Below are 57,671 nucleotides of genomic sequence, written 5' to 3'. Positions count from 1 at the left end.
GGTCAATGATTGAAGAAGGTATTCTTTCACACGTTAGCATTGGTTATAACATTTATGATTACCGTATGGATGGTAATAACATCATTGTTACTAACTTTGAAATCTATGAAATATCACTTGTGACAGTACCAGCAGATGAAACTGTAGGTATAGGACGTTCATTAGGTGATGACAATTTCGCAGAAGAGTTATCAGAAGCACATGAGGATGAATCACTAAATAGTACAGAGAATACTATTGAAGAGGAAAGACTCATGGAAGAACAAGAGGGAATGGAAGAAACCCGCTTAGATAATGAAGCATATGACATTAAAGAAACATTAGAAGTAGATAATGATTCAAATGGTGGTGTAGCTAATATTGAACTTAGTGATGGTGAATTAGAAGAATTAGTTTCTAAACGTCCCGACCTATTAAAGAAACTACAACAAGGCGTAGAGCCTGATCAACTAAATAGTAATGAACCAAGTGAAGTAGAAGATGTACGTGAACTTGAATCTGAATCTGATCCTGATCCAGAAATGGAAGAACCAGAAGTAGATGCAGGTGAAGAAGAACGTAAACGAGAACTTACTTCAATCGGCTTAGTACTAAATGTGGATGTATCAGATGCAATTGAAAACGGAATTTCAATTACTGATTTCAAACGTTCACTAAATACAAATAACAAAACTCCTAACGTTAAGGATAACAAAATGGAAAAATCAGTAATCAATGGTCTAATTCGTCAGGCTGCCGAAGGTAAACCATTCGATGGTACTCGTCTTGAAGTACCAGTAAACCAACTACGTGCTACAAGTACTTCCCCTACTACTGGTGGTGCATTGGTTAAAGAAGTATATGTTGATTCATATATTGATGTGCTACGTGCTAATTCAGTATTCGCACAACTACCTATTCAAACTTATTCTGGTTTGGAAGGTGAAGGTAATTTAGTACTACCTAAACTATCTTCTGACTATAGTCTAATGTTCGATATTATCGCAGAAGGTGAAGATAGTCCTTTAGTAGATGCAAACTTTGAACGCATTGTAATGAAGCCACAAACTTTCTCCGGTACAGTACCACTAACCCGTACTCTAATTAAATCAGCAGATACCGCAGAACGTTATGTTCAGGATTCTATGGTTCGTGGTGCAGGTCTACGTCTTGAAAAACTAATTCTTAATGAAGTAGTTGCCGCAGCACCTAACGGTACTTTGACCGCAGCACCTACACAGAAAGATGTACAAGATGCTTTAGCTAAACTTGCAGCCGCTAATATTCGTATTGATTCAGTAGTAGCTATTGTTCATCCAACTACCGCAGCAGTATTGCGTAGTACATTAGTAGGTGAGAATACCGCAGCTAAGTATATGATCGAAGGTTTCCGCTTTGATGCTTTCCTATGTGATTCAGTACGTGTTATTGAATCCACACAAGTAGCAGCAGGACAAGTAATCTTTGGTGACTTTGCTAATGTAATTCTTGCATCTTGGGGTGGCCTAACTGTAGATCGTGATGATACTACACTACGTGCTTCACAAGGTATTATGCTACGTACCTTTGCTTACATTGATTGGGCAGTAGCTCATGACGAAGCATTCTACGTAATGAAACTTGCAGCTTAAGGATTAGAACTAATGAGAGCATTTATTAACACACAATGTGATGTGTTTCTAAATGCTTTCGGTCAATCTATTACAACTTCTACGGGAAGTACTTTTATAGGAATTGTAGAAGTACTTCCCGTTTCTATTGAAGCGGCTGGTGGATTTATCGAAAGTACAGAAACATATGTAAGCATGAAAAAAACAGATCTATCAGTCGCAGGAGTAGCTTTAAACACAATATTAATTATAGATTCAGTACAATACACAGTATATAACATCGTTGATGATCTTTCGGGAATGGTTGATGTGTACTACAGGACAGTACAAGGATCTTCATTCGCAGAGGATTACTAATATGCAATTAGTACAACAAGTACGTAAAACAATGAAGCAATTAGTAACTGCATCAAAGAATCTAAAAGTGTCACGTGATGCCGATGTATACAGTGAAATAGCTTTTGATTATTCACTTGAAAGTATTACCTTCGGTAATCAAAGACAAACAGGGTCATTTGCTATTCAGTACTTAGTAAGTCCTAAGCCTGAATCCGGTAATACAGCACCAAGTGTATCTTATGATCAGATTATCGGTACTTTCGATTCAGAAAAAGCACAGGCATTTAAAGATGCTGGCTTAATTATTATTTCCTACTCATATGAACAGAGCGATATCGTAACTGATCCCACAACTGGTTCAGTTAGTTTATCTTTTACTATAAATATCAAAGTAGCGGAGAAAACAAGATAAGGAAATCATAAATGTCTGATATTATTTTAGGTAATAACTTCAAGTTATACTATAACACGGACATAGGGAATACCAGCCCACAAGGAATTGATAATGTACTTATCAATGAATTAGCAGCATTCCCTATACTTTCGTTAACCTCGGAAACAACAAAATTCGATACATATACAAGTGAATATGTATCAGCACTTCTATCTGATCAATCAATGGCAGATTTAAGCATTGTAGTAAATTACATTGCTACGGATCCATCACATCAATTTTTAGATGAAGCAGCATTAAATCAAACTGAATTTCAATTAGTATTAGTATACAACTTTGACGAAGAAGCAAGACAGATATCATATGGTATCGTGAATGGTTATATTTCGGCGTATTCCCTTAGTGGTGATAAAGATTCAGTAGTACAAAAAAATTATAACTTTACACATTCACAGGTGATAGCACGAAGTATGGTAGCAAACGCAAGACTACCCTTATATGAAGGGGATTTTGGGGTAGGTTCAGATGGTATTGATATTGATCAGTACAGTCCTGATATTCCCACTGGTAATAGTTTTATTAAAATTCCAGCAGCACAATCTGGAAACCCTGCATCAGCGGATATGATGGGTATTGGCTGGACTGATAACAATCAAGTATGTGAATTCGCAGTAACTAAGTCTGGTGCCTTGGGTATCTATGCTAAGAACGCCAGTACTGCATGGACTCGAATCTATACAGTAACGCAATCAAACGCAGCATATGTAGCACTCACTGGTAATCAAACTATTGCGGGTAATAAAACCTTCAGTGGTACAACCGTACATAGTGGTGCAACTACGTTAACCGGTACTACAACCGCAGGTACGGTAAATGCAACTACACTAAATCTAACCAATGATCTGAGTATTGCTAATGGTGGTACAGGGGCAAGTGATGCGGCAACAGCACGTACTAACCTTGGACTTGGTACAGCAGCCGTACAGAACATTGGTACAAGTGGTGCTACCGTTCCATTACTAAGCACGGCTAACACTTGGTCAGGCGTACAAACCTTCATTGGTCGTACATTCATTACAAACCTTGCCAGTACAGCTACCGGTACATATAACGGTACTGCCAACGTTACACAGGGCGTTACTGGTATTCTACCTATCGCCAATGGTGGTACAGGTGCTTCAACAGCAGCCCAGGCTGCAATCAACTTGAAAGTAGTGCCTTATAACGGGGCAGTAACAACCGCAGTTGATATTAATGATTATGGCATTACTGATTTTTATGTTGGTTACTGGCAGTTCTCAACCGTAGCCGGTTATGCATCAGCCAATTTACCAGAAGCATCAGGTGGTGTTTTAGAAGTTATTCGTGGTGGTGATTATGGTGGTATGCAAAAGTACACATCCGTTACTGGTTACGTATGGATCCGTACTCTTACAGCATCATGGAATGCAACTACTAAACCTTGGGGTGATTGGAAACCAGCAGGCTATCAGGCAACAAAGGCATATACAACAGATCTTAATGCCCTAACAGTAGCAAACACATATTCATGTAATGCAAGTACTTTGAATACTCCAGATGGTATTACGGTAGGTGGTTGGTGTTTCCATTATTCACATACAGCATCAGGAAACTATCTACAAGTTTATGTAACAGCTACTACTGGCACACAGTCAAACCGTACTTTCCAGCGTACTTATAATGGTACAGCTTGGGCAGCTTGGGCAGAAAGTTATACAACATTGAATAAGCCAAGTGCTATAGATGTTGGTGCATTACCAATTGTTGCAGGTTTTAGTGATGCTGATGTTAATACTATTATTACGGCGGGTGTATATTCAGTTACTTCAGTAGCACCGAATATCCCAGCAGCCATTACTGGTACTATGGAAGTATTAGTACGTCAGGGTGGATTAAGTATTACTCAGACTTATCACTGTAATGCAACTTCCACAGGTTTCATAAATAGGCACTTTATACGTACTGGTACAGTTTCTGGTAGTACTACTACGTGGTCAACTTGGGAATCACTAACACCGACTACACAAAACTTAGCTACAGGTACAGACCTTAATACACTAACAGTAACTGGGCGTTACTATGCATCGTTTACTAATAGTCCAAATAATTCAAACGCCGCAGCAATAGTAGATGTAACTAATACTGGTGGTAGTACCGTAATGACACAATCCTTAACTTTCACTACGGCGAATACAACTTGGACACGTAGATATGTGTCTGCAACTTGGTCAGATTGGGTACAGGTAGCATCAAGTAGTAATATCGGTACTATGGCATTGCCCATTACGGGTGGTACTTTAACTGGTGCTATTGCTGGTACAAGTGGGGCATTTAGTGGAGCAGTACAATCGCGTGAAAATGTTACTACATATCGTCAACTATTAAGCCGCTCGGATGCTTTTAGTCCTTATACTGGCTATAACCGAATTGATCAGGTTGATGGTACTTTACCAACATCACAAACTTCAATCGGTGATATCTCGGCACGTTTAACTACAACTGGTGGTGATCCGTGGGGGCGTACACTTTCCGGTATGAGTATGTATTATGATACTACTGGTGGTGGTTCCAATATGGTTTACGCACGTAATGCCGCAGGTACATTAACAAGTACTATGACATTTGCGGGTGATACCGGTATCGCTACTATGCGTGGTGCCTTGGTTGCAAACCAATTAACAGCTACTACTGGTACATTTACTGGTGCTGTTACCGTTCCATCATTGACGATTACTAACAACCTACCTATTACAAGTGGTGGTACTGGTGCAGCTACAGCAGCCGCTGCACGTACTAACTTAGGTTTGGGTACATCAGCAATAGTTAATACCGGTACAAGTGGTGCTACTATTCCATTATTGAGTACTGGTAATACATGGTCTACTGTACAAAACTTTGATTCAATTAGTGTTGGTGCAGCACGTACTACTGCTACTGGTATTGAACTTGGTTCTTTAACTACTGCTAATAGTGCTTACATTGATTTCCATTCTTCAGGTACTGGTAGCGATTATGATGTACGTATTGCAGCTACTGGTGGTTCTACAGCTACTGGTGCAGGTAGTTTAGTTGTAAGTTCTGCTAATACTACATTTACTGGTGTTGTTAATATTAATTCAACTGGTGGTGGTGCTAAAGACTGGCATACAACCGCAGGTGGTGGGTGTGGTGTTAAAGCTTGGCAACCCGCATCCAATAACGGAATTGAGCTTAACAACACAAATAACGACGCCTCTACTAATAGCTTTGTTAATATGGTAACTGGGGGATGGTACACTGGTAACTGGGCTATAGGGGCAGTTAGAGGTGGAGGCACTGCTATAGACAGGGTACAGGTAAGTGTAACAGCTACATCTGGAGGTAGTAGTAGTAACTTCCAGTTCTATCCTAATGGTAGATTTCAATCTGAGGCTAACATAGGTCTTGGTGGTCGTGTTGTCACATTTACCGCAGTATCATCAACCTACTTAGAACTTGTAGTAGATGGTTCAGCTAAGGGTATGAACTTCTTTGATTCGGATTTAACATTAAAAGAAAACGTTAAAGATGTAGATGGTAAAAAATCATTAGATATTATCGAAAACATTAGACCAGTATCCTATAAGTTCAAAGATTATGCTTATAAAGTTACTGAAAAAGATGATGAAGGTAATGATGTAGAAGTTGAGAGAATACAGGAAGGTGATTCTCACCAATTTGGTGTTATAGCTCAAGAGTTTGAAAAGCTATTACCAGAAGGTGTAAGAACTGCTTCTGATGGTAAGAAATCATTGGATCCTTTAGAAGTACTTGGTCTATTACTATCAACTTGCCACGAACAACAAAAACTAATTAAGCAACTACAAACAGATGTAGAAGCGTTAAAGAATAAATAAATACAAACGGGGATAAGGACTATCCCCAAAAAACTTACATAAGGATATAATATGTCATTCGATATTTTCAGTGGTGCTAACCTTAAAGTTGAAGTTGGTACTGCCGGTACTGTACTTGCAACTGATTTCGAAGTAGTACCAGAAGTTAATACATTCACTACAAGCGGTTTTGAAAGCACCGTGATTTCAGTCAAGACTTTTAACAGTGCTTATGACCGTAAGCTATTGGGTACTAAATCTATTCCAGATATTAGCCTTGCGGTTAACTATCTTGCGGATAATGAAGTACATCAAAAGTTAGAACAACTTGCCGATGATCAGAAACGTTGTCAGATTCGCCTAAGCTATTATGAAGATGCAACACATACTACTGGCTTCTATGTCGTGTATACCTGTTTCGTTTCTACTACTACTATTGGTGGCGATAAAGACGAAGTAGTTAGTAAGACGTTTACTCTTGCTGTAGATGGAGCACCTGTTAAATCTGGTTTGCTTCCATTAGTACCGTAATCATAAACACAATCTAATAAATAAAGGGAAGGTAGACAATCTACTTTCCCTTTTTTATTGGAGAACAAAATGAACTTAGAAAATCTAAAGAAAAAATTACAACCAAAATCCGAACCGTTTGAGATTCAAGGTGAAATAATCTACATTCATCGTCCGACTTTGAATGATATTCCTAAATGTGATAACACACCAAATACAATAGTTAATTGTGTTAAAGATGAAAATGGTGATCCTATCTTTTCCCTTGAAGAGATTGAGGGGCGTATTAACATTAATATGATGGATTCAACTTATGTTACTGAGATTTATCTTGCTATTGTTAATCTATATGAAGATTCAGATCAAGTTGATGAAGTTGAAAAAAAGTAAGGGGTGATAACCATTTACGATACTTTTGTAAAATGGTGAATAGGCGAGGTTTATCACCGGATGAGTACTTTAATTTAGATGATGAAGTACTTAATATGCTTATGATCTACGATTCTTATATAGAACCATCCGGTACTCACATTGATATGCTATATCATTGTAATTCTATGTATAACCAGACAATGAACAATCCAAATCTTACTACTGAGGCACGCAAATCATTTAAAATTGCTGATTTCGATTTCCTTGGAGTACTTGAACCGGATGTTACTACTAAAGAACGTGCGGAGAATTTCGAAAGGAAGAAAATAGAAAACAACGCTAATAGTATTCACACAATTGGAGAAGCTATAAAGCAACAAGCATTAGGAAAGAAAAATAATGGCAAATAATAGAATACGTATTGATATAGACGGAGATGCAAGTGGATTAAACAGGGCATTAGGTACAGCCACAAATAGTTTATCTGATTTCGCTGGTGAAAGTGGGGAACTACTTGGTGGAGTTTCAGATAGTTTAGGTGGCCTTGTAGGGCGTATAGGTGGCCTCGGTACTGGTATTGCGGGTATGGCTGGTGGCCTGGGTCTTGTTACCGGTGGTGTAGTCGCATTAGTAATGGCATCCAATGACTATGTCAGAAGTCTTAACGAGATATCAAAGCAATCAAGTATTACCGTTACTGAATTACAACAACTACAAGCAACATTCCGTGGTCTTGGTTTTGACGTTGAGAAATTCACCGACATTAACCAAGATGCCAAAGATAAATTAGGGGATAGTTTCGCTAATGGCGGTGGTATATCTGATGATCTGAAATCAGTAGGTGTAGATGTTCAAACACTTACAAAGTACTTATCTCAGGCTGATGGTGGTATTAAAGCAGTTGCAACAGCATTCTATGCAATGAAAGCAGCCGGTAAATCATCCGCAGAGATTACATTTGCTTTAGAAAGTATGGCTTCTGATAGTAGTAAATTAATTAGTACCATGTCTGAGTTTTCAGATACCACAGAGTTCATGAATTCGATTTACTCACAGCACGTACAATTAACAGATGAAAATGCAAGAAAGTACGCAGAATTCGATAAGAAGGTTTCAGGACTTAGTGAAAAATTCCAACTATGGAAAGCTAACGCACTTGCACCAACAGTAGATGAATTAAACACTATTTTAAAACTACTTAATGGTGATTCTTGGACTACTAATAAATTCACTGACTTCATGAAAGAATTCTATTACGGTGGTGATACTGCAATTGCTAAAGCATTACGTAAGTTAGATGGTGTTAATGAAATTGATTACTCTATTAAAGCTAAAGCAGATCTTGATGAAAAAGCAAGAAACTTATTAGATTTTGTTAATGGTGCTACTAAACCAAAAGAAGCACCGTTAACCGGTGGTTTTGTTGATAAAGGAAAAGAAGAGTCAGAACGAAAATCAGCACAGGCTAAAGCAGAAGCCGCAGCAAAATCAGCAGCAGCTAAGGCCGCAGCACTTGCAAAGAAAACAGCAGATGATCGTATTAAAGCACAAGATACTTTGAATAAAGCTATTAGTGATATGACAATTGAAAGTAACGCAAGACAACTATCAGAATTTGACCGTCAGCAAAAAGCTTTAGTTGAAAGTATTCAGAAGTCAGCTAAGACTTTAGGACTATCTCAAGGTGCTTTAACCGATTTACTATCACAACAACAAATATCAGCAGCAGCTAAACGCACTGACATGGTTAATGGAATGATTGGTTATCAGGATCCAAATCAAGGTCTTAAAGATACTAATAGCCTATTAAAAAGCGGTAGTTTAAGTACTCAACAAACTGGTTTCCTTGCTCAACAGCAGAATCAAAGAATCAATGGTGATAATCCATTTGCTTTTGATGATACTGATCAGAAGCAAAAAGATAATACTGATGCACTGAATGCAGAACTACAACAGAATGATCTATTACTTAAAGGTCATGAAGATTACGAAAAACGCAAAGCTGAAATTACTGCTAAGTACAATGCACAGGCAATAGATATTGCTAATCAGAATGCACAGAACCAACTTACTGTATTCAGTAAAACTGCAACATCCCTAAGTGATGGTATGGTTGCTGCGTTTGGTGAGTCGTCAGGTGCAGCACAGGCAGCTTTTGCTATCAGTAAAGGTATCAGCATGGCACAGACAATACTAAGTATTCAATCAGCACTTGCACAGGCATTAGCAACACCATTCCCTGCATCACTTGCTGCATATGCTCAAGTAGCAAGTCTTGGTATGAGTATTATTAGTACTGCTAAAGGTGCGGGTCATGGACAGTTTCACGGTGGGGTAGATGAATTACCTTCAAGCCTTGATAATAAGTCTTTTGTACTTAAAGCAGGTGAACGTGTAGTACAACCAGAAGCTAACACCAAGCTTACTAAGTTTCTTGATAAACAAGATAAGGGCGGTACTACAGCAGGTGATATCACTGTTAACGCACCTTTGATAGTACAAGGTGATGTAGCTGGTGATGATGCTAAATTCAATGAGATGCTAAAGAAACACGCTAATAGTGTTACTCAGGCTGTCAGATCAAGTCAAAAACGTAATACATAATAAGGGGGCTTAATGCCCCTTTACTTTTATAAATACCATATAAAAACTAAAGAGGTATTTTATGGCGAGTTTTTCAAATAACGTGAAGGTTACAAACTTTCAATTAAAATCAGTAGAACCTATGTATAGTAATCAATCTTGGACAGGTCAGCGTATTCTACGTAGTACCGGTATTCAGTACTATCAAATTGGTCTAACACTAAATTTCAATCCTACCAGTCTTGGTGAAGTGAATGCATTCCTTGCCCAGTACTCACAGGGCAAACCATTTACCGTTACGCTCGGTGTAGCTGGTGTGTATCACGGACAACAATCAGGTGCATTGAATGCCACGGCATCAGCATCAAAAGGTACACGTGTAATCACTACTAATAATAATCAAATGGCAATAGGTGAAATGATTCAATTCACTAACCATAATAAGCTTTATAAAATTATTGATTGTACTTCAACATCTCTAACTATTTTCCCTGTACTACAGAATACAGTACAGATAAGTGAGATTATTCGTTATGACAATCTAATAGTAGAAGCCGTACTTGATCCAGATAATGATTACACAATGCCAGTAGGTAACTTAATGACACTTAACCTTAAGGCAACGGAGAATATTGTATAATGGACGATTCAGTATTAACTAACACACAACTTCTAAAATATTGGACTCTCGCTAGAGGTACGACTAAAACCCGTTTAACCGTAATGGATGTAATGAGTCTTGGAGTTAATGTTACCTGCTTTGATGTACTACCAAATGGTACAAATGGATTTCACTGGACTGATTCACTAATTGATATTTCCCTTGATGGTAATCAGTACATAAGCTTTCCAGATATCATTAGTGGTTCACTACCTTCATATGCAGAAACAAAGGGTATAAGTAACGACTCAGTAATTTTTAAAGTAAGTAATGTGAATACATCAGTACGTGCCTTAGCATTAGGTGGTTTTCTAAAGAATGCAAAAATGAATATCAAGCTTGTTATTCTGAATCCTTGGGATAGTACTGTATTGTACTCAATGCTTATGTTCAGTGGATTTATTGACTATGTACAGGCAATAGCAGATCCAAATGCACCACAAAATGAAATGACTATCTATGTTAACAGTGTATATAAAAAATTAGATAGACAACCCGCACTAATAGCCGCTAACTCAGTATATCAATCAATATATTCAGGTGATGCGTACTTCTCATTATTAGGACAGGTAAACCAAAGTCAAGATTGGAAAATGAAATAATATGCAAAATCAAATCATAAAAATCATTCAAGACGCAATTGATAATCCGTATGAATTCGGTACTAACGATTGCAATTTAATAGTACTAAGAATGATAGATCTCATTAACGGTACAACTACTTTAGCAGGCCGTGAATATACAACTGTAAAAGAGGGTATCGCAGGACTTAATAAAGAAGGTTGGAATCATACAGGCGAAATAGTTGAAGCCTATTGTGACGAAGTACAACACACAATTGATGGGGATATCTGGTTAGATCCAGACAATCCATTAATTATGGCATTAGTAGCATCAGGTCGTGTACTCGGTGTAAATCAAGATCACACCGGTTTTGAACTACAACATAAACCAACTACAGGAAAATACTATAGAGTAAGGAAACAGTAATATGGGTAAAAGTTTAGGTGGCGTATTTGGTGCCATAATAACAGCAGTAATAGTGGCAGCAGCTGTATACTTTTCAGGTGGTACAGCATTAGCGGCGGTTGGTTGGGGAGCAGCAGCCGGTGCAGCAAGTTTAGTAGCTACAAGTATGCTTTCAGCAATAGGTGCAACACCATATAGTGATGTATCAGATTCACTATCCAGAAGTACCAGTCCTACTACCGGCTTACCGGTAATCTATGGTGGACAGTACCCGCATAAGAACGGTGTAGACGGTGGTTCATATGTCCTTACCGGTTCTATAGTGAGCTGGTACAACGTTCCTGATAGTTCGTCACAGTACTTATTCAGTGAACAGGCAGTAGCTTATACCGGTACTTCAAAATTTATTAATCAAATCTATATCGATAACGAACCAGTATTAGGAGCACCAATTACATCAGATGGTGTGGTAGATTCTTCAATCATAAGTGCTAAATATCGTCCATATCTTCAATTAGAAGTTCGATTTGGTGGTAATTATACAAATACTAAAACACTTGCTTCACAGTATGCTGGCACAAAATGGACTAATGCATTTCTTGGTAAAGGCGTTGTAAGTATCAGTGTCGTTATCAAGAAAACACAAGAAAGCCTTTCAAATAACATCCTTGTTAATGATCAATTCGCGTTAACTTGTGAGATGAAAGGGCAGGTGATTTATGATTTAGTCAGTGGTGCAAGTATTGCTTCAAGTAATCCACCATCTATAATTTATGACTATCTAACGAATACAGTCTATGGAATGGCGATTGAACCATCATTAATTAACCTTGATACATTTATTGAAACAGCAGCTTATTGTGATGCAATGAAGTACTACGCAAATGGTGCTATTAGTTATTCAAGTACATTTAAAGATAATATTGAAGGTATTTGTCAATCGTTCGGCGGTATTATGTATGTTCACGCAGGACAAATCTGTATGACTACTGACCGTAAGACTATTTCAGTACAATCATTCGATGAACATAATATGATGGGTTCAGTACAGATTTCTACAAGCGGTAGTACTGATTATTTCAACGTCGTAGACTGCAAATATACTAACCCTGCATCAATGTATACTACCGATGTGGTTCGCATTCCATCGGACATTACCACGGATGAAGCAGTACGTACCGATGGACAGGTGATAGCACTAAGCCGTGATTACATGTGGTCATACGATCAAGATGTAATTGCGAAGATGGCGAATGTGGACGTTCTAAAGGCTAAGTACGCTCTGCGTACTATCAGCTTTACAACATCCGAGGGATGGGATTTAAAGGTGTGGGACGCTATCACAGTGTCTAATACTGAAATGGCTATCAGTGGTAAGTTCAAAGTACTTTCAAAGGAAGTATCTACCACGCAGGAAGACATAGGTTATGTAACCATCACCGCAGTAGAAGCACCGGACGCAATGTATGACGGTGTAGATCCTGGCATATGGTCGCCAAGTGGGGTAATCAACTTCCCACAACTACAGGTACTTCCCCCAACTAACCTACAGGCAGTACGCAAGGGTAATACCGTATCAGGTTCGATTGTTGATCTGTCTTGGACAGCATCACAGGATCCGTACCTACGTGGGTACTACGTGTACTACAAGTTAAGTTCAGCCAGTGTATGGACATATGCCGGTCAGACTTCAACACAGAAAACAGATTATGAGTTATTCGGTTTATCCGATACAGCACAGTACGATTTCGGCGTAGAGGCATATTCTAATATCGGATTGGTCAGTACTCGATTGACGTTAACAGGACTTGTACCAACGTACAATTTCACACTACCGGCAATCACTGGATTAACGTTAGTCAATAAGACGGATACACAGTACATTACCAATCAAACGAACTTCTATCTACGTTGGGATAGCCAACAGAATCAGATTATTAATGGTCGTAGTTTCTCAGAATACTTTAAGTACTATATTGTTAAGATATATGACGGTACTACATTAGTAGATACTTTCTACACTCAGAGTCCTGAATTTAATTACACCTTAGTGATGAATATCCGCAAGATCCGTAAACCTACAATTGGGATTTACGCACAGGGTTTTAACAATGGTACATATGGGCAGGAAGTACAGATTACTGTACAAAACCTACAATGTAAGCTTGTCACAGGTACTAAATTTACTGGTGGTTTTGGTAACTTGTTTGCGAGCTGGACAGCATCAACAGAACCAGATTATGAAGGTGCAATAATTCAGATTACCAGTGGTCAGACTGTACAGACATTCACAAGTAATAAACCTGAGTTTGATAGTATTCCGAATATTGTAGACGGAACGTATAAAGTTAAGATGGGTCTATTCGATGCCTTTGGCACTGATGGAATTCTTTATTCACCAGAAGTAACAGTACAGATTAATTCTAAGTATCAATTCACAGCAGAAGATGCCGCAGGTATTGAAGAGGTAATTGATCTTGATAAGAAACTTGATGATACATTAAATGATGCAGTAGATATTGCCAATGCAAATACCAGTACCGTAGTTTCTGCGAGTGAATCGAAGACCAATGCGGCAATCACAGCAAGTGAACAAACGTTAACTACTAATTTCACTACTGCCGATTCTGCATTAAGCCAGCGTATTACTACAGTAGATACTAAGACAAATGGCAATACAGCAAGTATTACTTCACTTCAACAGACAGTGACTGATAATCAAAGTGCTACGGCTACAGATATTAATCAATTGAAAGTATCAGTTGGTAATAATACTGCATCCGTTAATACATTGAGTACAGCCAAAGCGGATAAGAGTACAGTAGATGCGAGTTATTCATTATCGGTTAATGCTAACGGTACTGTAGCCGGTATACGCTTGGTAGCATCACAGGGTGCGAGTACTAACAGTGCTATCTACTTTGTTGCAGATAAACTATTAGTATCACCAAGTACAGGAGCTACAGCGAGTAGTGTTGCACCATTCGCGATTGTTAACGGTACTACATACTTAAACAATGCGATTATCCAAAATGGTAGTATCGGTACTGCTTATATTGCAGATCTAAGTGTTACTAACTCTAAGATTGCCAATGCAAGTATTAATGCCGCTAAGATAATTGATGGTGAAATTACTAATGCCAAGATTGGTAACGTTATTCAAAGTAATAACTATGTTGGTAATAGTACAGGATGGAGTATTAACAAGGATGGTTCAATGCAAATAAATGGTAATGGTGGTACAGGGCGTATGTCTATCACTAATAACCAAATACAAATCTATGACAATAACGGTACTCTACGTGTCCGTATGGGTCTATGGTAATAAATATTAAGGGGTAGTACTTCTACCCCGTTTTAAAGGGATTTAATAAATGGCACAGGGTTTACAATGCTGGGATGCTGGCGGAACGATGGTAGTAGATATTGGTGATTACAATATGCGGTATATGGGTTCAGTAGGGCTTAATATTTCAGCAGGTAGTACTACAGCTTGGAATGTTGGATTTAGCGGTATGCGTACTACAGGATGGTTAGCCATTCTCAGGACTACACAATATTATAATGAATTCTACTGTATACCAAATAACGATTCATTCACGGTTCAGTACTTACCATCATCAGGCGTATATGCTCAAAGTTTAACCTTTGATGTGTATTCCTACAATACACTCTAAGGGGGCATTATGTCAGGTTTTCAAGTATACAATTCTGCCGGTGCTCTAACTATCGACAGTAACAATAAATCAGTAGTAACAAGTCAGTTTAAAGCTATGGGGGGATTATCCGATACAGGTTTTTATCGGGTTAACAGTGCTTTTGGTGATGGTAGTTCATTGGGTTTTCTTGGTAATAACTTCTTCCCTGATCAGGGTTTAAGATGGTTTCAATTACAAAACGATGGTAGGTACTGCTATCCGGGGGCGAGTCTATATGAAGCGGGTAGTGGGCGGTTCATGATATCAAGTAACACTAATGGTATTTCATCGGGATATCTTGATGTTTATAATGCGGGTGGGCAGTTAATATGGAGTGCTGCAAGTGCTGGCAGTATGCCACGTATTCAGGGTTTCTTTACCGTACCGGCGGGCTATGATCTCTCAAGTCCGTTAACACTTAATACATCATTCGCTAATCCGTGGATTTGTATTAGTCAGTGTCCAGCTAACATATCTGATGATGGTGTTACGTCTGGTTATTCTGGTTTGATGATTCGCAGAAATAATAGTACTTCATTTACTTTGCAATATGTTAATAGTAAGCAGAAAGGATATGGTACTGCAATGGGTAATAATGGATTGAATATAGCACTTGCAAGTTTCACCGGTTACTAAATACTAAGAAATATAAAAATAATAATAACTATTGAGGTTTAATTAATAATGGACGTATGGGCAATAGTCGCTGTTTTATTTGCAGGAGGTGCCCTATTTTGGGGTATCTTTCGTGATAAGTCAGGTGACAATAAAGAACTAACAGGTCGGGTAAGTACTCTGGAATCTAAAGTACTTCTTCAACAAAGTACTTTAGATCGTTTAGAAGAAGAACAGGACGAAATGAAGAAAGCATTGAAATCTCTCGAAGATCAAATTCATTCACTTGATTTGAAAATTGAAAGAATTTTAACTATTCTTGAAAAATAATTAAGGGGCGTAAAGCCCCTTATTTTATTTGTTGGTAAGTACTGCAATCATCTGATTTAGACGGTTTGGAGTTTGCTTATACCATAATGAATCTTTCGCTTGTACAATAGCTTCTTTGTAGTCTTTAACTTTCAATGCTGTAATCATTTTACGAAACTTAAGTACACCAGCATAGCCCAACTGGAAGATCATTATAATCATAAAATCTTGCCAGTCTTGAGGAAGGTCTAATTCTAATTTGTAGTACTGCATACGTGCAATCTTAATATCTTGGTTAAGTAATGCGTTAGCCTTATCTTCACTAATACCATATGGATAAACTTCACTTTTAGTTAGAAGGTGTCCATATCCAATAGTAGAGAAGTTCAAACTATCCTTATAGGTATAGAACTTATCATTCCTAAAATACCCTAACGTTTGTTGATATTGCTTAGTACCTTCATATTCTTTTAATCTATCTGCTAATTCCATAAATATTCCTATAAGTTAATTATTATGGAAGTATTTATATGGAATGGAGTTACTCAGAAGATTGGAGTGAAGCAGAATTATTAGATGGTAATTATTGCGGTTTTGTCTATATGTTCGAATTCCCTGAAACGGGTCAGGTGTACTATGGAATGAAACAAATCTATAAAGGTGTTAAGACCTATAAGAAGATTAAACCTACATCAAAAGAGAATGGATGGCGAGAGTACACATCAAGTAGCAAAGTAGTTAATAGAATGATTGAAGAAGGTATGGAATACAAGAAAACCATCTTATGGGGATTCGCTACAATGGCAGAGACTTCATATATAGAAACCGCCATTATAGTAACAGAGGGACTAAAGCCTAATATTATTAATTTAGCAGTAATGCAGAAGTGTAGACTGCCTACCGATGATTCTAAAATTAAACTAAGGGGCGTACTACAAGAAATACTATCGTGGTTAAATTGAGGTAAATATATGAGTAGAGTTGATGTGCGTGGAGCACAGGAATACATAAGATCGACAGGTCGAAAACTGGGGCGTGACTTCCAGAAAGAAATAATTAATCGAACGCGTGCATTAGCTCAAAAGATGCAGGCAGATTTAAATCAATCGGTAGATCGCGGTTCAGTTGCCTTTACTCAACGGTCTATACTATTCCTTTATAAAAAGAAAGGTACTGGTGTTGTTACATCAATACTTGTTAAGGATATTCAGGCCAAGTACTTATACGATATTATCGTTAAACAAAAAGCTATTGATAAGATAGTACCGACAAGTGCAGCACGACTAACTGCACAAGGGAACATTGCAGGATTGAAAAAGAATCTTGCGAGTGGTCGCTTTAAAATAGTTAAAGGTAAAAATGGTAAGCAAAGATTAATTGATACCACTAAGAAAGATACTAAAAGAAAAACAAAACGTGTAATTGGATTGCGAGAATCTAAGCGTCGTAAACTTATATATGACTTCTATACTGAAGCTAAAGTTGGAGTACGCTTAATGATATCGGGAATCGAAGGATCGTTCATTATTAGAAGGGATTAAAAAATGGATTTTGAAAAACATTATGGTGAATTAACAGGTGATATTAGAATCAATGGATTCATCCCAGAAGGAAATAGTATGCCTATCAATGTAATCTTTCTTGCCAAGAAATTTAAAAAATCAATAAAAGAAACTGAGTATCAGATTGATAGCTTTATGAATGCGTGTTTTGAAAAGCCGCAGGAATTAAGCGTAGGTGAAGTACTTAAATGGGAACTACTCGATAGTGGTTTACAGTTTGACGTGTACATAATCGAAACAAAAAAGCTATTCGTCAAAGGTAAACATTTCTGGGTATATGCAATGGGAATTATAGAATGATAGGAATTACAGCAATCATCGAATTGATTAAAACAGGTTTTGGTTTCTTCCAGAAAAAGGAACAGAGTAAAACAGATTTAGATGCACAAAGTAGTCATGAACAGAATGAAATCACGCTTGAAGAAACACGCAAAGGGTTTACATGGCGTCAGGGGCTTGGTTGGGTACTAACGTTCATAATTTTCTACAACTATGTAGTGATCCCCCTGTTAGCACTATGTGGAGTGTTACTACCAGCTATACCGCTTGATCAAGTTTGGAAAGTACTTATAATCTTAATTGGTGGAAGTTGAAAAATCCCCTAACGGGGATTTTTTTAGATTATAGTTCAAATTCACTAAATATTATTTCTCTTTTTGAAATGGGCAACACAAAGTTCGTACCTAAAGAATCATTAGTTCGATTAAAGTCCATAAGTTTATTGAAAGTTAAGTGATATATGATATCCATTTCAATTTCTTTGTATAGTAATCCATATACGTATCTGTTTAAGAAACCAGCTATTATATCTGCTATTTGAACGCCGATACTTTCTTTAGAATCAATAAAGAATAAACTAAGGTCTTCTGTAACGTTATAATCACACGCTGAAACTTGCGGCATTAAATCAGCATCAATATTTTTTATATTCTGAATACAATATCTCAATGGATCTGCGAATTCACTGGACGTATCATGATACAGCTCTACTTCACTAAGTTTTTTGCTATGTATTTTATTAAGTCTTGCAATTTGATTGTAAAAGCTTAGAACGTTAGGTAATAGTCTTACAACGTTACCATTACTATCTGAATCAGGTATTGGAACATATTTGTTAATAATCTCTTTATCATCTGATAATTCTTTCAGTGTGTAGTACTCGTCTATAGTAGCATCGAGCATTTTTACAGTATTACCATCATCATCTATCGAATCTTTTTCAGATATAAAGAAGCCTTTCAAATCTTCTATAGTACTTATAAGATTTTCTTCATTTGGAATTTTACACAATTTCAAGAATGAGGTGTAACAACTATCAGGTGCTTTTCTTGTGATGAAATCTGAAACTATGGTTCTTATATATTGCGATTTCCCATCAGATTCATCTTCCATTGGTGGAACTATCAAATGGTTTACTATTGATACAGCAACATTGTACTTTTTATCCATAACCTCACAAATTATTGGAAGGTCATTGTCAACAATATATTCAATGATCTCGAACACTAAGTAAGGGTTTTTTATATAATGATCCTGTGATTTTAATTCGAGTTTTTCATCAATCTGATATCGTCTTTTAAGATCAATAATAAAATCAGTTAAATTGGGTAAATTAATATCCTCTATGCCTATACAAGAATGGGAAAATATAGGTTGCTTAGCAAACCCCATGTCATTTTTTTTGTTTATTAGATCACCAGTATTCCCGCTTTCATCTAAGTAATAATTCATATTATATATCCCACTGAACAGAAGTATCTAAACCATTTAGATTAGTATGTTCGGTACGTGTTGCTTTAGTAACGTTGCCCGTAGCCTTATCGATTATGTCGAAACTTTCAATTTCAGTTTGGCCGTGACTACCTCTACTTCTGAAGTTAGTTCTTTTGCGATCAAATTTATCTTTAGGATATGTTTCATCAAATTTTTCTTCATTCATTTCAAGTTCTCCATAAATACCCGCACAGAAACTGTACAAGGGTATATTATGGCAAGAATTACAAAAAAGGAATCTGCTAATCATATAAAAGTGATGGATTTAGTACATTCAGATAAGCAACTAACACAAGATGATAAAGAATTCATATTCAATAACTATAAGGGTGATGGGATAGGTGCTACCGGTGCTTTCTTCACGCCTGAAATGTTGGCTTGGGACTTCATATTAGATGCTGGCTGTACTGGTGACTGTATAGAGCTTTGTGCGGGGATAGGGCGGTTAAGCTACTACCAGTTTCTACGCAACCAACCTACACATATCACTTGCGTAGAACTTAACCCCGAATACGTGATGATTGGGAAACGTGTCCTTCCACAAGCGGAATGGGTATGTGGTGACGCTCTCCAATACACACCAGATCGTTTTTACAGTGTTGCCTATGGCAATCCACCATTTGGGAAGATCAACACGTCAGAAGCCTTTACAGGCCGTTATAAGGGCAGTGAATTTGAATACAAGGTAATTGAACATGCTTCAACGTTTTCGGCTTATGGGGTTTGGATAGTACCGCAAGGTTCAGCAGGGTTTGTTTACTCGGGTTCTCAGTACTACGACAGAAGGGAATCAGGGAAGTACAAGAAGTTCATAGAACAGACTGGATGGACGTTTGAAGCAGGATGCGGGATTGACACGAGTATCTACAAGGATGAATGGAATGGTACGAAGGTGATATGTGAGGTAGTGACGGTTGAGTACTAACTAACTGTTTTTAATAGTATGTAAAAGATTGTTGTGCTTCTTCAAGCGTTACGTACATGCTCATTGTTGTCTCCTGAGTTGAAATGGGGTGTAGCTAAAAAGCGTGTGGTGTAAATAGTGTTATGAATGAACAGGTAACAACCACTCGTCAGTAAAAATGCTGATTCAATGAGTGTTGTCGATAAATGACAGGATGCAAGTTTTCAGAGAAAAACAGTCTGACCATTGATGCTTTTTTGGAAAGCTGGCGGGAAAAAGGAATCGCACAGACACAATTGTCAGCACTTTCCCTGATTTGCAAAGGCTCTGAAGGGGAGGGGTAAAGGTTTAGCAAACCCCCGGCGGGGCGTGAAATTGAGGGCTACAGTGACCCTGAACTTTCAAGATTAAGGTGACTTTTATGAAGACTCTTTCCCGCGCTTTACTCCTGCCGTTGTGTGCGCTTGGCGTGCTATTCAGCGTTTCCAGTCAGGCCAGTGAAAATACGCATCCGCAACCTCCTGTGAACATGTTCCACGGAGAAGGTTTGCCGCTGCCGCCGCCACCGATGATGATGGGGTTCTGCCATCCGGGGCAATTGTTCTGTGCCAGCGTGGCCAGTGACAACCCGACAGCCACCATCCAAAAACTGACGTCTGTGCTGCCTGCCACGACGGCCGGCAAGCATTACGAAGTGCGTCTGGTGGTTGTTGAAGTGCCCGACGATATGCCGGTGCCGCCGCAACCTGACAAAGCACCTTAAAGCGCGTCAGTCTGGCAGGGCGGCCGCATTTAATCGGTCATCGCCTGGCGTGGCCGCCGTTGCAGACACCAGTAGGAATAAAATGCGTTAAACAGCACCACCAGGGCCGTGACACAAAATACTGTCCTGAAGCCATAACTTGCTGACACCGCTGCACCGAGCAGCGGGCCGGTGACATTACCGACGTCACGGAACGACTGGTTGTAACTGAATACCCGACCGGCCACCTGATTGGTGCAGTTATAAATCAGCAGCGTCTGAACAGCGGGCAGCAATGCGCCATCCGTTGCGCCGAGCAGGAAACGTAAAATCCCCAGTTGCAGCGGCGTTTGTACGAAAGCCATCGGGATCAGCAGCAACACTGAAATCCCCATCATCGCCACCAGAATACGCTCCGGCCCGATCCTGTCTCCCAGTTTGCCCAGCCTCGGCGCACTCATCAGCGCGGCCACACCCGGTACGGAGGCTATCATTCCGCTGATAAACGCAAGATTCTGCGTATTACCCGCCAGTTCCCGCACGTACAGCGTGAGAATGGGCGCGATAGAGCCTGTCGCTACCTGAATAATCATCGTTGTGACAAACAGGCACAGCACCAGTTTTGGATTTTTAAGGGAAGCAAATACCTGCTTGCGATTGAGCATGTCCTTTTTATTAACGGGAACGAACTGCTCACGAATGCAATACAGCGTCATCACGAAGCACAGGAAAAGTACGGCAGCAGTAATGAAGAAGACCGGACGCAGTCCGTAGCTGTCCGCGAGCAACCCGCCTACCAGTGGCCCGAGCAGCGCGCCGCTGACGCCGCCTGTGGAAAGTGTACCCAGCGCCCAGCCGCTTTTATTGCGCGGGATCTGCGTAGCAATCAGTGCATTGGCGTTGGGAACAAAGCCGCCGAGTAAACCGAGCAGGGCGCGGAGCACCAGAAACTGCCAGATATTTTGCGCGAATCCCATCAGCACCATGACGATCGACATACCGAGCGCGGAACGCAGCAGCATGATCTTACGGCCCTTACGGTCGGCGAGGCCGCCCCAGAATGGCGAGGCAATGGCGGAAAACAGAAAGGTGATACTGAAGACCAGACCGGACCACATGTTCAGGGATTCATGGCCCGTCACGCCCAGGGTTTCTACGTATAACGGCAGAAAGGGCATGATCAGGCTGAATGCGGCACCGGTAAGAAAGCAGCCAATCCAGGCAACAAACAGATTACGTTTCCAGTTAATGGGTTCTGGGGCGAGTTCAGGTTCAGGAGCCGAGGTCATAAATTACCGGAAAAAAGAGGTCAGGTTCGCTCTGTGATGGCAGAAAGAAACAAGGCAGAGCACAAGTAACAATCAGTCAGATGGATAATTATGCGCCTAATTATCATCCACTTCAATGATGTTAATGAACTGTAACAAGCGGAGTAAAATACAGGTTTAAAAAATTTGGCGGACTGAAGGAGATCAATAATTTGGCAAAAAGCAAAAAAAAACGGCCAGTGATGAGGCTGGCCGCGACAGACACAAAAAACCAAAATAAAACGTAATTAACGCAGGGCCGGGTTTTTCATCACGGAATAACGGCCACTGCCAAGGAACATGATCACCAGGCCGCCGAAGAAATAGAGCGCTTCGCCTTCCAGACCCCATGCGCCGACGTCGGTGACCGTAAAGAATTTACCGGCGACAACGAGGAAAACGGCAACAAGAATATTGAATGCCATCACCAGTGCGGCAGGGCGGGTGAAGATGCCCAGAATGATCAGTACCGGGGCAATCACTTCACCGATATACGCGCCGTAAGCGATAAAGCCAGGCAGGCCAGCGGCGACTAACATGTTGGCGATCCAGCCGACGCCGTTCTCGATTTTAGCCACGCCGTGAAACAGGATCAGAATACCGAAAGTGAGACGTAACAGAAGCTTACCAAAATCAGGGTGATCGGTGGCGCGGGTAAAAGCAGTGTTCAGTTTAGCCAGCATAACAGTTTCCTTTCGGGAGAGACTCGTTGATCACGCGGCCCCTAACGTTCCGGGGTAATCACGTGGGGAAATTATGCTGAGAGTATTGGCCTAAACGCCATGAGATAAAATCTGATAACTTTGAAGAAGTCTGTCAAAAAAACTGTTTAAGCAAATCAAAAATAAGAACCGGTGCAGTGAACCTGAACCGGCCCTCACATCAGTCACTCAACTTTTTATAGAGTGAAGATTCGCCCTGCGGACGCGTTTTAAAACGGCGATGCAGCCACATATATTGCTCCGGTGCCTGACGAATTTCATTTTCGACCACTTTATTCATGTACGCAGCGGCAACGACTTCATCATCCAGTGGGAAATCGGCGACCTGAGGATGAATGATCATCTCATAGCCTTTCCCGCCTTCAAGACGACGCGGGGTGAAAGGAATGATCGCCGGTTTACCCATTCGCGCCAGCAGGTAAGTCCCCGTCGTGGTCGCGGCTTTATCCACCGCAAAGAACGGCACGAATACGCTGGCACGCGGGCCGTAGTCATGATCCGGTGCGTACCAGATGATATCGCCCTGCTTCAGACTGCGGATCATGCCTTTAAGGTCTTTGCGGTCCAGCATGCCTTTATTAGAACGCATACGGCCTTTGGTCTGGATCCAATCCATCAGCTTATTATCATGCGGTCGGTAGACGCCGACACCCGGATTATGGATACCAAATATACGCGCACCAAGCTCGAGGGTGAGGAAGTGGACACCGATTAACAACACGCCTTGCTGGTTGTCGCGTGCACGTTGAATGTGTTCAAGACCGCTGACGCTGAACCAGCGTTCGATACGCCTGTCAGGCCAGAACCACGCCATGCCCGTTTCAAACAACCCCATGCCGACGGATTCGAAGTTTTTCACCACCATATCTTCCCGCTGGTCAGGGTGCATATCAGGGAAACAGAGTTCGATGTTACGCGATGCGATTTTGTAGCGGCGTTTCAGAAAGCGCATTGAAAAGCGGCCTAAGCCTGTACCAATACGATAAATAACCGGATAAGGCAGTAACACCAGCGCGTAAAGTAATCCCAGACCTAACCAGGTCATCCAGTAACGCGGATGCAGTAATGAAAGAGTAAAAGTTGGTACCTGAGTCATAAAATCTCTGCGTCATAATAATCGAAGTAGAAAATATATAAGCTCTGTCTGGTGCAGCAGCCCGCTACATAAGTACGTTCACTCCCCGTATGGAGTGCGTGTTATGCGTTAATTATTTGTAGCAAAGTGACATATTGTGGCACTTTTTTGGTGCGAGGTGAAAGGCGTCGGCACTAATACCTCATTTTTTGGTATTCACTGCCTGAATGTAAAGCAATCTGCTCTATTTATAAGCCGCCGTTAAGTAAACGCGCTTCTTTCCGACTGAATATCAGCAGAGAACCGGTTTTTGTCAAATAAACGGGCAGCCAATTGTGCTGCCCGCGGGGAAATTTACAAAGGAGGATTAATCGGGCTGGAATAAACCTTTCACGCTGTGCGGCTCGCTGCGCCAGTACTGTTTCGGTGCGGCTACCTTCGCGCCCAGTTTGGCAGCAGCATGCCACGGCCAGCGCGGGTTATACAAAATACCGCGTGCCAGCGCGATCATATCGGCCTGACCGGTACCGATAATCGCTTCTGCCTGCTCCGGCTCGGTGATCAGGCCAACGGCAATCACCGGCATTTTCACGTAACGTTTAATGCCGTCCGCGAAAGGCACCTGGTAGTTCGGGCCAACGGCAATTTTCTGCTGAGTGCTCAGGCCACCGCTGGAGACGTGAATATAACTGCAACCCAGCGCATCCAGCGCTTTTGCCAGCGCAATAGACTGCTCCAGATCCCAGCCGCCTTCCACCCAGTCAGTTGCGGAAATTCTCACGCCCACCGGTTTGTCGGCCGGAAATGCCTCGCGGATGTCCTGGAAGATCTCAAGCAGCAGCCGCATACGGTTTTCCAGTGAGCCGCCGTACTGGTCGGTGCGCTGGTTCGACAGCGGTGACAGGAACTGATGCAGCAGATAGCCGTGCGCTCCGTGCAGCTCGAGCAAATCAAACCCCAGACGATCGGCGCGGCGGACGCTGTCGACATACGCCTGTTTCAGTTGTGCAATGCGTTCCAGCGACATCGCCTCCGGGGCTTCAGTGCCTTCAGCAAAGGCTGCGGCAGAAGGGGCAACGGTTTGCCAGCCTCCGGCGGACTGAGGAATTTGTGCGCCTCCTTTCCAGGGTGCGGCACAGGATGCTTTACGCCCTGCATGGCCGAGCTGCAGGCCAAGGGGCATATCGCTGTTTTCGCGCAAGCCCGTGATAAGGTCCTTCAGTGCAGCCTCGGTTTCGTCATCCCATAGCCCCAAATCCTCGGCAGAAATGCGCCCGACGGCTTCCACGGCGGTCGCTTCGAGGATCAGTAAACCTGCCCCGGAAAAAGATAACTGACCGAGATGGGCATGATGCCAGGATGTGGCTTTGCCGTTATCCGAGGAATACTGGCACATTGGCGCGATCACAATGCGGTTTGGGAGTGTCAGCTTGCCCAGCGTAATCGGTTCAAAAAGCTTGCTCATGTTTCCTGCTCCTGCGAAAAGTTGAATCGTCGTTAAATCCCGAAAATGGATAACACCTAAGCATAGGTTATCGTAATTATCCCGGCGGCAAGGTGCAGCGGGTGTTTTTCTGTTGAGGAATTTGCAACGGGAGATGTCCTCAATGTTGCTTTAATGTATAATCTTGCCGCTTAAAAGTGACCAATCTTTAAATTCCCCGAAAGACAGGAACGTACACCATGCCAGTGTTACATAACCGTATTTCTAATGAGGAACTGAGGGCGCGTATGTTGGCTGAAACTGAGCCGCGCACCACTGTTTCTTTTTATAAGTATTTCCAGCTCGACGATCCGAAAGCCTTCCGCGACGCCCTCTATATCAGCCTGACGCGCCTGAACGTATTTGGCCGTATTTACGTGGCAAAAGAAGGGATTAACGCTCAGATAAGCGTCCCGCAAAGTCAGTTTGAGGCCTTCAAAACCGAGCTGTTTACCAGCCATCCGGCGCTGGATCAGATCCGTCTGAACATCGCGCTGGAAGATGACGGCAAGTCCTTCTGGGTTCTGCGCCTGAAAGTGCGTGACCGCATTGTGGCGGACGGTATTGACGACGAAAGTTTTGACCCGTCAAAGATCGGTGAATACCTGAAAGCCGAACAGGTCAATGCGATGATCGACGATCCGGACACCTTGTTTGTGGATATGCGTAACCATTACGAATACGAAGTGGGGCATTTCGACAAGGCGATTGAAGTCCCTTCGGATACTTTCCGCGATCAACTGCCGATGGCCGTCGATATGCTGAAAGAAGACAAAGACAAGAAGATCGTCATGTACTGCACCGGCGGTATTCGCTGTGAAAAGGCCAGCGCCTACATGCTGCACAAGGGTTTTAAAAATGTGTATCACGTGGAAGGCGGCATTATTGAATATGCGCGCCGGGCGAAAGAGCAGGGCTTACCGGTGAAATTCAAAGGCAAAAATTTCGTCTTTGATGAACGCATGGGTGAACGTATTTCAGACGACGTGATCGCCCACTGTCACCAGTGCGGCACGGCCTGCGATAACCACACCAATTGCAAAAATGACGGCTGCCATTTGCTGTTTATTCAGTGTCCGACCTGTGCGGCGAAGTTTGACGGTTGTTGCAGTGAAATCTGCATGACAGAACTGAAACTGCCGGTGGAAGAACAGCGTTCCCTGCGTGCAGGACGTGAGAACGGGATCAAGATTTTCAATAAGTCCAAAGGGTTGTTGCAAACCACCATGCACATTCCCGCGCCTGAAAAAGACTGATACGTTTTCCCGAACGTAAAAAGGCCCTGACTGGCAATGCCATGCAGGGCCTTTTTTATAAGGCAGGAATTATTTCTCCTGAACGCCTTCAACAGAGATGATCAGCTCAACATTCTGAGAGGCCGGGCCCAGATCGGTGGTGATACCGTAGTCTTTCAGGGCGATAGTGCCTGCCGCCTCAAAGCCTGCGCGGTAACCGCCCCACGGATCTTTGCCCTGACCCAGTAATTTAGCCTGCAACGTCAGCGGTTTCGTCACGCCGTTCAGCGTGAAATCACCGGTTACGGCCAGGTTTTCACCTTCTTTCTTCACTGACGTTGATTTGAACGTTGCCTGCGGATGTTTGCCGACGTTCAGGAACTCTGCGCTGCGCAGGTGTTTATCGCGTTCAGCGTGATTGGTGAAAACGCTGGTGGTGTTGATGGTGACGTCAACTTTATCGGCTGACGGATCTTTTTCATCAAAAGTAAAACCGCCGTCGAAATCATTAAAGCTGCCGTACAACCAGCTGTAGCCTAAGTGTTTGATACGGAATTCAATAAAGGCGTGCTGGCCTTCTTTATCGATTTTGTAATTTGCGGCCGTTGCTGAACCGGCTGCCAGTAACAGCGATGCCAGCGTCAGTCCCAGTGTCGTCTTTTTCAACATGGTGATTCTCCATTGTCCATATGTGAAGAGCAGAAAGTGAAACGGGTCAGCGTCCGAGCATGCGTGTCAGGGTGCTGTCCCGGTCAATGAAATGGTGCTTAAGTGCCGCGAGCGCATGGAATGCAGAAACAATCACAATTCCCCACGCCAGCCATAAATGGATCGTCCCGGCGAGATCTGCCTGCTGGTTCAGCCCGAAAAGCGTCGCGGGGATTTCAAACCAGCCGAACACGCTGACAGCCTGACCTTCTGCCGTGGAAATCAGGTAACCGCTGATCAGGATGGCAAACAGACCGGCAAACAGAAGCACATGTGCCAGCCAGGCGCCGAGGCGGGTTTTGGCGCTGTAGGTGCTCAGGGCTTTTGGCGCAGGGGAAATAAACCGCCACGCCAGCCGGAATACCATGGCGACGAAAATTAATACGCCAATGCTTTTATGTATTTCGGGCGCGCGGTGATACCAGGTATCGTAATAACCCAGTCCCACCATCCATAAACCCAGGGCAAATAATCCGTAAACGGCAAGAGCAACGCCCCAATGAATCAACACGGAAATATGGCCAAAGCGGACAGGCGTATTTCTCCACTGCATATAAAGCTTCTCGTTCAATATGATATTTTCGAAAGCTAAACATATTGAAACATCTTGGCAATATTTAATTATCAAAAATGTCGATTAATTTCATTTGTTCATTATTTTTGATGCTAATGGTCACTGCTTGTTCAATGGTTTCGGTTTTGTTAGTGAGGCACGCCGTAAATTAGAGGGAAGCCCTGACTGGCAGGGGATTGTCAGGTTTTGTCATGCAAGGTAAAGATTATTCCACTTCTAAAAATTTGAGTAAAAAACCTAATTTCTCCCGTGATTAATAATTTCTGATGTATTCCGCTGAAACTCTAAATATGAGGGTGGAATATTTCCCTATAATTCCTTGTACATAGTCCTAAAGTTTAAATATTTCTTAAATAGAACGTAAAGAAATATAAGGGTGACAACGTAAGTGATCGAGATCAGGTTGCGAAATATTTCCGAAATTATACTTACCGAAAATTTTGCTTAGGAATTTTCTTATATTCCTTATATCTGATGTCTGCTGATGCTTGTTGGTACATTTTTGACAGCGCAGGCCTGAGACATCACATGGAGAGTGACGCTATGGTATTTCCTGCAATTCGCCGCCTGACCACAGGTACACGTATTACTGCTATCACGGCGGTCATGGCTTTTTTCCTGCTCCATTGCGGCGCAGTGAGCGCGCAGCCACTCCCGGTTGTCGGCACCGTGACCATCGCCACTCAGACCGAGGGCGTGAACCGCACCTATCTTGGTCGCCTGGAAGCGGTGCAATCAGTCAACGTTGCCAGCCGTACTGAAGGTTTTATTGCCCGCCGTGTCTTTGAGGAAGGGCAATTCGTTAACGCGGGCGATCTGTTGTATGAGATTGAGCCCGCATTGCATAAATCTGCCGTCGCCCAGGCCAAAGCGCAGCTCGACAGCGCCAATGCCACCGCGCGCCACGCGCAAACTCACCTTAACCGTATTCAGCGTCTGGGAGATGCCCGCACTGTCAGCCAGTCTGATGTGGATGCTGCAGTGGCGGCGCGTGATACGGCGCGGGCAGCGGTTGCACAAGCACAGGCCGCGCTAAAAACGCAGGAATTACAGCTGAGTTATACGCGCATTACTGCGCCCATTTCCGGGCGTATCGGCGTCAGCCATTTTCATACCGGCAGCCTGGTGAACCCGGCCAGCGGGACACTGACGGAAATCGTTCAGCTTGATCCGGTGCGGGTGGTGATTTCCGTAAATGAACGAGATTTTCTCAGCGCCAGCCAGAATACCGGTTCGCTTGAACAGGCGATGTCCGGGGAGAATATGGCACTGTCGCTGCGTTTGTCGGATGGTTCTTCGTACATGGTCGCACCGACCTTTGAATCCCTGGGCAACCGCATTGATGCGCAAACAGGCACCGTCGCCGTCAGGCTGGCGGTGGCAAACCCACAGCATCGTTTGCTGCCGGGCGGTACGGTAAACGTGCTGGCGGAACCGCAATCTGATGCCCGTCTGCCCGTCGTGCCAGCCAATGCATTGCAGCAAAATCAGGCCGGTCATTTTGTCCTGCTGGTCAATGCGCAACAGCAAATTGAAGCGCGGCCGGTACGTCTGGGGGCTCAAAATCCTCAGGGCTATTTCGTGCTGGAAGGTTTGCAGGGCGGAGACAAGGTGGTAACCGAAGGTCTGCAATGGATCCAGCCGGGGATGAAAGTCTCAACGCGGGATGCTCAGGGTGTTTCAACCGCTCAGACGACTCAACGTTAAGGAACGACGATGCTTCAGCAATTTATCAAGCGACCCCGTTTTGCGATGGTCATCGCGCTGGTCACCGCCCTGATTGGGGCGGTGGCGCTCAAGGTGATCCCGGTTGAGCAATATCCGGATATCACGCCTCCCGTTGTGTCTGTCAGCGCCATCTATCCGGGGGCGAGTGCGCGGGACGTGGCTGAATCTGTGGCGGCGCCTATCGAAGCGCAGGTTAACGGCGTCAGCAATATGCTGTACATGTCGTCAAACAGCGGCAATAACGGCAGCTACTCACTGAATATCACCTTTGCCAGCGGTACCGATCCGGATACGGCGGCGGTTGAAGTGCAGAACCGGATTTCTCAGGTGAGCGCAAAATTGCCCGCCGAAGTGCTGAACACGGGCGTGTCGGTTCGTAAACAGGCTTCCAATATTTTAATGGGCATCAGCCTGCTTTCCCCAAATAATACCCACGACATGTTGTTTATCAGCAACTTCTCCAGCATTCAGTTGCGGGACGCTCTTGCGCGAATCGATGGTGTGGGCGACGTACAGGTTTTCGGATCGCGTGATTACAGCATGCGTATCTGGCTGGATCCGCGCAAGATGGAGGCGCTGAACGTCAGCAGTACAGAAATCAGCGCCGCGATCCAGAGCCAGAACGTCCAGGCTGCAGCCGGTCAGATTGGCGCATCGCCGAGTCCTTCGTTACAGCAGCAAACCCTGACGATCAGCGGTGCCGGGCGTCTCAGCTCACCGGAAGAGTTCGCTAATATTATCGTGCGTAAGAATGAACAGGGCGGAGCGGTGCGGCTGCGCGACGTCGCGCGCATTGAGCTGGGTGCGCAGGATTATCAGGTCAACGCGACGCTGAATCAGACGCCTTCGGCTTTCCTTTCGGTCTATCCTGCGCCCGGTGCCAATGCGCTGAACGTGGCAAATGCGGTGCGTGAGGAGATGACCCGACAGGCGCGTTATTTCCCGGACGATCTCAACTACGAAATTAAATTCGACTCGACACAGTTTGTCAGTGCCACGCTGGATGAAATCGCCGTCTCTCTCGTCCTGACATTTCTGGTCGTCCTGACGATTGTCTTTCTGTTTTTGCAAAGTGCACGCGCCACTTTTATTGTCGCGCTGACCATTCCCGTCTCTTTGCTGGGCACCTTTGCCGTGCTCTACGCGTTTGGCTATTCCGCCAATACGCTGAGCTTATTTGCCATCATTCTTGCGCTGACGGTGGTGGTGGATGACGCCATTGTGGTGGTTGAAAATGTCGAACGCCTGATGACGGAAGATCCCTCGCTGGGCCGGGTGGCTGCCACCCGTAAAGCGCTGAAACAGATCGCCGGGCCAATCATCGCCACAACGGTGGTGTTAATGGCGGTATTCGTGCCGATCGCCGTGTTACCCGGCATCACAGGCGCGCTGTATCGTCAGTTTGCGGTAACGCTGTCGGCTGCGGTGATTCTTTCAAGTATCAATGCATTAACCCTGACACCCGCACTTTGTGCGACCTTGCTCAAACCCCGCCCTGAAAAACCGGCACGCCTGTTTGGCGCTTTCAACCGGGGGCTGGACAAGGTGCGGGATGTTTATGTCACGGCGACCGGCGGGCTCAGTAAACACGTGCTGACCAGTGCCCTCACCGTGATGGTGATTCTTGTCGCGTGCGTGTGGGGTTATTCCACGTTGCCAAAATCCTTCCTGCCGGATGAAGATCAGGGCTATTTCTTCGTCAACGTACAATTGCCGGATGGCGCATCGCTCGGGCGAACGGATGCGGTACTGGGACAAATGCAGACGCTGCTGGAAAACGACCCGGCCGTTGACGATGTCATCGCCATCAGCGGTTTCAGTCTGCTGAGCGGCGGCAGTGCGCCAAATTCGGCGTTTGGGATTGTCTTGCTGAAACCCTGGGGCGAACGCAGCAGCGTGGATCAGGTGATAGGCCGTCTGCAACCCGCGATGGGCGGCATCCCGTCGGCGATGATCATGGCGATTAACCCGCCCGCCATTTCCGGCCTGGGAACCGCATCGGGTCTGGATCTTCGCCTGCAGGCATTGCAGGGGCAGTCGCCGCAGGAACTGGCAGCGACCGGTCAGGCGCTGATCATGGCGGCAAATCAGGACCCGCAGCTCAGCCGCGTGTTCACCACCTTCAGCGCCTCGGTACCTGAAATCGCCCTGAGCGTTGACCGTGACCGCGCCGCGCAGTTGCAGGTGCCGGTCAGCCGGATTTTCGGCACACTACAAACCTCTCTGGGTGGCGTGAATGTCAGTGATTTCATTATCAATAACCGTCTGTTCAATGTGCAGATGCAAAATGAAATGGAGGACCGCCAGCGCGCCGACCAGATTTCCACGCTGAGCGTACGTAGCGACAACGGTTCGCTGGTCAGCATGGGCAAACTGGTTGATCTGACGCCTTCGCTCGGCGCGCCATTTATCACGCAATACAACCAGTTCCCGTCACTGGCCATCAGCGGCTCGGCGGCGCAGGGGGTGAGTTCCGGTGAAGCTATGGCGCAAATGGAACATATTCTCAGTGAAAAACTTCCTGCTGGTTACGGATATGAATGGACGGGAATGTCATTACAGGAAATTCAGGCTGGCGGGCAGGCGATTCTGATTTACGCCGCGGCACTGTTATTCGCGTACCTGTTCCTGGTGGCGCAGTATGAAAGCTGGAGTATTCCGCTGGTGGTGATGATTTCAGTCATCTTCGCGGTGTTTGGCGCTATCGCGGGATTACATCTGGCCGGGCTGAGCAATGATGTGTATGCGCAGATTGGTATGGTGCTGCTGATAGGGCTGGCGGCCAAGAATGCTATTCTTATTGTGGAATTCTCGAAAGCACGCCGTGAAGAAGGAGCGTCTGTACGGGAGGCGGCACAGGACGGGGCGAAACAGCGTTTCCGTGCAGTCATGATGACGGCAATTTCCTTCATTCTCGGTGTCTTGCCGCTGGTACTGGCTTCCGGTGCCGGCGCGATGAGCCGACACATTATTGGTGTCACGGTATTCAGTGGCATGTTGCTGTCAACGACGGCGGGGATCTTGTTTATCCCGGCACTGTATGTCCATATTCAACGTTTCCGTGAATGGACGAAATCGCGTTAATCTGCTGCACAGGCCATGAACAGGAGAAAGCCATGCGAAAGACAATAGTGACGGATCAGGGGCTGAAAATTGTCATGATGATGGCGATGCTGGTGGTGATTTTTGCCGGCATTAAATCCGCCGCAGATATTATCGTCCCATTGATTCTGGCGCTGTTTCTGGCTTTCGTCCTGAATCCGTTGATTGTTTTGCTGGAGAAAGCGCGGGTACCGCGAGCGCTCGCGGTAATGCTGGTGGCGACGGTGGTGATTTGTGTGATGGTGTTTTTGACAACGACGTTGCTGGTCACGCTCAATGATTTCGCACGCACCCTGCCGCAATACCGCGGGATCATTGCCGAGAAACTGCGCCAGTACGATGCCTATTTTCCTCAGGGCGAACTGACGTTCACACCGGAACAGCTTGCAGGCTACATTGATCCGGCTGCCACGCTGAATCTGGTGAGTAAGCTCATCAGCTATCTGTCGAACGCCATGGCCGGCCTGTTCTTATTGCTGATGACCGTCGCCTTTATGCTGCTCGAAGTCCCGCAGTTGCCCTACAAACTGGAACAACTCTCAGACGATCCTGGCAAGGGCAGGGCAAATATCCAGCGCGCACTGGACAGTGTGACGCGGTATCTGGTGATTAAAACGCTAATTAGCGTCGTCACCGGTCTGGCGGTGTGGGGATTACTGGCGTTCATCGGCGTCAGGTTTGCCTTTCTGTGGGGAATGCTGGCTTTTGCCCTGAACTATATTCCGAATATCGGATCCTTCCTGGCGGCCATCCCGCCAATTATTCAGACGTTTCTGTTCAACGGCGTGAGCGACGGGCTGATGGTGACGGCGGGTTATATCCTGATTAACGTGATTTTTGGCAGCATTATTGACCCCAGGATCCTCGGGCGCGGGCTTGGGCTGTCCACGCTGGTGGTCTTCGTTTCGCTGATTTTTTGGGGCTGGCTGATGGGGCCGGTAGGGATGCTGTTGTCTGTGCCGTTGACGATTGTAATGAAAATCGCTCTGGAGCCCACCGCCGCAGGACATAAAATAGCTGTCCTGTTGGGCGATGGCGCACCAAACCGCTAGACCTTGTTTTGCTCCTCAATGTCTTGCGCATGCGATTCGATACTTCGCAGGGAAATCAGCAACTGCTGGCGGGCAAGGGGATCCAGACCTTCAAAAAGGCGGTCAATGGCGGCCTGTTTTGGCTGCTTCACCTGTTCCAGCGCCTGCTTCCCGGCGTCGGTGAGCTCAAGCAACTGTGAACGGCGATCGGTGGGATGCGGCTTTCTCACTAACAAGCCGTCTCTGTCCATTGCATCGATCGCGTCTGTGATCGTTCGCGGTGATTGTTGAAGCGCGTGCGCCAGTTCGCCCGGACGGCAGGTGCCTTCATGTGCAATGGCGGTTAACAATTTTCCACGGGCAAGTGAAAGCCCCTGAGCGGACATTGCTGCATCGACCTGTTTACGCATCAGACGAATAACGGAAAGTAATGTTTCTGTGATCTCGGCGGGAGTCGCGTCCACCATGTTTAATTCGGCCATTTTGTGAGGCTCCTCAAAATGAGGCGGGTAATCTGAACCGATTGTAGGCCTATGTATTAAAACTGCAACCGCGTGATGGGAAGGGAAAACGTGTCTGAATATTGCGAAGAGGGTGGCGGAGAAGGCAAAAAAAATGCCCCGGCGGGCCGGGGCGATTGTTTTTAGCTGTGAGCTTTATAGATCATTAACAAATCGTCTTTGATCTGGCGGCTGATGGGACTGGCAGATATGTCATCAATCGGCCAGAACAAATATTTAATCAAATTGTATATGAAACAAAACTCTAAGCGGTTGCGGACTTTTATTTTCTGCGCCAGATGACGTTTATGGACATAAACGGTGCGGCTGCTGATATTCAATTTTCTGGCAATGCGGTAGTTCGGCATCTCCGACATCCAGTAGTTCATCACCAGAATTTCCTGATCGCTGAACAACATGCGCGGTAATCCAACATTATTCCCCTGCACGTAAGCATCAGGATCTGAAGCAATCTGTTTCAAAAGTGTTGTCAGTGATTGTTTATTGAGGATAAAAACATCGCGGGTAATCGGGATCGGATCGTCACATTCCGGGTAGTTTGCGTCGATATAGCAGTAAATCCGGGCACCATGGCGGAATTCAAAGAATGCTTTCAATTCTTCAGATAATTCTGCGCTATGACAATATTGCGTCATGTTAACGAGAATCAAATCAGGCTGGAATTCATTGAAAGATTTGAGTGCCTGCGAGATATTCACCGAATCAATAATATCGAGATCATTATTCTCGATCAGATAAGAGAAAACACCTAAGCGGGTGAAACCACAGGGTTCAATAACGGAGAGTTTCATATTACATCCTTGTGTAAGCGTATGATTTACGCGTTGGAAACCACTCCTGTGATTTCTTGGGCTAGCATAGGTTTTTTTCTATAATGCTGTCAATTCGGAAATGCCAGTCTATTGATCTGGTTCAAAGTGAAACCCACCGATAAAGTGTAAAGAATAAAAGAGAACGGTCAGCAGAATATAAATGACGGTTCTCTTTCATTCCATTATTTGAAACGCGAAAGTGAAAAAGGCTTTAAATCAAAGGGGATAGGATGATTGTTAGCGAATTGCGTTACTATTTCGCCTAACACACTGGCAAATTTGAAACCGTGACCGCTCAGACCCGAAATGACCAGCGTGTTATCACGGTCAGGCAGCGTGTCGATGATGAAATCTTCATCTTCCGTCATGTCATACGTGCAGGATGCGCCACGCAGGTTGACCCCCACACCCGGCAAGAAGTGACGGAAAAAGTTAAATGACTCTGTACCGTCCTGACTGAATCCGCCATAAGGCTTGCGTTCTTCCGGCGAATTGATCCACTGCCCGCCGTTGTGCTTACCGAGCTTGAGAGCGTCTTTTACCGAAGGAAAACCGTAATATTGATCGCCCTGCTGGGTTTCGAGCGTAAAGGCGGGGAAGTGATTTTCTTCACTGTAACGTCCATCGGCGTGGAACCAGGCAAATACCTTTCGTAACGGTTTAACCGGAAGTTCAGGCAGAATTTTTGTCACCCAGGTTCCGGCGGTGACTGCCAGTTTTGCGCCACTGTACACACCATCTGCCGTGGACACTTCCACACCATTTTCCAGCCAGCGGATGCTGTCGACCGGGCAGTTAAACAACTGCGCGCAGCCCGCTTCACGCGCCAGTCGTATGTAAGCGCTGATGGCGATTTCACTTTGCAGGTACCCGGAGTGAGGCTCAAATACGCCGCAGTAGCCGTCGGGCAGCGTGAAGAGCGGCCATCTGGTGCGGATTTCTTCTGCACTCATATCCTGCGTTATCAGGTCATAGGTTTCGGCGCTGTTTTTTACATTTCCGATAAAATCTGAGTTTTCCGGGCCGATGTTCAGCACACCGCTGCGGTGGAAGACCTTTTCTTCACTGACTTCCGCCAATTCGTCCCACAGCGTCTGCGCCCTTAACAGCATCGGCACGTAACGCGCACCTTCGCCATAGGCATGGCGGATAAGGCGGGTTTCACCGTGATGGCTGCCGGTCTGATGCGGTGGCATCGCGCTGTCGATCATCAGGACTTTCAATCCTGCGCGGGTGGCGTAGTAGCCTGCCGCAGAGCCTACTGAGCCGCTGCCGACAATGATGAGGTCATAATCCATGTTACTCAGACTCCTCTGACAAAAATTTAACAAATGGTTAGGGGCATGATAGAGAGTTTACAGCAGCGAAGGCAAGCGGGGCGGCAGCAAAGAAAAAGGCACCAGGATGGAAATCGCTGGTGCCTCAGACTGGCAGATAAAGATTAGTGTTTTCGGTGATCACTGTATTCGTACTCATTCGATTCAATCTTTTCAATACCGGCTTCGAGAATGTGAATCAGTTGCCGTGCAACGTCGGTAGTCAACCAAAGTGTTCTGTCTACCTGAGCATTTTCGGGAGTCTGGTCTTTAGAAGACAGGTAATGTAGACGTATCATCATCGCGTCATAAGAGTCGACGGTACTGATATCCCAACCCACAAGCGGGTGTGTCTGAATAACTTCATCATTTCTGTCCATATAGACCCCTTATCTTGTAGTGACTAACGTGAGTGACTATCTGAGGATCAATGCGGCTCATTATCAGGTGAGCTATTTCAGTATAAACAGTTAAATCGCTTTGAGGAGTGTTTGATTGAATTTAATTGTAAAGAAATTGTATTTGTTAGTGAGTGAAAAACTGTGGAGTAAGAATTATCTGGGGATTTATGCTTTTTCGATTTTTAGCGGTGAGTCAATGTTAAGCAGAAAAGAGCAATAAAAAACCGGACTGCGACGCCCGGTAAAATACTGAAATAGCCTTGCGGCGTGGTTTGTAAAAAACCTGATTATTATAAATAAGATGGGTCAGTAAGATTGATTTTCAGGCGTTTCATCGCGTTACTCATCATTCTGATTAGAAAACCAGTCATCGGCACTTTCCCAGGTTTCCTGAAGAATTTCCTCGATCAGATCACGGTCAGTTTTTGCACCACCGAGAACGGACAAGCTATTAGCGCCGGCATAACGGACCTGAATATTATTTTCACGGTCTGAAAACTGTTTGTTGATTCTTTTACTCAATTCGCCTGATAACGCATCAAGCGCACCGACAGGCAGAGGTTTGGTTTTATCGATAGTGATTTCAACACGCATAGGACCTCCTGAATAGATTGACTGTATATTTATACAGTCAATCTGCGGGTTACGCAATAAGGAGATGAAGAGAAAATCGCACAGTGCAGTTACTTACGATTTTGTCTGACGGGTATTTAGCAGGCCGTCACTGTCCAGTTCAGGGTCTGCCCCGCCAGGAATGGCACAACGCACTCATCACCCAGGGCGATTTCCTCCGGCTGTGTCACCGGCGTGCGGGTCAGTTCGATAAAATCTTCATTGACTGGCAGGCCGTAGAAGCGCGGACCGTTGAGTGAGCTAAAGGCTTCCAAATGCTGCAGCGCGTTCATCTCTTCGAACACTGTGGCGTACGCGGGCATCGCCAAAGGAGCATTGAAACACCCCGCGCAGCCGCAGCTCGACTCTTTGCGGCCTTTGGTGTGAGGCGCGGAGTCAGTGCCAAGGAAGAAGCGCTCGGCGCCGCTGGCTATCACATTACGCAGTGCTTCCTGATGGATATTGCGTTTGAGAATTGGCAGGCAGAACAGGTGAGGACGAACGCCGCCCACCAGCATATGGTTGCGGTTAAACATCAGATGCTGCGGCGTAATCGTCGCGCCCAGATACTGATTACCTTCCAGAACATACTGAGCGGCATCTTTGGTGGTGATGTGTTCGAACACAATTTTCAGTTCCGGGAACTGACGACGAACCGGATCCATCACTTCATCAATGAAATGCGCTTCCCGGTCGAAAATATCGACATGGCTGTGAGTCACTTCACCGTGGATCAGCAGCGGCATGCCGATTTTCTGCATACGCTCCAGCACCGGATAAATGGTTTTCACATCAGACACACCATGCTGGGAATTTGTGGTGGCATTTGCCGGATACAGTTTTGCAGCGGTGAAAACACCTTGCTCGAATCCGCGGGCAATTTCGTCAGGATCTACTGAATCGGTCAGATAACAGGTCAGCAACGGTGTGAAATTATGGCCTTTGGGCACTGCGTTCAGAATGCGACTGCGGTAGGCCAGAGCAGCTTCCACAGTGGTGACTGGCGGTGTCAGGTTTGGCATGACAATCGCACGGCCAAATACTTCACTGGTGAAAGGTAACACCGTACTGAGCATATCATCGTCACGTAAGTGAATGTGCCAGTCATCTGGGCGGCGGATTCTTAAAACTTGCGGTGTTGCGGTCATCAGGCAAAACTCCGGCATTGAGAGACAAGATGTTGGATCAGGTGCGGTAATGGGAGCATTAGCGGCGGGGAACAAGAATAAGCGCAAAACCGCTGGCTTGCATCTGTTAAATAAACTTCGTATTGAAATCAATGCAGAGAAGGGGTCATAGTAGTCACAGATTTTACTCGCCGGGCTTCACGGGATCACCCGGAAGCAGGACAAAATAACAGGAGAACTACTATGGAAATCAGAGTTGTTGCCACTATTGTTGCTAAACCGGAATTTAAGGCTCAGGTAACGGAAGCTTTGCTCGAAGTTATTGAGCCCAGCCGCCAGGAAGTGGGTTGCCTGCAATATGAGCTTCATCGGGATCTGGATAAAGAAGGAACGTTCGTATTTTATGAGCGCTGGAAATCCGAAGAAGCCCTGAATCAGCACAATAACACTTCTCACTTCCAGCACTTCGCCGCGAGTCTGGAAGGTAAACTCGATGAACTCACCATTCGACGCTTGAAAACTCTGGCCTGAACATTTGCTTCCACTGAGTTGAAAACAATTCACAGAGTCTGAGACGTAAAAAAACCCGCCGAAGCGGGTTTTTTTGTACCAGTAAACCAGTTACCAGTGAGTCAGAGCATTACTTTGTCGGCATTTCAGGTTTAGTCGCTGGGGCAGTCGCCGTACTTACTGCTGAATGACCCCCTGCAGAACCTTTACCTTCAAAGTTAAACTCAGGGCGAACCCAGTCACTTTGACGGGAAGGCTCTGGCACATAGCTTGGCGCCGGTGCTTTAGTCATCGGTGACGTTGCATGATGCTTAAAGCGTGGTGCAACAGCCGCAGCCTGACTGACTACCGGAGTTTCCGCGACAGGTGCCGCTTCAACAACAGGTTTCACTTCCGGAGCTGGCGCAGGGGTAACTTCAACCGCGGGTGCTGCTACCGGAGCCTGAATCTGAACTTCTGGTTCAGCGATGACAGCTACCGGTTCAACAACAGCAGGTTCTTGCGCCTGAGGCGAAATCGCGACCACTGGTGTTTCTTCTACCGGCTCTGCTGTCTCTGGCTCAACCAGAACAGGTTCATCGGCAACAGGCTGTTCAGCTACTGCAGCAGTTTCGGATTGCGTAACTTGCTGTGCAGTATCGGCAACATGTACCTGCTCAACGTCTGGCGTTTCAACGCGAGTCGCTTCAACGGTTGGCTGCTGAGGTGTAACGTCAATGGTTTCATTCAGAACAGGGGTGTTTTCCTGTGCGATTTCAACTTGCTGAGTTAACACTTCTGGCGCTTCTGTTTCTGCAGTGTGCTCTTCAAATCGCTGACCTTGCTCAGATGCTTGAGCCACCGGGTAGGTGATCCACACTTTACCTGAAGCCATTTCCGGAGAAACGAATGCACCAGCCATTGGCATTGGTGACTGAGTCGGGTAACGCTCATCACGGTAGCGGCGACGACGTTGTCCGCTGACGCGAAGATGGCGCGGCGAACGACGTGAACGACGTGGCATACCGTTTTCACGGGCGTTGTCATTCAGGTTTTCGTCGTTATCAGACGCGTGAGTCGTTTCTGCACCCGCTTCTTCATGTGAAGTGAATGCAGGTTCAGCAGGGCGGCTGCCTGTAATCAGCAGTTGAGCAGCAGCTTCAGCTTCGGAGTCCACTTCTTCTGACTCGAAACGCACTTTCTGAGTCAACTGACGACGCTGACGACGATGCGTTGGCTGGCGATCTTCCTGCTCAGCATCATCCTGCACTGGAGCAGGAACTACCGGAGCTTCCACTTCCTGAACCACAACGTCCTGAACTTTCTCTTCCGGCTGTGTTCTGCGTTTATCATCAGAACGGCGACGCGAGCGCTCACGACGAGGTTGCTGCTGCTCTTCACGGGCGACAGTTTCCACTTCTTCGTTGCGCGTTTCAGTAACAACAGGTTCCTGATTGCGACGGTTACGGCGCTGGTCTTCACGAGGTTCGCGAGGTTCACGAGTGTTTTCGCGGGTATCACGGCTCTCGCCACGATTATCACGATTGTTATCACGGCCTTCACCACGATTACCGCGATCGGTACGCTCACCGCGTTCGCCTCGTTCGCCGTTACGTTCGCGACGTCCACCCTGACGTCGCTGATTGCGGCGATCGTTGTTACGGCGGTTTTCTGCAGATTCAGTGGTTTCCGGTTCCGCTTTTGGCTCTTCAACAGGTTTAACTTCTTGTTGAGGTTCAGCAGCGAACAAGCCCTTCAGGCCACTCAGCAGACGGCTGACAAATCCAGGTTTCTCAGCGACCGGTGCAGCAGGTGCATTGACGGTTGTCGTGCGTGTCTGTACTGGCTCATCCGGAACTGCTGTCTGCTCGAAGCTTGATGGCGGTGCTTCGCTCTGAAGAGCGAATGCGGCAAGAGCGGGTTGCTCAGGACGACGACGCTCAGACGGAGTTTCTTCTGAAGGTTGCAGCATTTCAGCTTCATGAATCTGCGGCAGCAGATAGCTCAGTGCAGAAATTTCTTCACCTTTGCGCACACGAAGAACGTGGTAGTGCGGAGTTTGCATCTGATCGTTTGGTACGATCACAGCACGCACGCCACCCTGACGTTTCTCGATGGCATTCACCGATTCGCGTTTTTCGTTCAGCAGGTAAGAAGCGATCGGCACCGGTACGATGGCGTGAACTTCTTTGGTGTTTTCTTTCAGTGCTTCTTCTTCGATCAGACGCAGAATCGACAGGGAAAGTGATTCGTTATCGCGCACAGTACCGGTACCGGCACAGCGTGGGCAGATATGGTGCGTCGATTCACCCAATGACGGGCTGAGGCGCTGACGGGACATTTCCAGCAGACCGAAACGGGAAATGCGACCGATCTGGATACGAGCACGGTCCTGACGAACCGCATCACGCAGACGGTTTTCCACTTCACGCTGATGGCGTACTGGCGTCATGTCGATAAAGTCGATAACGATCAGACCACCGAGGTCACGTAAGCGTAACTGACGAGCAATTTCATCAGCGGCTTCGAGGTTGGTGTTGAAGGCCGTTTCTTCGATATCGCCGCCGCGGGTTGCACGCGCGGAGTTGATGTCGATAGCGGTCAGCGCTTCGGTGCTGTCGATAACAATTGAACCACCGGAAGGCAGACGCACTTCACGCTGGAATGCAGATTCAATCTGAGACTCAATCTGGTAATGACTGAACAGCGGGATTTCACCTACGTACGGCTTAATCTTGCTGCTGAAATCTGGGCGTCCGAGAGCAGCGATATGCTCTTTAGCCAGTTCAAGGACTTTAGGGTTATCGATGAGGATTTCACCGATGTCCGGGCGCAGGTAATCACGGAACGCACGAACGATAACATTGCTTTCCTGATGGATCAGGAACGGAGCAGGGCGGCCTTCAGCAGCTTTCTTAATGGCATCCCAGTGTTTCAGGCGGAATGTCAGATCCCATTGCAGGGCTTCTGCGGATTTGCCGACACCGGCAGTACGCACAATCAGGCCCATGCCGTCAGGCAGTTGCAGAGAAGACAGCGCTTCTTTTAATTCAGTGCGGTCATCACCTTCAATCCGGCGGGAAATTCCCCCAGCACGTGGATTGTTTGGCATAAGGACCAGGTAGCTACCGGCCAGGCTGATAAACGTCGTCAGCGCTGCACCTTTATTTCCACGTTCTTCTTTATCAACCTGAACAATCACTTCCTGACCTTCGCGTAAAACATCTTTGATGTTCGGGCGGCCATGTGAGGCGTAATTGTTTGGGAAATATTCGCGGGAAATTTCTTTCAGAGGAAGGAAACCATGTCGTTCTGCACCGTAATCTACGAATGCCGCTTCAAGACTAGGTTCAATGCGGGTGATTTTACCTTTGTAAATATTCGCTTTTTTCTGTTCATGGCCCGGACTTTCAATATCCAAATCATACAGACGCTGTCCATCTACAAGGGCAACGCGCAACTCTTCTTGCTGAGTTGCGTTAATCAACATTCTTTTCATCTTAACTTACTCGTTATTTTTCCATTATTGACAGAGCTGCGGGCAAAATGACGTCATGACCGGATAAACCGTTGGCCCCGAGTCTTCTCGCAAATCGTCAACCTCACGGCTGTCGCTTGCATAGGGGCGCATTATTTCGGTAAGTCTGCTTTTGCTGTATTAAAGACACCAGCGTTATGAAAGCAGCACTTTTATTAGGGGAATAGCTTCTGAATTTAAGTTTACAGATCTCATTCCGTTTGCCGGCCAAGCTGCAACCCGCAGCCCGCTAATTGCTTGATTTCACATTACGTCTTACGCCATTGCTGCGTTTTTGTGCGATCAGGCAAATCTATAATTCCTGCGTTTTCCCTAACTTAAGAGAAACAACGCGGAAAGTGACTTCATTATTCCATTGCAGGCACTGTGATAGCAAGGTGACTTTTCCCGTTCTGACCAAGAATCTTATCCATCTGCGAGGCAATGCACATTGCTCATGCTTTTTATCTGGTTTTCTTGCAGGTTTTCCATGGTAGTTGCTGGTAAGCTATGAGTTAAGCACATAAAAATCTGTGGCGCGAATCGTGCCTGATATTTAGAATCCCGAGCCATGAAAACTGATAATCCAACTGTACAATTAATTCCCATTTCGGAAGATGAAGCCGGTCAGCGCATCGACAACTTCTTACTTAAAATCCTGAAAGGCGTGCCGAAAAGCATGATTTATCGCATCGTGCGTAAGGGCGAAGTCAGGGTTAATAAAAAACGCATTAAACCAGAATATAAGCTTCTTGCCGGTGATGAAGTCCGTGTTCCTCCGGTGCGAATTGCTGAAAGAGATGAAGCGCCGGTTTCCGCCAAACTGGATAAAGTCGCTGCTCTGACGGAGTGCATCCTCTATGAAGACGATCATCTCCTTATCCTTAATAAACCTTCAGGTACCGCAGTACATGGCGGCAGCGGGTTGAGTTTTGGTGTGATTGAAGGTTTGCGGGCATTGCGTCCTGAAGCCCGTTTCCTGGAACTGGTTCACCGTCTGGATCGCGATACTTCCGGGGTTTTGCTGGTTGCTAAAAAAAGATCTGCGTTACGTTCATTGCACGAGCAGTTGCGCATTAAGAGTATGCAGAAAGACTACCTTGCGCTGGTACGGGGTGAATGGCCTTCCCATTGCAAAGTCGTTCAGGCTCCGTTGCTGAAAAATATTCTGCAAAGCGGCGAGCGTATCGTGCGGGTGAATGCCGAAGGTAAACCTTCTGAAACCAGGTTTAAAATTGAAGAGCGCTACGAGTTTGCCACATTGGTTAAAGCCAGCCCGGTGACGGGCAGAACCCATCAGATCCGCGTCCATGCTTTGCACGCCGGTCATCCTATCGCGTTTGATGACCGTTATGGTGAGCGTGATTTCGATGCAAAACTGTCAGGAACAGGTCTGAATCGTTTGTTCCTGCACGCAGCAGCATTGCGTTTTGAACATCCCAATACCGGCGAGACGATGCGAATTGAGGCACCGATGGATGCCAAATTGCGTAACTGTTTGAAAGCACTGCGTGGTAAAAGCAGCGCCCGATAAGTCATCGTCTATCCTAAAAAGGGCGCACAGGTTGCGCCCTTTTTCTGGATTAAATTTAGAGAAGTGGATTGATACCGCGTTCACGCAGCAGGCCAAGCAGGGCGATAAGCGGTAAACCAATCAGTGTATTAGGGTCACGCCCGTTCAGGCTTTCAAACAGCGTGATGCCCAGTCCTTCGCACTTAAAGCTGCCAGCACAGTCGTAAGGTTTTTCTCGGTGCAGATAGCCGGAAATTTCGTCATCAGATAATGATCTGAATACAACGTTAAAAGTTTCGCACAGCGTTTGTACCTGCGAGGTTTTTACATCCAACAGGCACAGACCCGTGTAGAACGTGACAGTTTGGCCACTGGCGGCGCGCAATTGGCGAAAGGCGTTCTCAAATGTGTAGGGTTTGCCTGTGATGTGGCCATTGATGACACAGACCTGATCCGATCCAATAATCAGATGATGTGGATGCGAGACGCTGAGTGCGCTGGCTTTAGCTTGTGCCAGGCGTTGCACCAAATTTTCAGGCTGTTCCTCTGCGCGGGGTGTTTCATCAATATTTGGCGCAGCACAGCGAAAGACGAGGCCGGTTTTTTCAAGCAGTGCTTTTCTGTAGACCGAGGTTGAGGCTAAAAGCAGTTGTGGAGAAGGCATAGTCATAATTTTTTTCACAAAGCGTAGCGTTATTGAATAGTACATTTTAAACTGTTGGCCGCTGTGGAAGCGAATATTGGTGAAAGGTGCGGTTTTGAGGCCTTTTTCTTTGACTCTCTGTCGTTACAAAGTTAATATGCGCGCCCTATGCAAAAAGTAAAATTACCCTTAGCCGTTGATGCGATTCGTACCGCCCAAAAGCGTTTAGACTACTCCGGTGTTTATACGCCTGGTCAGGTGACACGATTAGCAGCATCAGTGGTGAGCGTTGACTCTGATGTCCAGACTTCTTTGTCGTTTGATATCGACAATCTTCGTCTGGCCGTTATTAATGGTCAGTCTGATGTTACTGTGACTCTGGAATGCCAGAGATGTGGTAAGACGTTTGAGCACCAGGTTCACGCAACATATTGTTTTAGTCCTGTCCGTAATGATGAACAGGCTGAAGCATTACCGGAAGCGTACGAGCCGATTGAAGTCGATGAGTTTGGCGAAGTCGATCTGCTGGCGATGATTGAAGACGAAATTATTCTTTCACTGCCTGTCGTTCCGGTACATGAATCTGAACACTGTGAAGTGTCCGACGCGGACATGGTATTTGGTAAACTGCCTGCAGAGGTGGAGAAACCAAATCCATTTGCCGTATTAGCGAGTTTAAAGAAAAGTACTTAAGGAGTAAGGTCCATGGCCGTACAACAGAATAAACCAACCCGTTCTAAACGTGGCATGCGTCGTTCACACGATGCTCTGACCACTTCCACTCTGTCTGTGGACAAGACTTCTGGTGAAACTCACCTGCGTCACCACATCACTGCCGACGGTTTCTACCGCGGTCGCAAGGTAATCGGCTGATATTTGCCAGCTACTTATTCACGTGATAAGTGCTAGCAAGGCGATACCTTGACTCGTCTAACCCTCGCGTTAGATGTAATGGGCGGGGATTTCGGTCCATCCGTCACAGTGCCTGCTTCATTGCAGGCACTTATCTCTAATTCTGAATTAGACCTTCTTCTGGTCGGCATTCCCGACGACATCACACCTTTTTTAGCCAAAGCCGATCCTTCTCTTTTAGAACGAATTCGGATAATTCCTGCTGAGTCCGTTATAGCCAGCGACATGCGCGCGTCGCAAGCTATACGCGCCAGTAAAGGAAGCTCAATGCGTGTGGCGCTGGAATTGATCAAAAGTGGTGATGCGCAGGCGTGCGTCAGCGCGGGGAATACCGGCGCGTTGATGGGATTAGCGAAACTGGTTGTAAAACCCCTGGAAGGTATTGAGCGCCCGGCGCTGATGAGCGTATTGCCCAATCAGCAGCGTAGTAAAACGGTGGTGCTGGATCTGGGGGCTAACGTTGAGTGTGACAGCACGATGCTGGTTCAGTTTGCCGTGATGGGGTCAGTAATGGCGGAGCAGGTGGTGGGTATCAGTAACCCCCGCGTTGCCTTACTCAACATCGGTGAAGAGGAAAGCAAAGGGCTGGATAACATCCGTGAAGCCGCAGCTATTTTAAAAAAAACCACCTCTATCAACTATATCGGCTATCTTGAAGGCAATGACCTTCTGACCGGTAAGACAGATGTGATGGTGTGTGATGGTTTCGTCGGAAACGTTACGCTCAAAACCATGGAAGGTGTAATAAGGATGTTTTTGTCACTGTTAAAATCCTCTGGAGAGGGTGGCAAGAAGGCCTGGTGGTTGAAGTGGTTAGGTCGGATTTTACAGAAGAAATTGCTAAAGCGTTTTAGCCATCTCAACCCCGACCAGTATAATGGCGCATGTTTGTTAGGATTACGGGGCATCGTTATTAAAAGCCACGGTGGAGCAAATCAGCGCGCGTTTGCTGTTGCTATCGAACAGGCTGTGCAGGCGGTGCAGCGGCAGGTCCCTCAGAGGATTGCCGCGCGCCTTGAAGCTGTATTACCCAAGAGTGACTGATCGTACATGTATACAAAGATTCTCGGTACGGGGAGCTATTTGCCCGTGCAAGTTCGGTCCAACGCCGACTTAGAAAAAATGGTGGATACCTCCGACGAGTGGATTGTCACCCGCACAGGTATTCGTGAACGTCGTATCGCTGCTCCGGATGAGACTGTGGCCACAATGGGCCTGCACGCAGCAGAAAAAGCACTTGAAATGGCCGGCGTCAGCGCAAGCGACGTGGGTTTAATCATTGTTGCAACAACCTCATCTTCACATGCATTCCCAAGCTCAGCCTGCCAGTTGCAGAATATGCTGGGCATTAAGGATTGCGCAGCGTTCGATCTGGCTGCTGCATGTGCAGGTTTCACCTATGCGCTGAGTGTGGCCGATCAGTACATCAAGAACGGCGCAGTAAAACATGCGCTGGTGATCGGTTCAGATGTACTGTCGCGTAAACTCGATCCTCAGGATCGCGGTACGGTGATTCTGTTTGGTGATGGTGCCGGTGCAGTCTTGCTCGGCGCATCCGAAGAACCAGGCATCATTTCCACCCATATGCACGCCGACGGACATTATGGCAATCTGCTGACGTTACCGTATCCAAGCCAGACGGAGCCGGAAAAACCTGCTTACGTCACCATGGCGGGGAACGAAGTCTTCAAAGTGGCGGTCACTGAGCTGGCGCACATTGTTGATGAAACACTGACGGCGAATAACCTGGATCGCTCCGAACTCGACTGGCTGGTGCCGCATCAGGCTAACCTGCGCATCATCAGTGCCACAGCGAAAAAGCTGGGCATGGGGATGGATAAAGTTGTGGTTACGCTGGATCGTCATGGCAACACGTCAGCGGCCTCCGTGCCAGCGGCATTTGATGAAGCGGTACGTGACGGCAGAATTCAGCGCGGGCAATTAGTGTTGCTTGAAGCATTTGGCGGTGGCTTTACCTGGGGCTCGGCGCTGGTTCGTTTTTGATTTAACAGGATCATAAAAATGACAAATATTGCAGTTGTTTTCCCTGGTCAGGGTTCTCAAACGCTCGGTATGTTGGCGGATTTAGCCGCTGCATATCCGGTGGTAGCAGAAACATTTGCCGAAGCCTCTTCGGTGCTGGGGTACGATTTATGGCAGCTGGTGCAAGAAGGACCCGCTGAAGAGTTGAACAAAACCTGGCAGACACAGCCTGCGTTGCTGGCAGCGTCCGTGGCTATCTGGCGTGTGTGGCAGCAACAGAACGGCGCTAAACCCGTTCTGATGGCAGGTCATAGCCTCGGTGAATATTCAGCGCTGGTTTGTGCCGGTGTTCTGGATTTCAAACAGGCTATTTCTCTGGTTGAACTGCGTGGCAAATTGATGCAGGAAGCTGTTCCTGCAGGCACCGGTGCGATGTATGCCATCATCGGTCTGGATAACGACGCCATTGCAAAAGCGTGTGAAGAATCTGCCCAGGGCCAGGTTGTTTCTCCGGTGAACTTCAATTCGCCGGGGCAGGTTGTGATTGCGGGTAACAAAGAAGCCGTAGAGCGTGCCGGGGCTGCCTGTAAAGCCGCGGGTGCAAAACGCGCCTTACCGTTACCTGTCAGCGTGCCGTCTCACTGTGCTTTAATGAAGCCAGCAGCAGATAAAATGGCCGTAGCACTTGAAAACATTACCTTCAGTGCACCACAGTTCTCTGTGGTCAACAACGTGGATGTTAAAGTAGAATCCTCGCCTGACGCGATCCGCAGTGCATTAATTCGTCAGCTATACAGCCCGGTACGCTGGACTGAATCTGTCGAATTTATGGCGGCTCAGGGTGTAGAGCAGTTGGTCGAAGTAGGGCCTGGTAAGGTGCTGACAGGGCTGACGAAACGTATTGTTGATACCCTGACGGCTGTCGCAGTGAACGACACTGCAAGCTTGACAGCGGCGCTGGAACAGTAAAAAGAGGATATTATGAGCTTCGAAGGCAAAATTGCACTGGTAACAGGTGCCAGCCGTGGTATTGGCCGCGCTATCGCAGAAAAACTGGTTGCTGGCGGCGCGAAAGTGATCGGCACGGCGACCAGCGAGAAAGGTGCTGAAGCGATCGGTGAATATTTAGGCGATAACGGCAAAGGTATTATGCTCAATGTGGTTGATTCTGCATCTATTGAGCAAGTATTGACGACGATTCGAGCTGAATTTGGCGAAATTGATATTTTAGTTAATAATGCCGGCATTACCCGTGATAACCTTCTCATGCGTATGAAGGATGATGAGTGGCAGGATATCCTGGATACAAACCTGACTTCAGTGTTTCGGCTGTCAAAAGCTGTCATGCGGGCTATGATGAAGAAACGGTGTGGACGGATTATTACAATTGGTTCCGTTGTTGGCACCATGGGTAACGCAGGGCAGGCGAACTACGCGGCGGCTAAAGCTGGCTTGATTGGTTTTAGTAAGTCTTTGGCGCGTGAAGTTGCTTCACGTGGCATTACTGTCAACGTCGTGGCTCCCGGCTTTATTGAGACGGATATGACAAGGGCGTTGACAGATGATCAACGCGCAGGCATTTTGTCATCAGTTCCAGCCAACCGGTTGGGCGATGCCAAAGAAATTGCCAGCGCCGTTGCTTTTTTAGCCTCTGACGAGGCCAGCTATATCACCGGTGAAACATTACATGTCAATGGCGGCATGTACATGATTTAAAAATTACGAAATTATTTGCGTTTTTTGCGGTAAAAACCGCAAAATAGAGCAAATTCGTGGTTTGAACAGCCTGGATTTAGTTGCATCTTTTTCAACATTTTATACACTACGAAAACCATCGCGAAAGCGAGTTTTGATAGGAAATTTAAGAGTATGAGCACTATCGAAGAACGCGTTAAGAAAATCATCGTTGAACAGCTGGGTGTTAAACAGGAAGAAGTAGTGAATGCTGCATCTTTCGTAGACGACCTTGGCGCTGATTCTCTCGACACCGTTGAGCTGGTTATGGCTCTGGAAGAAGAGTTTGATACCGAGATCCCTGACGAAGAAGCTGAAAAGATCACTACTGTTCAGGCAGCAATTGATTTTATCAACGCTAGCCAACAGTAAGCGTACATGCTTTAAGTTTAGATAGTTAGGCGGTCATTTGACCGCCTAAGTTTTTTTTATCCCACGGTATTACTACTTTTTTCCCTCCCTGGAGGACACCCGTGTCTAAGCGTCGAGTTGTAGTGACTGGACTGGGCATGCTGTCTCCTGTCGGCAATACTGTAGAGTCCACTTGGAACGCTCTCCTTGCCGGTCAGAGTGGCATTAGCCTGATCGACCATTTTGATACTAGCGCCTACGCAACACGGTTTGCAGGCTTAGTTAAAGATTTCAACTGTGAAGAGTTCATCCCGCGCAAAGATGCCCGCAAGATGGATGCCTTTATTCAGTATGGTATTACCGCCGGTATTCAGGCGATGCAAGACTCAGGGCTAGAAGTGACGGCTGAGAACGCGCCCCGCATTGGTGCGGCGATCGGTTCCGGTATCGGCGGGCTTGGTCTGATAGAAGAAAACCATTCCTCATTGGTTAACGGCGGACCACGCAAAATCAGTCCTTTCTTCGTTCCTTCCACCATCGTAAACATGATCGCAGGCCATTTGAGCATTATGTTTGGATTGCGTGGACCGAGCATTTCTATTGCTACAGCCTGTACTTCTGGCGTACACAACATTGGCCATGCGGCACGTATTATCGCGTATAACGACGCTGACGTGATGCTGGCAGGCGGCGCAGAAAAAGCCAGTACTCCTTTGGGTGTGGGTGGTTTTGGCGCGGCCCGTGCGTTATCGACGCGCAATGACAACCCTCAGGCGGCAAGTCGCCCTTGGGATAAAGATCGTGATGGTTTCGTACTGGGTGACGGCGCAGGCATTATGGTGCTGGAAGAGTATGAACACGCCCGCAAACGTGGGGCGAAGATTTACGCTGAGATCGTCGGTTTTGGCATGAGCAGTGACGCCTTCCATATGACCTCACCGCCAGAAGACGGTGCAGGTGCTGCGCTGGCAATGGAAAATGCGTTACGTGATGCAGGCATTTCTGCCTCTTCAGTGGGTTATATCAACGCGCACGGCACATCCACCGCTGCGGGAGATAAAGCCGAGGCTCAGGCGGTGAAATCTGTCTTTGGTGCGGATGCGCATCGCGTGCTGGTCAGTTCCACTAAGTCGATGACCGGACACTTGTTAGGCGCTGCCGGCGCGGTAGAATCCATTTTCACGGTTCTGTCGCTGCGCGATCAGGCGGTTCCTCCAACCATCAACCTGGATAATCCGGATGAAGGTTGTGACCTTGACTTCGTGCCTCACGAAGCACGTCAGGTCAAAGATATGGAGTACACGTTGTGTAACTCATTCGGATTCGGTGGCACTAATGGTTCACTGGTGTTCCGTAAGATCTGAGTCAGTCGGTGATGACTGAAATAGAAGGCCCGTTGATCGGGCCTTTTTGCTGTCTGGATGAAAGGGCGCCCCTCAAACGGCTGTTCAACAGAATGCGTGTTGATGCCAGCTGTAGATTGCAGTGCGGTAAAGTCGGAATGCTCCACTTGCTGAGATGAGCCTGCTCCCGCAGGCTCTGCTGACAGAAATTTTGATGCCCGGAGGGTGTAACCATGTGGATTAACGGTGTGGTGACAAATGCATTGCCGGCAGGCGACCGGGCGGTGCAGTTTGGCGACGGTTGCTTTACAACCGCGCGGGTGATTGAGGGAGACATTCAGTTTCTGCCCTTACACATTGCCCGCATGCAGAGAGCCGCCAGCGCCCTCAGCATTACTCAGGCTGACTGGCAGGCGCTTGAGTCCGAAATGATGCAGGCCGCATCGGGACATGCTCAGGGCGTGGTGAAAGCGATCCTCACCCGCGGTCAGGGAGGGCGCGGTTACAGCGCCGCAGGATGCAGTGCCCCATCGCGCATTGTCTCTTTCTCTGATTATCCTGCCCATTATCACCTGTGGCGTGAGCAGGGCGTGAAGCTCATATCAAGCCCGGTCACGTTAAGCAAGAATCCATTGCTGGCCGGTATCAAACATCTAAACCGGCTTGAACAGGTCATGATCCGCATGCATCTTGACCAGACGGACGCCAATGAGGCACTGGTGGTTGACACCTCCGGTTGCCTGGTGGAATGCTGTGCGGCCAATTTATTCTGGCGCAAGGGGAACCGCGTTTACACCCCGGATTTATCGCAGTCTGGTGTGGACGGCATTATGCGCCAGCACATTATTCGGGAGCTGCGTGCAAGGTCAGACTGGACAGTCGATATTGTCAGTGAAACGCCGGAAACACTGGCCGATGCTGATGAGATCCTGATTTGTAACGCATTAATGCCATTATTACCGGTGACGCAAGTGAATGAACGCCATTATTCCTCGCGACATTTGTACGATTTCCTGCGCCACAGTTGTTAAAAAGTGAACAATCTATGACACACAAAAAAACTAAAATCCTCGCCCTGATTGTCCTGATCCTGCTCGGGATGGCGGCATTTTCCTACCACAAAGTGAAACAGTTCGCTGACCGTCCGATTAACGTCAGCAGCGAAACCATTTTTACCCTGCCAGCGGGCACCGGGCGCGTGGTGCTGGAAACATTACTGATCGATAAAAAACTCATGAAACCCAATCCGTGGTTTCCCTGGTTGTTGCGCCTTGAGCCTGAACTGAGTGAATTCAAAGCGGGCACTTACCGTTTTGAGAAAGGTATGACCGTTCGCCAGATGCTCGAGTTGCTGAAAAGTGGCAAAGAAGCGCAGTTCAGCATTCGTTTTGTCGAAGGCTTTAAGCTCAGTGACTGGATGAAGGTTCTGGATAATTCAGAGTTTATTAAACATGAATTAAAAGGCAAAAGCGGGGAAGAGATCGCCGCAGTGCTGGGCATGACCGACACGAAAAATGCCGAAGGTTGGTTGTATCCTGATACCTATCACTACACGGCGGGCATGACGGATTTATCGCTGCTTAAACGTGCGCACGTGCGCATGGAAAAAACCGTTGCGGATATCTGGAAGGAGCGCGCGGATGCCTTACCCTATAAAACGCCTGCTGAGTTGGTGACAATGGCGTCAATCATCGAAAAGGAAACGGCAGTCAAGGGTGAACGCGCAGAAGTGGCATCGGTATTCATTAACCGTCTGCGCATTGGTATGCGTTTGCAAACCGATCCGACGGTCATATATGGCATGGGCGAAAGTTATACCGGCAATATTCGCAAAAAAGATCTCGAGACGCCAACGCCGTACAATACCTACGTCATTTCCGGTTTGCCGCCTTCGCCCATCGCGATGCCAAGTGAAGCTTCTCTTCAGGCTGCGGCACACCCTGCAAAAACGCCCTATCTTTACTTTGTCGCTGACGGCAAAGGCGGGCATACTTTCAGCACTAACCTTGTGAATCATAACAAGGCGGTTCGCGTGTATTTAGAGGCTCTGAAGAATAAGAATGAAAAGTAACTTCATTGTAATTGAAGGCCTTGAAGGGGCGGGCAAAACGACCGCTCATGAAGTGGTTGTGAATGCGTTACGCCAACATGGCGTCGAAGAAATTGTTTTTACCCGTGAACCCGGCGGCACGCCGCTGGCGGAAAAGCTGCGGGATTTATTTAAACGCGGCGTGGACGGTGAAAAACCTACCGTGAAAGCTGAAGTGCTGATGCTCTACGCAGCGCGTGTTCAGTTGGTTGAGACGGTGATCCTGCCCGCTCTGGCGCGTGGTGCATGGGTGGTGGGGGATCGTCATGATCTTTCTTCCCAGGCCTATCAGGGCGGTGGCCGCGGTATCGATGCGGCGCTGATGAGTTCGCTGCGTGACACCGTACTGGGTGACTTTCGTCCCGATCTGACGCTCTATCTTGACCTTCCACCCGCGCTTGGCCTGCAACGAGCCCGCGCCCGTGGCGAGCTGGATCGTATTGAGCAGGAAGCCTTGCCGTTTTTCGAACGCACGCGTGCCCGTTATCTGGAACTTGCTGGTCAGGACAGCCGCATCAAAACCATTGATGCCTCTCAGACTATCGCACAGGTGACTGCGTCTATCGAACAGACGCTGAAAAACTGGTTCGATGAACAATCATTGGCGCAAGGCCGCGCATCATGAGCTGGTATCCGTGGCTCAGCGCCCCCTATCGTCAGCTGATTGGACAGTATCAGACCGGCCGGGGACATCACGCCGTACTGATGCATGTTGCGGCAGGCATGGGCGACGATGCGCTGGTCTACGGGCTAAGCCGCTGGTTGTTGTGTCAGCATAAAGACGGTGAGAAAAGCTGCGGCAAATGCCACAGCTGCCAGCTGATGATCGCCGGAAACCACCCTGACTGGCATGTGCTGCAACCCGAAAAGGGTAAAAGCTCACTGGGCATTGATCCGGTGCGTCAGCTGATTGAGACGCTCTACAACTATTCGCAGCAGGGCGGGGCGAAAGTTGTGTGGATCCCGCAGACCGAATTACTCACGGAAGCGGCAGCCAACGCTTTGCTCAAAACGCTGGAAGAACCTCCGGCCGGAACCTATTTTCTGCTGGGCTGCCGTGAACCTTCTGCGTTACTGGCAACTATCCGCAGCCGCTGTTTCTACTGGCATCTGCCGGTGCCCGAAGAAGCATTGTCGGTTCAGTGGATCAACCGTCAGCTCAGCGCAGATGTGATAACGGTCAGAACCGCATTACGCCTGACTCAGGGGGCGCCTCTTTCTGCGCTCGAACTGTTGCAGCCGGAACGCTGGAAACAGCGTCTGGCGCTATGCCAGCAGCTTTTCACCCAGTGTCAGCAGCAGGATATGTTGGCTCTGCTGCCACAGCTGAACCATGATGATGCCGCAGACCGCATCAGCTGGCTGGCTTCGCTGCTGCTGGATGCCATCAAATGGCAGCAACAGGCTGCGCAGTTTATCGTTAATCATGACCAGCAACCTCTGATCGCGTTGCTTGCCAGCGCGCAGCCCAATGCGTCACTGCAACAATCCGTATCGGCATGGATGCAGTGCCGTCAGCAGTTGCTCTCCATTACAGGTGTGAACCGCGAACTGCTGCTGACGGAGCAATTGCTCGAATGGGAACATATGTTGCAGGGCGCAGTTGTCCCTTCTTACTTCAGTTCTGACCTGTCGCGCTGAACCCCACTTTCAATCGTAATGAGTTAACCACTATGTTTTTAGTCGATTCCCATTGTCACCTCGACAGCCTGGATTACAACGAACTGCATTCCGGCGTGGACAACGTGCTGGAAAAGGCCCGTGAGCGTGATGTGAAATTCATGCTGGCGGTCGCCACCACGCTGCCTGGCTATGAGGCGATGACTCAACTGATTGGCGATCGCCCTGATGTGGCGTTTTCCTGCGGTGTACATCCTCTGAATATTGATGACGGTTATGACTTTGCGGAACTGCGCCGTCTGGCCGCCAGCCCGAAAGTGGTAGCGATGGGCGAAACCGGTCTGGACTATTTCTATCAGAAAGAAGCGCACCAGCTGAAGTTGCAGCAGGACTCTTTTCGCGAGCACATCCGCATTGGTCGTGCGCTGAATAAACCGGTGATCGTCCATACCCGCGATGCCCGTCAGGACACGCTGGATATTCTGAAAGAAGAGAATGCCGGGGAATGCGGAGGCGTTCTGCACTGTTTCACTGAAGATTTGCCGACAGCAGAATTCCTGCTGGATCTGGGCTTTTACATTTCCTTCTCCGGCATCGTGACGTTTCGTAATGCAGAAGCCTTACGCGAAGTTGCCCGCTACGTGCCGCTGGATCGTCTGCTGGTGGAAACTGACTCGCCTTATCTGGCACCGGTGCCTCATCGTGGAAAAGAAAATCAGCCTGCTTACGTGCGTGATGTTGCCGAATACATGGCGGTGCTTAAAGGCGTCAGTCTGGAGCAACTGGCAGAGGCGACAACTCAGAACTTTTCACGATTATTTCATGTCGACACTTCCTCCTTGATCTAGGCTGTAGCTTAGTCATATTCGCTGGATTTATTTTTCACCTCGTAATTAATCGTCTGAATGAGGTATCTTGGCACCGTTTTTCGGTTGTCGGGAAAGCCTCATTCGGATTTTTCGTGTGAAAGTGACGGTTTTTAATCCAGTTTTTCAGCATTTTTCAGAAAAACGTGACTGCCATCAAACATTAACAAAGGGATTTATTTTACCCTGCGTAAAAATTAAAAGGGGTGCTCAGACACCCGACGGCAACGGGGTTTCAGACCGCTTGCTACGCGGTGAGTTATCAGGCTACACCGCATGAAGTATCAAAAAGCATCATTACTCAGGAGCACACTCAATTATGTTTAAGAACGCGTTTGCAAACCTTCAGAAGGTCGGTAAATCGCTGATGTTGCCAGTCTCCGTACTGCCAATCGCAGGTATTCTGCTTGGCGTCGGTTCTGCAAACTTTAGCTGGCTTCCGCTGATCGTTTCTCATGTCATGGCCGAGGCTGGTGGTTCAGTCTTCGCTAACATGCCTCTGATCTTCGCTATCGGCGTTGCTTTAGGCTTTACGAACAACGACGGTGTTTCTGCACTGGCGGCCGTTGTGGCATACGGCATCATGGTCAAAACCATGGCGGTTGTGGCTCCACTGGTTCTGCATTTACCGGCTGAAGAAATTGCAGCCAGCCATCTGGCGGACACCGGCGTACTGGGCGGTATTATCTCCGGTGCGATTGCGGCATACATGTTCAACCGTTTCTACCGCATCAAGCTGCCTGAATATCTGGGCTTCTTCGCGGGCAAACGTTTTGTGCCAATCATTTCCGGTATGGCGGCGATTATTCTGGGTGTGGTTCTGTCCTTCATCTGGCCACCTATCGGCAGCGCTATCCAAACCTTCTCTCAATGGGCTGCTTACCAGAACCCGGTAGTGGCATTCGGTATCTACGGCGTGGTAGAACGCGCACTGGTTCCGTTTGGTCTGCACCATATCTGGAACGTTCCTTTCCAGATGCAAATCGGCGAGTACGTCAACTCTGCGGGCCAGGTGTTCCACGGCGACATCCCACGTTACATGGCGGGTGACCCGACTGCGGGTAAACTGTCCGGTGGCTTCCTGTTCAAAATGTACGGTCTGCCGGCAGCTGCTGTGGCTATCTGGCACTCAGCAAAACCTGAGAACCGTGCAAAAGTCGGCGGGATCATGATCTCCGCTGCACTGACTGCGTTCCTGACCGGTATCACTGAACCGATCGAGTTCTCCTTCATGTTCGTTGCGCCGATCCTGTATGTGATCCACGCGATTCTGGCAGGTCTGGCGTTCCCAATCTGTATCCTGTTGGGGATGCGTGACGGTACCAGCTTCTCACACGGTCTGATCGACTTCATCGTGCTGAGCGGCAACAGCAGCCGCATCTGGCTGTTCCCAGTGGTGGGTGCGGTTTATGCGGTGGTTTATTACAGCATCTTCCGCTTCCTGATTGCCAAACTGGATCTGAAAACGCCAGGTCGTGAAGACTCTGCAAGCGAAACCACGGCTCAGGGCGGTTCAGAAATGTCTGCGTCTCTGGTTCAGGCTTTCGGCGGCAAAGACAACATCACCAACCTGGATGCCTGTATCACCCGTCTGCGTGTCAGCGTGGCTGATATTTCCAAAGTTGATCAGGCTGGCCTGAAAAAACTGGGTGCAGCCGGTGTGGTTGTGGCGGGTTCTGGTGTTCAGGCAATCTTTGGTACCAAGTCTGACAACCTGAAAACTGATATGGATGAGTACATGCGCAGCCATTAATGCTGAGCGGTACCTGTTCTGAGAAAGGAGGCTTCGGCCTCCTTTTTTCATGCCTGCGATTTAAGGCAGGCGCGCGCGCGGGCATACGCTGGCGCTTTCTGCGGCAATTAAGCAGCTAAAAGCGTAATCAGGTTGAAAGGAATGGAAATTCTGACCCATACTGCGTACATCGCTTTTTACTTTGTTAAGGACAGTTAAGATGGCCGAAG

At 46.7% G+C, this 57,671-nt stretch carries 59 protein-coding genes (2 of these 59 only partly in view); 42 read left to right on the top strand and 17 right to left on the bottom strand.

What is annotated here, in order from left to right; translation table 11 throughout:
- The 15 genes from ACO0U8_RS03720 to ACO0U8_RS03650 form a co-directional block, all read left to right on the top strand.
- Nucleotides 1-1,610, top strand: the 3' portion of a protein-coding gene (locus ACO0U8_RS03720; protein WP_421670315.1) for a phage major capsid protein. 319 nt of this gene lie to the left of the window's left edge; the window shows 1,610 of its 1,929 coding nt (coding positions 320-1,929); its start codon lies off the left edge, out of view; its stop codon occupies nt 1,608-1,610.
- 12 nt (nt 1,611-1,622) lie between these two features.
- Complete coding sequence (locus ACO0U8_RS03715) at nt 1,623-1,946, top strand: hypothetical protein (protein WP_421670314.1); 324 nt, start codon at nt 1,623-1,625, stop codon at nt 1,944-1,946.
- 1 nt (nt 1,947) lies between these two features.
- Nucleotides 1,948-2,340 (top strand): hypothetical protein, encoded by a 393-nt coding sequence (locus ACO0U8_RS03710; protein ID WP_421670313.1) that lies wholly within the window; start codon nt 1,948-1,950, stop codon nt 2,338-2,340.
- An 11-nt stretch (nt 2,341-2,351) separates the two neighbouring features.
- Nucleotides 2,352-6,218, top strand: a complete 3,867-nt coding sequence (locus ACO0U8_RS03705) for a tail fiber domain-containing protein (RefSeq protein WP_421670312.1) — start codon at nt 2,352-2,354, stop codon at nt 6,216-6,218.
- 51 nt (nt 6,219-6,269) lie between these two features.
- Nucleotides 6,270-6,728, top strand: a complete 459-nt coding sequence (locus ACO0U8_RS03700; RefSeq protein ID WP_421670311.1) for a phage tail tube protein — start codon at nt 6,270-6,272, stop codon at nt 6,726-6,728.
- Nucleotides 6,729-6,797: 69 nt separating this feature from the next.
- Nucleotides 6,798-7,097: a hypothetical protein gene (locus ACO0U8_RS03695; RefSeq protein WP_421670310.1), complete on the top strand. Its 300-nt coding sequence runs from the start codon at nt 6,798-6,800 to the stop codon at nt 7,095-7,097.
- 95 nt (nt 7,098-7,192) lie between these two features.
- The gene (locus ACO0U8_RS03690) at nt 7,193-7,489 is read left to right on the top strand and encodes a hypothetical protein (protein ID WP_421670309.1); all 297 of its coding nucleotides are present in this window, start codon (nt 7,193-7,195) and stop codon (nt 7,487-7,489) included.
- The gene (locus tag ACO0U8_RS03685; protein ID WP_421670308.1) at nt 7,479-9,683 is read left to right on the top strand and encodes a hypothetical protein; all 2,205 of its coding nucleotides are present in this window, start codon (nt 7,479-7,481) and stop codon (nt 9,681-9,683) included. The genes ACO0U8_RS03690 and ACO0U8_RS03685 overlap by 11 nt, the downstream gene beginning before the upstream one ends.
- 61 nt (nt 9,684-9,744) lie before the next feature.
- A complete protein-coding gene (locus tag ACO0U8_RS03680; protein ID WP_421670307.1) occupies nt 9,745-10,302 on the top strand; it encodes a hypothetical protein in 558 nt (185 codons plus the stop codon).
- Nucleotides 10,302-10,925: a DUF2163 domain-containing protein gene (locus tag ACO0U8_RS03675; RefSeq protein ID WP_421670306.1), complete on the top strand. Its 624-nt coding sequence runs from the start codon at nt 10,302-10,304 to the stop codon at nt 10,923-10,925. Before ACO0U8_RS03680 ends, ACO0U8_RS03675 begins: the two co-directional genes overlap by 1 nt.
- Before the next feature lies 1 nt (nt 10,926).
- Nucleotides 10,927-11,313, top strand: coding sequence for a DUF6950 family protein (locus tag ACO0U8_RS03670; RefSeq protein ID WP_421670305.1), 387 nt, complete (start codon nt 10,927-10,929; stop codon nt 11,311-11,313).
- Nucleotide 11,314: 1 nt separating this feature from the next.
- Nucleotides 11,315-14,617, top strand: a complete 3,303-nt coding sequence (locus ACO0U8_RS03665) for a phage tail tip fiber protein (protein ID WP_421670304.1) — start codon at nt 11,315-11,317, stop codon at nt 14,615-14,617.
- 49 nt (nt 14,618-14,666) lie between these two features.
- The gene (locus tag ACO0U8_RS03660) at nt 14,667-14,969 is read left to right on the top strand and encodes a hypothetical protein (RefSeq protein ID WP_421670303.1); all 303 of its coding nucleotides are present in this window, start codon (nt 14,667-14,669) and stop codon (nt 14,967-14,969) included.
- A 9-nt stretch (nt 14,970-14,978) separates the two neighbouring features.
- A complete protein-coding gene (locus tag ACO0U8_RS03655; RefSeq protein WP_421670302.1) occupies nt 14,979-15,626 on the top strand; it encodes a hypothetical protein in 648 nt (215 codons plus the stop codon).
- Between the two features lie 48 nt (nt 15,627-15,674).
- Nucleotides 15,675-15,935, top strand: coding sequence for a hypothetical protein (locus ACO0U8_RS03650; protein ID WP_421670301.1), 261 nt, complete (start codon nt 15,675-15,677; stop codon nt 15,933-15,935).
- Nucleotides 15,936-15,959: 24 nt separating this feature from the next.
- Here ACO0U8_RS03650 and ACO0U8_RS03645 read toward each other — a convergent pair whose 3' ends face one another.
- A complete protein-coding gene (locus tag ACO0U8_RS03645; RefSeq protein ID WP_421670300.1) occupies nt 15,960-16,406 on the bottom strand; it encodes a glycoside hydrolase family protein in 447 nt (148 codons plus the stop codon).
- Between the two features lie 38 nt (nt 16,407-16,444).
- Between ACO0U8_RS03645 and ACO0U8_RS03640 the strand changes: the two genes are divergently transcribed.
- The 4 genes from ACO0U8_RS03640 to ACO0U8_RS03625 are packed head-to-tail and all read left to right on the top strand — an operon-like array spanning nt 16,445 to nt 18,069.
- The gene (locus tag ACO0U8_RS03640; RefSeq protein WP_421670299.1) at nt 16,445-16,876 is read left to right on the top strand and encodes a hypothetical protein; all 432 of its coding nucleotides are present in this window, start codon (nt 16,445-16,447) and stop codon (nt 16,874-16,876) included.
- A gap of 9 nt (nt 16,877-16,885) precedes the next feature.
- Nucleotides 16,886-17,455 carry a hypothetical protein gene (locus ACO0U8_RS03635; protein ID WP_421670298.1) on the top strand — a complete coding sequence of 190 codons (570 nt, stop codon included), beginning with the start codon at nt 16,886-16,888 and terminating at the stop codon, nt 17,453-17,455.
- Between the two features lie 3 nt (nt 17,456-17,458).
- Nucleotides 17,459-17,776, top strand: coding sequence for a hypothetical protein (locus ACO0U8_RS03630; protein ID WP_421670297.1), 318 nt, complete (start codon nt 17,459-17,461; stop codon nt 17,774-17,776).
- Nucleotides 17,773-18,069, top strand: coding sequence for a hypothetical protein (locus ACO0U8_RS03625; RefSeq protein WP_421670296.1), 297 nt, complete (start codon nt 17,773-17,775; stop codon nt 18,067-18,069). The genes ACO0U8_RS03630 and ACO0U8_RS03625 overlap by 4 nt, the downstream gene beginning before the upstream one ends.
- Before the next feature lie 28 nt (nt 18,070-18,097).
- Here the strand turns inward: ACO0U8_RS03625 and ACO0U8_RS03620 are convergent, their stop codons facing one another.
- Nucleotides 18,098-19,207 (bottom strand): DUF3800 domain-containing protein, encoded by a 1,110-nt coding sequence (locus ACO0U8_RS03620; RefSeq protein ID WP_421670295.1) that lies wholly within the window; start codon nt 19,205-19,207, stop codon nt 18,098-18,100.
- A gap of 1 nt (nt 19,208) precedes the next feature.
- Nucleotides 19,209-19,415: a hypothetical protein gene (locus tag ACO0U8_RS03615; RefSeq protein ID WP_421670294.1), complete on the bottom strand. Its 207-nt coding sequence runs from the start codon at nt 19,413-19,415 to the stop codon at nt 19,209-19,211.
- 48 nt (nt 19,416-19,463) lie between these two features.
- Here ACO0U8_RS03615 and ACO0U8_RS03610 point away from each other — a divergent pair, with 48 nt between their 5' ends.
- Nucleotides 19,464-20,174 (top strand): methyltransferase, encoded by a 711-nt coding sequence (locus ACO0U8_RS03610; protein ID WP_421670293.1) that lies wholly within the window; start codon nt 19,464-19,466, stop codon nt 20,172-20,174.
- Nucleotides 20,175-20,574: 400 nt separating this feature from the next.
- Complete coding sequence (locus ACO0U8_RS03605) at nt 20,575-20,916, top strand: hypothetical protein (RefSeq protein WP_056778679.1); 342 nt, start codon at nt 20,575-20,577, stop codon at nt 20,914-20,916.
- Between the two features lie 29 nt (nt 20,917-20,945).
- On the opposite strand, the gene mdtG is transcribed toward ACO0U8_RS03605, so the two are convergent.
- From mdtG to ACO0U8_RS03585, 4 genes are all read right to left on the bottom strand, one after another.
- Complete coding sequence (gene mdtG, locus ACO0U8_RS03600; protein WP_056778688.1) at nt 20,946-22,184, bottom strand: multidrug efflux MFS transporter MdtG; 1,239 nt, start codon at nt 22,182-22,184, stop codon at nt 20,946-20,948.
- Nucleotides 22,185-22,450: 266 nt separating this feature from the next.
- On the bottom strand, nt 22,451-22,885 hold the full coding sequence (locus tag ACO0U8_RS03595; protein WP_056778690.1) for a DoxX family protein: 435 nt from the start codon (nt 22,883-22,885) through the stop codon (nt 22,451-22,453).
- Nucleotides 22,886-23,084: 199 nt separating this feature from the next.
- The gene (locus ACO0U8_RS03590) at nt 23,085-24,020 is read right to left on the bottom strand and encodes a Kdo(2)-lipid IV(A) acyltransferase (protein ID WP_183846399.1); all 936 of its coding nucleotides are present in this window, start codon (nt 24,018-24,020) and stop codon (nt 23,085-23,087) included.
- A 346-nt stretch (nt 24,021-24,366) separates the two neighbouring features.
- Nucleotides 24,367-25,464, bottom strand: coding sequence for an NADH:flavin oxidoreductase/NADH oxidase (locus ACO0U8_RS03585; RefSeq protein ID WP_122095751.1), 1,098 nt, complete (start codon nt 25,462-25,464; stop codon nt 24,367-24,369).
- A gap of 218 nt (nt 25,465-25,682) precedes the next feature.
- Here ACO0U8_RS03585 and ACO0U8_RS03580 point away from each other — a divergent pair, with 218 nt between their 5' ends.
- On the top strand, nt 25,683-26,738 hold the full coding sequence (locus ACO0U8_RS03580; RefSeq protein WP_421670292.1) for a rhodanese-related sulfurtransferase: 1,056 nt from the start codon (nt 25,683-25,685) through the stop codon (nt 26,736-26,738).
- A 69-nt stretch (nt 26,739-26,807) separates the two neighbouring features.
- Here ACO0U8_RS03580 and ACO0U8_RS03575 read toward each other — a convergent pair whose 3' ends face one another.
- Nucleotides 26,808-27,383, bottom strand: coding sequence for a YceI family protein (locus tag ACO0U8_RS03575; protein ID WP_122096104.1), 576 nt, complete (start codon nt 27,381-27,383; stop codon nt 26,808-26,810).
- Between the two features lie 49 nt (nt 27,384-27,432).
- Nucleotides 27,433-27,978 carry a cytochrome b gene (locus ACO0U8_RS03570; RefSeq protein WP_421670291.1) on the bottom strand — a complete coding sequence of 182 codons (546 nt, stop codon included), beginning with the start codon at nt 27,976-27,978 and terminating at the stop codon, nt 27,433-27,435.
- A gap of 627 nt (nt 27,979-28,605) precedes the next feature.
- Here ACO0U8_RS03570 and ACO0U8_RS03565 point away from each other — a divergent pair.
- Genes ACO0U8_RS03565 through ACO0U8_RS03555 form a run of 3 tightly spaced genes read left to right on the top strand, consistent with a single transcriptional unit; the run spans nt 28,606 to nt 33,881 of the window.
- Nucleotides 28,606-29,706 (top strand): efflux RND transporter periplasmic adaptor subunit, encoded by a 1,101-nt coding sequence (locus tag ACO0U8_RS03565; protein ID WP_421670671.1) that lies wholly within the window; start codon nt 28,606-28,608, stop codon nt 29,704-29,706.
- A gap of 9 nt (nt 29,707-29,715) precedes the next feature.
- Entirely contained in the window at nt 29,716-32,811 is a 3,096-nt protein-coding gene (locus ACO0U8_RS03560) for an efflux RND transporter permease subunit (protein WP_421670290.1), read from the top strand.
- A gap of 32 nt (nt 32,812-32,843) precedes the next feature.
- Nucleotides 32,844-33,881, top strand: a complete 1,038-nt coding sequence (locus ACO0U8_RS03555; RefSeq protein WP_056778719.1) for an AI-2E family transporter — start codon at nt 32,844-32,846, stop codon at nt 33,879-33,881.
- Here the strand turns inward: ACO0U8_RS03555 and ACO0U8_RS03550 are convergent.
- The 6 genes from ACO0U8_RS03550 to pyrC all read right to left on the bottom strand — a co-directional run bounded on the left by ACO0U8_RS03550 (nt 33,878) and on the right by pyrC (nt 38,670).
- Complete coding sequence (locus tag ACO0U8_RS03550) at nt 33,878-34,342, bottom strand: MarR family winged helix-turn-helix transcriptional regulator (protein WP_056778722.1); 465 nt, start codon at nt 34,340-34,342, stop codon at nt 33,878-33,880. The genes ACO0U8_RS03555 and ACO0U8_RS03550 overlap by 4 nt on opposite strands.
- A gap of 161 nt (nt 34,343-34,503) precedes the next feature.
- The gene (locus ACO0U8_RS03545) at nt 34,504-35,172 is read right to left on the bottom strand and encodes a LuxR C-terminal-related transcriptional regulator (protein ID WP_056778725.1); all 669 of its coding nucleotides are present in this window, start codon (nt 35,170-35,172) and stop codon (nt 34,504-34,506) included.
- Nucleotides 35,173-35,375: 203 nt separating this feature from the next.
- Entirely contained in the window at nt 35,376-36,491 is a 1,116-nt protein-coding gene (gene solA / locus ACO0U8_RS03540; RefSeq protein ID WP_421670289.1) for an N-methyl-L-tryptophan oxidase, read from the bottom strand.
- A 143-nt stretch (nt 36,492-36,634) separates the two neighbouring features.
- Entirely contained in the window at nt 36,635-36,889 is a 255-nt protein-coding gene (gene bssS / locus ACO0U8_RS03535) for a biofilm formation regulator BssS (protein WP_056778730.1), read from the bottom strand.
- 360 nt (nt 36,890-37,249) lie between these two features.
- Nucleotides 37,250-37,504, bottom strand: a complete 255-nt coding sequence (dinI, locus tag ACO0U8_RS03530) for a DNA damage-inducible protein I (RefSeq protein WP_056778732.1) — start codon at nt 37,502-37,504, stop codon at nt 37,250-37,252.
- Between the two features lie 116 nt (nt 37,505-37,620).
- Nucleotides 37,621-38,670 carry a dihydroorotase gene (gene pyrC, locus ACO0U8_RS03525; RefSeq protein WP_421670288.1) on the bottom strand — a complete coding sequence of 350 codons (1,050 nt, stop codon included), beginning with the start codon at nt 38,668-38,670 and terminating at the stop codon, nt 37,621-37,623.
- 222 nt (nt 38,671-38,892) lie between these two features.
- Here pyrC and ACO0U8_RS03520 point away from each other — a divergent pair, with 222 nt between their 5' ends.
- Nucleotides 38,893-39,180 (top strand): putative quinol monooxygenase, encoded by a 288-nt coding sequence (locus ACO0U8_RS03520; protein ID WP_056778737.1) that lies wholly within the window; start codon nt 38,893-38,895, stop codon nt 39,178-39,180.
- Between the two features lie 109 nt (nt 39,181-39,289).
- Here the strand turns inward: ACO0U8_RS03520 and rne are convergent, their stop codons facing one another.
- Nucleotides 39,290-42,637, bottom strand: coding sequence for a ribonuclease E (gene rne, locus ACO0U8_RS03515; protein WP_421670287.1), 3,348 nt, complete (start codon nt 42,635-42,637; stop codon nt 39,290-39,292).
- 589 nt (nt 42,638-43,226) lie between these two features.
- Here rne and rluC point away from each other — a divergent pair.
- Nucleotides 43,227-44,189, top strand: coding sequence for a 23S rRNA pseudouridine(955/2504/2580) synthase RluC (rluC, locus tag ACO0U8_RS03510; RefSeq protein WP_421670286.1), 963 nt, complete (start codon nt 43,227-43,229; stop codon nt 44,187-44,189).
- Nucleotides 44,190-44,244: 55 nt separating this feature from the next.
- Here rluC and ACO0U8_RS03505 read toward each other — a convergent pair whose 3' ends face one another.
- Nucleotides 44,245-44,838, bottom strand: a complete 594-nt coding sequence (locus tag ACO0U8_RS03505; RefSeq protein WP_274388826.1) for a Maf family protein — start codon at nt 44,836-44,838, stop codon at nt 44,245-44,247.
- 141 nt (nt 44,839-44,979) lie between these two features.
- Here ACO0U8_RS03505 and yceD point away from each other — a divergent pair, with 141 nt between their 5' ends.
- The 15 genes from yceD to hinT form a co-directional block, all read left to right on the top strand.
- A complete protein-coding gene (gene yceD, locus ACO0U8_RS03500) occupies nt 44,980-45,504 on the top strand; it encodes a 23S rRNA accumulation protein YceD (protein ID WP_056778749.1) in 525 nt (174 codons plus the stop codon).
- Between the two features lie 12 nt (nt 45,505-45,516).
- On the top strand, nt 45,517-45,684 hold the full coding sequence (gene rpmF, locus ACO0U8_RS03495) for a 50S ribosomal protein L32 (protein ID WP_013576249.1): 168 nt from the start codon (nt 45,517-45,519) through the stop codon (nt 45,682-45,684).
- A gap of 48 nt (nt 45,685-45,732) precedes the next feature.
- Nucleotides 45,733-46,767 carry a phosphate acyltransferase PlsX gene (gene plsX, locus ACO0U8_RS03490; RefSeq protein ID WP_056778751.1) on the top strand — a complete coding sequence of 345 codons (1,035 nt, stop codon included), beginning with the start codon at nt 45,733-45,735 and terminating at the stop codon, nt 46,765-46,767.
- Between the two features lie 6 nt (nt 46,768-46,773).
- The gene (locus ACO0U8_RS03485) at nt 46,774-47,727 is read left to right on the top strand and encodes a beta-ketoacyl-ACP synthase III (RefSeq protein WP_056778754.1); all 954 of its coding nucleotides are present in this window, start codon (nt 46,774-46,776) and stop codon (nt 47,725-47,727) included.
- Between the two features lie 18 nt (nt 47,728-47,745).
- Nucleotides 47,746-48,675: an ACP S-malonyltransferase gene (gene fabD, locus ACO0U8_RS03480; protein ID WP_136376926.1), complete on the top strand. Its 930-nt coding sequence runs from the start codon at nt 47,746-47,748 to the stop codon at nt 48,673-48,675.
- Between the two features lie 12 nt (nt 48,676-48,687).
- Nucleotides 48,688-49,422 (top strand): 3-oxoacyl-ACP reductase FabG, encoded by a 735-nt coding sequence (gene fabG / locus ACO0U8_RS03475; RefSeq protein ID WP_122095740.1) that lies wholly within the window; start codon nt 48,688-48,690, stop codon nt 49,420-49,422.
- Between the two features lie 153 nt (nt 49,423-49,575).
- Complete coding sequence (gene acpP, locus ACO0U8_RS03470; RefSeq protein WP_015690190.1) at nt 49,576-49,812, top strand: acyl carrier protein; 237 nt, start codon at nt 49,576-49,578, stop codon at nt 49,810-49,812.
- A gap of 101 nt (nt 49,813-49,913) precedes the next feature.
- Nucleotides 49,914-51,155 (top strand): beta-ketoacyl-ACP synthase II, encoded by a 1,242-nt coding sequence (gene fabF, locus ACO0U8_RS03465; protein ID WP_072158133.1) that lies wholly within the window; start codon nt 49,914-49,916, stop codon nt 51,153-51,155.
- 212 nt (nt 51,156-51,367) lie between these two features.
- On the top strand, nt 51,368-52,165 hold the full coding sequence (pabC, locus tag ACO0U8_RS03460; protein ID WP_217204816.1) for an aminodeoxychorismate lyase: 798 nt from the start codon (nt 51,368-51,370) through the stop codon (nt 52,163-52,165).
- A gap of 14 nt (nt 52,166-52,179) precedes the next feature.
- Nucleotides 52,180-53,205: an endolytic transglycosylase MltG gene (gene mltG / locus ACO0U8_RS03455; protein ID WP_217204815.1), complete on the top strand. Its 1,026-nt coding sequence runs from the start codon at nt 52,180-52,182 to the stop codon at nt 53,203-53,205.
- A complete protein-coding gene (tmk, locus tag ACO0U8_RS03450) occupies nt 53,195-53,848 on the top strand; it encodes a dTMP kinase (RefSeq protein WP_056778772.1) in 654 nt (217 codons plus the stop codon). The genes mltG and tmk overlap by 11 nt, the downstream gene beginning before the upstream one ends.
- Entirely contained in the window at nt 53,845-54,864 is a 1,020-nt protein-coding gene (holB, locus tag ACO0U8_RS03445; RefSeq protein WP_421670285.1) for a DNA polymerase III subunit delta', read from the top strand. The genes tmk and holB overlap by 4 nt, the downstream gene beginning before the upstream one ends.
- A gap of 32 nt (nt 54,865-54,896) precedes the next feature.
- Nucleotides 54,897-55,691 carry a metal-dependent hydrolase gene (locus ACO0U8_RS03440; protein WP_183846415.1) on the top strand — a complete coding sequence of 265 codons (795 nt, stop codon included), beginning with the start codon at nt 54,897-54,899 and terminating at the stop codon, nt 55,689-55,691.
- 337 nt (nt 55,692-56,028) lie between these two features.
- The gene (ptsG, locus tag ACO0U8_RS03435; protein ID WP_414071349.1) at nt 56,029-57,462 is read left to right on the top strand and encodes a PTS glucose transporter subunit IIBC; all 1,434 of its coding nucleotides are present in this window, start codon (nt 56,029-56,031) and stop codon (nt 57,460-57,462) included.
- A 199-nt stretch (nt 57,463-57,661) separates the two neighbouring features.
- Nucleotides 57,662-57,671: the 5' end (the start) of a purine nucleoside phosphoramidase gene (hinT, locus tag ACO0U8_RS03430; protein WP_056778776.1), read on the top strand. It continues 344 nt past the right edge of the window; the window shows 10 of its 354 coding nt (coding positions 1-10); the start codon lies at nt 57,662-57,664; the stop codon falls past the right edge of the window.

The sequence above is a fragment of the Rahnella sp. EDr1-12 genome (assembly GCF_049206505.1).
Lineage (GTDB): Bacteria > Pseudomonadota > Gammaproteobacteria > Enterobacterales > Enterobacteriaceae > Rahnella > Rahnella rivi.
This window is presented reverse-complemented; position numbering and strand designations above follow the sequence as displayed.

Excerpts from the sequence above, each read along its gene's own strand:
- ACO0U8_RS03715 (WP_421670314.1), top strand. The coding sequence starts at position 1,623 with ATGAGAGCATTTATTAACACACAATGTGATGTGTTTCTAAATGCTTTC.
- ACO0U8_RS03710 (WP_421670313.1), top strand. The coding sequence starts at position 1,948 with ATGCAATTAGTACAACAAGTACGTAAAACAATGAAGCAATTAGTAACT.
- ACO0U8_RS03705 (WP_421670312.1), top strand. The coding sequence starts at position 2,352 with ATGTCTGATATTATTTTAGGTAATAACTTCAAGTTATACTATAACACG.
- ACO0U8_RS03700 (WP_421670311.1), top strand. The coding sequence starts at position 6,270 with ATGTCATTCGATATTTTCAGTGGTGCTAACCTTAAAGTTGAAGTTGGT.
- ACO0U8_RS03695 (WP_421670310.1), top strand. The coding sequence starts at position 6,798 with ATGAACTTAGAAAATCTAAAGAAAAAATTACAACCAAAATCCGAACCG.
- ACO0U8_RS03690 (WP_421670309.1), top strand. The coding sequence starts at position 7,193 with ATGCTTATGATCTACGATTCTTATATAGAACCATCCGGTACTCACATT.
- ACO0U8_RS03685 (WP_421670308.1), top strand. The coding sequence starts at position 7,479 with ATGGCAAATAATAGAATACGTATTGATATAGACGGAGATGCAAGTGGA.
- ACO0U8_RS03680 (WP_421670307.1), top strand. The coding sequence starts at position 9,745 with ATGGCGAGTTTTTCAAATAACGTGAAGGTTACAAACTTTCAATTAAAA.
- ACO0U8_RS03675 (WP_421670306.1), top strand. The coding sequence starts at position 10,302 with ATGGACGATTCAGTATTAACTAACACACAACTTCTAAAATATTGGACT.
- ACO0U8_RS03670 (WP_421670305.1), top strand. The coding sequence starts at position 10,927 with ATGCAAAATCAAATCATAAAAATCATTCAAGACGCAATTGATAATCCG.
- ACO0U8_RS03665 (WP_421670304.1), top strand. The coding sequence starts at position 11,315 with ATGGGTAAAAGTTTAGGTGGCGTATTTGGTGCCATAATAACAGCAGTA.
- ACO0U8_RS03660 (WP_421670303.1), top strand. The coding sequence starts at position 14,667 with ATGGCACAGGGTTTACAATGCTGGGATGCTGGCGGAACGATGGTAGTA.
- ACO0U8_RS03655 (WP_421670302.1), top strand. The coding sequence starts at position 14,979 with ATGTCAGGTTTTCAAGTATACAATTCTGCCGGTGCTCTAACTATCGAC.
- ACO0U8_RS03650 (WP_421670301.1), top strand. The coding sequence starts at position 15,675 with ATGGACGTATGGGCAATAGTCGCTGTTTTATTTGCAGGAGGTGCCCTA.
- ACO0U8_RS03645 (WP_421670300.1), bottom strand. The coding sequence starts at position 16,406 with ATGGAATTAGCAGATAGATTAAAAGAATATGAAGGTACTAAGCAATAT.
- ACO0U8_RS03640 (WP_421670299.1), top strand. The coding sequence starts at position 16,445 with ATGGAATGGAGTTACTCAGAAGATTGGAGTGAAGCAGAATTATTAGAT.
- ACO0U8_RS03635 (WP_421670298.1), top strand. The coding sequence starts at position 16,886 with ATGAGTAGAGTTGATGTGCGTGGAGCACAGGAATACATAAGATCGACA.
- ACO0U8_RS03630 (WP_421670297.1), top strand. The coding sequence starts at position 17,459 with ATGGATTTTGAAAAACATTATGGTGAATTAACAGGTGATATTAGAATC.
- ACO0U8_RS03625 (WP_421670296.1), top strand. The coding sequence starts at position 17,773 with ATGATAGGAATTACAGCAATCATCGAATTGATTAAAACAGGTTTTGGT.
- ACO0U8_RS03620 (WP_421670295.1), bottom strand. The coding sequence starts at position 19,207 with ATGAATTATTACTTAGATGAAAGCGGGAATACTGGTGATCTAATAAAC.
- ACO0U8_RS03615 (WP_421670294.1), bottom strand. The coding sequence starts at position 19,415 with ATGAATGAAGAAAAATTTGATGAAACATATCCTAAAGATAAATTTGAT.
- ACO0U8_RS03610 (WP_421670293.1), top strand. The coding sequence starts at position 19,464 with ATGGCAAGAATTACAAAAAAGGAATCTGCTAATCATATAAAAGTGATG.
- ACO0U8_RS03605 (WP_056778679.1), top strand. The coding sequence starts at position 20,575 with ATGAAGACTCTTTCCCGCGCTTTACTCCTGCCGTTGTGTGCGCTTGGC.
- mdtG (WP_056778688.1), bottom strand. The coding sequence starts at position 22,184 with ATGACCTCGGCTCCTGAACCTGAACTCGCCCCAGAACCCATTAACTGG.
- ACO0U8_RS03595 (WP_056778690.1), bottom strand. The coding sequence starts at position 22,885 with ATGCTGGCTAAACTGAACACTGCTTTTACCCGCGCCACCGATCACCCT.
- ACO0U8_RS03590 (WP_183846399.1), bottom strand. The coding sequence starts at position 24,020 with ATGACTCAGGTACCAACTTTTACTCTTTCATTACTGCATCCGCGTTAC.
- ACO0U8_RS03585 (WP_122095751.1), bottom strand. The coding sequence starts at position 25,464 with ATGAGCAAGCTTTTTGAACCGATTACGCTGGGCAAGCTGACACTCCCA.
- ACO0U8_RS03580 (WP_421670292.1), top strand. The coding sequence starts at position 25,683 with ATGCCAGTGTTACATAACCGTATTTCTAATGAGGAACTGAGGGCGCGT.
- ACO0U8_RS03570 (WP_421670291.1), bottom strand. The coding sequence starts at position 27,978 with ATGCAGTGGAGAAATACGCCTGTCCGCTTTGGCCATATTTCCGTGTTG.
- ACO0U8_RS03565 (WP_421670671.1), top strand. The coding sequence starts at position 28,606 with ATGGCTTTTTTCCTGCTCCATTGCGGCGCAGTGAGCGCGCAGCCACTC.
- ACO0U8_RS03560 (WP_421670290.1), top strand. The coding sequence starts at position 29,716 with ATGCTTCAGCAATTTATCAAGCGACCCCGTTTTGCGATGGTCATCGCG.
- ACO0U8_RS03555 (WP_056778719.1), top strand. The coding sequence starts at position 32,844 with ATGCGAAAGACAATAGTGACGGATCAGGGGCTGAAAATTGTCATGATG.
- ACO0U8_RS03550 (WP_056778722.1), bottom strand. The coding sequence starts at position 34,342 with ATGGCCGAATTAAACATGGTGGACGCGACTCCCGCCGAGATCACAGAA.
- ACO0U8_RS03545 (WP_056778725.1), bottom strand. The coding sequence starts at position 35,172 with ATGAAACTCTCCGTTATTGAACCCTGTGGTTTCACCCGCTTAGGTGTT.
- solA (WP_421670289.1), bottom strand. The coding sequence starts at position 36,491 with ATGGATTATGACCTCATCATTGTCGGCAGCGGCTCAGTAGGCTCTGCG.
- bssS (WP_056778730.1), bottom strand. The coding sequence starts at position 36,889 with ATGGACAGAAATGATGAAGTTATTCAGACACACCCGCTTGTGGGTTGG.
- dinI (WP_056778732.1), bottom strand. The coding sequence starts at position 37,504 with ATGCGTGTTGAAATCACTATCGATAAAACCAAACCTCTGCCTGTCGGT.
- pyrC (WP_421670288.1), bottom strand. The coding sequence starts at position 38,670 with ATGACCGCAACACCGCAAGTTTTAAGAATCCGCCGCCCAGATGACTGG.
- ACO0U8_RS03520 (WP_056778737.1), top strand. The coding sequence starts at position 38,893 with ATGGAAATCAGAGTTGTTGCCACTATTGTTGCTAAACCGGAATTTAAG.
- rne (WP_421670287.1), bottom strand. The coding sequence starts at position 42,637 with ATGAAAAGAATGTTGATTAACGCAACTCAGCAAGAAGAGTTGCGCGTT.
- rluC (WP_421670286.1), top strand. The coding sequence starts at position 43,227 with ATGAAAACTGATAATCCAACTGTACAATTAATTCCCATTTCGGAAGAT.
- ACO0U8_RS03505 (WP_274388826.1), bottom strand. The coding sequence starts at position 44,838 with ATGACTATGCCTTCTCCACAACTGCTTTTAGCCTCAACCTCGGTCTAC.
- yceD (WP_056778749.1), top strand. The coding sequence starts at position 44,980 with ATGCAAAAAGTAAAATTACCCTTAGCCGTTGATGCGATTCGTACCGCC.
- rpmF (WP_013576249.1), top strand. The coding sequence starts at position 45,517 with ATGGCCGTACAACAGAATAAACCAACCCGTTCTAAACGTGGCATGCGT.
- ACO0U8_RS03485 (WP_056778754.1), top strand. The coding sequence starts at position 46,774 with ATGTATACAAAGATTCTCGGTACGGGGAGCTATTTGCCCGTGCAAGTT.
- fabD (WP_136376926.1), top strand. The coding sequence starts at position 47,746 with ATGACAAATATTGCAGTTGTTTTCCCTGGTCAGGGTTCTCAAACGCTC.
- fabG (WP_122095740.1), top strand. The coding sequence starts at position 48,688 with ATGAGCTTCGAAGGCAAAATTGCACTGGTAACAGGTGCCAGCCGTGGT.
- acpP (WP_015690190.1), top strand. The coding sequence starts at position 49,576 with ATGAGCACTATCGAAGAACGCGTTAAGAAAATCATCGTTGAACAGCTG.
- pabC (WP_217204816.1), top strand. The coding sequence starts at position 51,368 with ATGTGGATTAACGGTGTGGTGACAAATGCATTGCCGGCAGGCGACCGG.
- mltG (WP_217204815.1), top strand. The coding sequence starts at position 52,180 with ATGACACACAAAAAAACTAAAATCCTCGCCCTGATTGTCCTGATCCTG.
- tmk (WP_056778772.1), top strand. The coding sequence starts at position 53,195 with ATGAAAAGTAACTTCATTGTAATTGAAGGCCTTGAAGGGGCGGGCAAA.
- holB (WP_421670285.1), top strand. The coding sequence starts at position 53,845 with ATGAGCTGGTATCCGTGGCTCAGCGCCCCCTATCGTCAGCTGATTGGA.
- ACO0U8_RS03440 (WP_183846415.1), top strand. The coding sequence starts at position 54,897 with ATGTTTTTAGTCGATTCCCATTGTCACCTCGACAGCCTGGATTACAAC.
- ptsG (WP_414071349.1), top strand. The coding sequence starts at position 56,029 with ATGTTTAAGAACGCGTTTGCAAACCTTCAGAAGGTCGGTAAATCGCTG.